The organism is Stenotrophomonas sp. KH_036_B, assembly GCF_057839485.1.
Window position 1 is genome coordinate 3,657,765 of record NZ_CM174491.1, and the last position, 57,671, is coordinate 3,715,435.

A 57,671-nucleotide genomic window follows, 5' to 3' on the forward strand; every position below is an offset into this window, starting at 1 on the left:
CCCCGGCCGAGTTTCTCCCAGAACGCGCGGTACTCCGCGCTCTGGCGATACGCCGGCTCGGCAAACATGCCATGGTGCTGGCCCTGCACCTCTTCCAGCGTATAGCCCACTGCGGCCAGGAAATTCCCGTTGGCGCGCAGGATGCGTCCGTCCAGGCCGAACTCGATCACCGCCTGGGACAGATCGATGGCGGCGAGCTGCCCGGCGAAGTCGGCGGCCTGGCGCTTCTCGGCGGTGATGTCGGTGGCGAACTTCACGACCTTGCAGGGGTGCCCGTTGCTGTCGAACACCGGGTTGTACGAGGCCTGGATCCAGACCTCGCGCCCGCCCTTGCCCACCCGCCGATACTGGCCGGCATCGAACTCGCCGCGCGCCAGCTTCGCCCAGAATGCACGATATTCCGGGCTGCGGACCTGCTCGGGCTCGACGAACATCGAATGGTGGCGGCCGCGGACCTCCTCCAGCGTGTAGCCCACGGTCTGCAGGAAGTTCGGGTTGGCCGCCAGGATGGTGCCGTCCAGGGCGAACTCGATGACCGCCTGCACCCGGTGCAGCGCGGCAACCTGCGCGTCGAGGTCGGTCTGGTGGCGCAACGCGGCCGACCGCGCGGCGAGGCGGGCAGTGCGGAAGGGAAGCAGAACGGCGATGAGGCGATGCAGCGGCGAGCGCGTGACGGCGGCGGTAATGGGCATCATTCGATCCTCGGGTCCGACAAGCTGAAAGGGCTACGCCGGGCTGGAGGCCCGGTGGGAGTGCTCGATTGGCTTGGGGACTCACGAAGGTCGTCAGCGGGGCGACGTCGCTTGCGTGGGGTACAACAGGTACGACTGCGCTCATTGTGGCGGCGTGGACCGCACAAGCTTGAGCATGACTTATGGCTACCTTTTGTGGCCGAGTTTACGTAGCTCCTGTACTACCGGTGTCGCAAGAATGCGCGGTCCCCGTGATGAGGTGCCGGCGCGGTGGGGGCTGCACGGCACCTCATCGCGGCGATATCAGCGGCTGCGCCGAAGCGCGCCACGGCTGCGGCCCGCCTCGAGTGCGGCCGCCAGCTCAACCGAAGGATGGATGCCGAATATCTTTCGATACATGCCGGCAAAACGACCCAGGTCCCACACGCCGAAGCGCGAGCAGATCAGGGTCACGGTGTCGCCGGGCCGTGCCTCGCGCAGCGCGCGCCGGATCACGTGCAGCCGTTCGATCATGTAGTACTGCTGCGGCCCCATGCCGAAGATCTCGTCGAACGCGCGATTCAGGGAACGCTGCGAGGTCCGCGCGCTCAGCGTGAGTTCGCCAATGGTCGCCTCGCCACGAATACTGCGCTGGATATGCTGCACGCTGCGGCTGATGATCTCGTTGCGCGACACGATCGGCCGCCCCCGGGAGCGGCGCGCGGCGTCGGAGGTGCCCAGCGCGATACAGCGCAGCAATGCATGGATGACCTGCGCGCTGAAGGCGCGCCGCACCATCGGCGCCTCGAACAGGTGCGGGCGGCGCCGGTGTATTTTAAGCGCGCGCACCACCAGCGCGATGAGCTGGCTGATTTCTTCGCGGCCCACCAGCACCGCGTGGGTGCGATCCAGGCGCCCATCGACCAGACCGGATACCTCGCTGGCGCGCGCCTGCACGGCACCGGCGGCCAGGTCCAGCACGATGAAGCGCGAAGTGACGCGCGTTACCCCGTGCACCTCGGTGCCGGGCGCAAACCAGATGAACAGCTCGTCGGTCGCATGGTGCCCCTGCATGTAGGCATCGCTGCCAGGCAACGTGATGTATGCGTGGTAGCGGCCTGCATGGCTCAATCCCCGGTACATCATGGGCGCGCCATCCACACCTAGCATGGCGATCACATCCCCTGCGTCGACCACCTCCAGCGTCCAGTCGCCATGCCCGCGTCCGGTGACGCGCATCTGGCCATCCACGCCCGCCACGGAGTCTGCGTACGCTTCAAAATCGTTGAACGTCAGGATCGCCATCTTGGTGGACGTAACCTCGAAGGGGAAGGCGTGCGGGCGGCGAGCATAGCGCCTCCATCACGCCTGCAAGAGGCTTGGGATCAACATTTTTTTTTGGCGGAGTTTACGTAGACGGACCCTTGCAGAGGCCAGAAAATCCGGGACGTTGTACGCGATGCAATCGCGTTGTCGACGTAACTGCCGCGGGCAGTCATTACCATCGCGCGCACCTGACATGGTGGGCGTTCCGCCGTACCCGCGTATCGGTACTTCCACTGTCGCGGCGGCGGTAAATCTACTTGTCGGTACTATCCAAATGTCGCCATCGGCATGCTTTGCGCACGGAGGCGTGTCGCCGGATCAGTCGTCGCCACGCAGGCGACTGGCATCGGTGGTCGGGGGGCCTGGACGAAGCCAGCGCGCCGGCCCCGATCTTCCCTGCCCGCTTCATCGGCCGGCCGATGGCGCAGCAGATGATTTTCGGCACCTCCGCACTGCGTACGCGGCGGTAACCCGCCTAGAAGCGATACACGAAGCCCAATCGCAGGCCGGCGTCGGTGAAGTCCACGTTGCCGCTGAAGCTGTCCTTGACCGCATCGGCCTCGATCCTGGTGAAGGTGTAATCGAGCAGGAAGCCGGCGCGCTCCCACGGGAACCACTCCACGCCCGCGCGACCGAAGTAGACGTCGGCATCGACGTCATCCACGTCCGCCGAGAAGTAGCCGGCGTCGGCGGACACCCGCCACTGCTCGGCGGGCGTCCAGCGCCAGGCACCGCCAATGGTCGGCGCCGGCACATCGGCCGATACCTTGCTGCTGACCGCACCGCCGCCCTGGTTGCCACCCGCATCCACATCCAGTGCGATGCCCAGCTCCATGCGGTACCAGACCAGGCCGACCCGCGGGCCAAGCGCCCAGCGCTCCTGCGATGCCGCCCACCAGGTGTACGAGGCCTCGTAGGCATCGATGTCCACGTCGGTGCGCACGGTGCTTGAGGCCGCGTAGCGCGTTCCATCGAAGTCGATATCGCGGTTGATCACGCGGGTGGCGTCGGCGCTCTGGGTGTAATAGGAGATGGCGAACTCATGGGCGTCCCACGGACGCCAGGTGAGACCGACGTTGGCCACCACGTTGTCGTTGCCCAGGCCCAGATCGCGGTGCAGGTTGATGTCGGTGCCCTGCCTGCCATCGCCATCTGCGCGGAGCTCGGTGTCGAACGAGGTGACGTAGCCGCTGATGCGTGCACTGAAGGTATCCAGCGGCTCCACCGCGCGTGCCTGCGGTGCGATGGCCAGCAGGGCCACGGTGGCGATGCCGAGGGTGAGGACGTTGGTGCGGAACGGCAGGGAGAGCAACATGGCTGGTTCTCCAGGGTGACCGAGCTCGGAGTGAACGTCAGGGTGTCCGCCAACTGGGCTCCATGGTCCCTCCGCGGCAACGCTTTGGAAAGGTGATTCAACGCGCTTTGGGTCAGTAAATGTACTGGCCTGTGCAGCCAGCCATGGGCTGGCTCTACGGGTTGTGCAGCCAGCCAACCGGTTCGCCGCCGTGGCGGGTTGCGGTGGCGCGGTACAGTGGCCGCTCCTTTCGCCCGCTGGCTGTCGCATGGACTTTCTGGTCAACATCGACGTCGACAACCTCGACACCGCGCTGGCGTTCTACACGCGCGCCTTCGGCCTGCGTGCGGGCCGACGCTTCGGTGCCGACGGGGTGGAACTGCTCGGTGGGCCCGCGCCAATCTACCTGCTGGTCAAACCCTCGGGCACGTCGGCCACGCCACAGGTGCGTGACCGGCGCGACTACCGGCGGCATTGGACGCCGCTGCACCTGGACTGGGTGGTGGACGATCTGGATGCGGCACTGGCACGGGCCGTGGCCGCGGGCGCACGCGTGGAGCAGGCACCGGTGACGCACGCCTGGGGACGCATTGCCCTGCTTGCCGATCCGTTCGGCCACGGGTTCTGCCTGCTGCAGTTCCTCGGGCGCGGCTACGACGCCATCAGCGGCGACTGATCAAGGCGAAGGGTCAGCGCGACTTGAAGCGGTAGATCACCGAATCGGATGCGGGCCGCGCCAGCGACTGCCCCGCCACCGCCACCACGGGCAGCTCGTAGGCGCCGTTGCGCAGCAGGCCTTCATGCCTGAAGCGCGCATCGAACTGGGCTTCCACCGCGGGTTGGTCGATGTCGTGGTAACGCACCGGCACGTTGGCGGCCTGCAGGTCTGCCAGCATGCGCCGCGTAAAACCGCAGCCATCGCGGCCGTAGACATCCACTGCCGGGCCGCGCACGGTCTGCGCCGGCGGCACGGAGATCGGCATCGCTGCGGCGTCGCGGGCCAACTGCGCGCGCGACGGAAAGAACGTGCGCTTGGCGTGCAGCAGCCCGCCGGCCAGTCCCAGAATCATCAGCAGTACGATGGTGCGGTTCATCGACAGTCCGTGTCCCCATGCAATGCGGGCGACGCTATCACGCCGCCCGCATCGCCCTCAATCGCTTTCGCGCAGCATGTCCACGAACGCACGCAGGGCCGACGACATCTGCCGCTGCTGCGGGTAGTACAGCACCCAGCCGGCGAACGGCTCGCTCCAGTCCTCCAGCACCGCCACCAGCCGGCCCTCGTCCAGATACGGGCGCGCCGCATCTTCCAGCACGTAGGCCAGGCCGAGGCCGTCGAGCACTGCCTGCAGGATGGTGTGCTGGTCGCCGAGGGTGAGCCGCCCCGGTACGTCGATGTCCAACGCCTGGCCATCGCGCTCGAACTGCCACTTGTACAGATGCCCGCTGGCGAAGCGGAAGCGCACGCACTCGTGCTGCGCCAGCTCGCGCGGATGCTGCGGCACCGCCCGCTCATGCAGATAGGCAGGCGACGCCACGATCAGCCCGCGCAGCGGCGGGCCGAGCGGCACCGCCACCATGTCCTCGGGCACGAACTCATGCAGGCGTACGCCGGCGTCGTAGCCCTTGGCCACGATATCCACCAGGCCATCGTCCTGCGCCACCTCCAGCCGCACGTCCGGGTGGGCGCGCAGGAAACGGGCGAGGCGGGGACCCAGCTGGGTGTGCACCGCCGCGCGGGTGGCGTTGATGCGCAGCAGGCCGGCCGGCGCGGCACGGAAGTGATTCATCTCCTCCAGCGCGTCATGCACCTGGCCCAGCGCCGGCTGCAGGCGCTCGAGCAGACGCTGTCCGGCCTCGGTCAGCGCCACGCTGCGGGTGGTACGGTGGAACAGACCCACGCCCAGCCGTTCCTCCAGCGCGCGGATCGCATAGCTGACCGCCGAGGTGGACAAGGCCAGCTCCGCGCCCGCACGGCGGAAGCTGCGGTGACGGGCCACGGCCGCAAAGGCGGCCAGGTGGGTAAGGTTGTCAGTGGCCATGATTGTGCAGTCTGCCTTGATGAATCATGCCGATATATTGACTGTATACGCGCGGGTAGCGGGCGTATTGTAAAGCGCCTTTCCACAAATCCCAGGATAACCCCATGTCCCTCGCCCATGGCTATGCCGTGCACGACCAGACCGCGCCGCTGGTGCCGTTCTCCTTCGAGCGCCGCGCCGCAGGTCCCGACGACGTCCGCATCCAGATCCTCTACAGCGGCATCTGCCACTCCGACCTGCACCAGGCCCGCGACGACTGGGGCGGCGCGCAGTTCCCGATGGTGCCGGGCCACGAGATCATCGGCCGGGTCACCGAGGTCGGTGCCAACGTCACCCGCTTCAAGGTGGGCGACTTCGCCGGCGTCGGCTGCATGGTCGATTCCTGCCGCCATTGCGATGCCTGCGACCATGACCTCGAGCAGTACTGCGAAAAGGGCCCCACCTACACCTACAACAGCACCGAACGCGGCAGCGACCAGCTGACCTACGGCGGCTATTCGGACCACATCGTGGTCGAGCAGCGCTTCGTGGTGAAGGTGGCCGACACGCTGGACCTGAAGGCCGCCGCGCCGCTGCTGTGCGCCGGCATCACCACCTACTCCCCGCTGCGCCACTGGAAGGTCGGCCCCGGCCAGAAGGTCGGCGTGATCGGCCTGGGCGGGCTGGGCCACATGGGTGTCAAGTTCGCCAAGGCGATGGGCGCCACCGTGGTGATGATCACCACCACCCCGGAAAAGGGTGCCGATGCCAAGCGCCTGGGCGCCGACGAAGTGCTGGTGTCGCGTGATCCGGCGCAGATGAAGGCGCACGCCAACAGCTTCGACTTCCTGCTCAACACCATCCCGGTCAGCCACGACACCAACCCGTACATGTCGCTGCTCAAGCGTGACGCGACCATGTGCCTGGTGGGCGTGATCACCGGCCTGGACCCCGCGTTGATGGGCAGCAGCGTGATCTTCGGCCGCAAGCACGTCACCGGCTCGGCGATCGGCGGCATGGCTGAAACCCAGGAAATGATGGACTTCTGTGCCGAACACAACATCGTCAGCGATGTGGAAGTGATCGACATCAAGACCGTCAACGAAGCCTGGGCCCGCATGGCCAAGAACGACGTGCGCTACCGCTTCGTGATTGACATGGCAACGTTGGCGGCATAACGGCGCCGCTCTACCAGGTGACTTGCGTCACCTGGTAGAGCGACGCCATGCGTCGCTGCCCTTCCCCACCGCCCAACGAGATGCATGGGGGGCGGCCGGCGGGTAGCCCCCGTAGGGACGCTAGAAAACATGGATGTTTTCTAGCAGCCTACATGGGTGAAGGCGCACTGCTTGCGAGGCACTGCCTCGCGTGCGGCTGAACGACCAGCCGCTGGCGGCTGGGCCGGGCCGCGGAGCGGGACTTGCGGCGTGTCCCGTAGGGAGCTGCCCGTCGGCCGTCCCGGCACGTAGCAACTGAGACGCCTGCTTTCCGCCGCAAAGCATCAGTAAGCAAACTGCTTGAACACCGGGTCCACGCTCTGGTTCCACTCACCGTGGTACAGCGCCAGCTTGCGATCGGCCGGGGTCAGACCGGAATCGACGATCTCCTGCAGCACCTCCAGGAACTTGCTTTCATCCTGGCCATCGGCATTGCGTGCCGCACGGCGCTTCAACCCGGCCACCGCGATCTTCAACGCTTCGCGCGACAGGTCCAGCACGGTGCCGTTGCGGAACGGCAGCTTCAAGCCCTGCTTCGGCACGCCATCGCGCAGGACATTGCGCTCCACCAGAGTGAAATCGCGGACCAGGTCCCACGCCGCATCCAGCGCCGCATCGTCATACAACAGCCCCACCCAGAACGCCGGCAGCGCACACAGCCGGCTCCACGGCCCCGCATCGGCACCGCGCATTTCCAGGTACTTCTTCAACCGTACTTCCGGGAACGCCGTGGTCATGTGGTCCGACCAGTCGCGCAGCGTCGGCAACTGGCCCGGCAGCACCGGCAGCTTGCCCACCATGAAATCGCGGAAGCTCTGCCCGCTCGCATCGTGGTACGTGCCGTCGCGGTAGGAGAAGTACATCGGCACATCGAGCAGGTAGTCCACGTAGCGCTCATACCCGAAGCCATCCTCGAACACGAAGTCGAGCATGCCCGTGCGGTCGTTGTCGGTGTCCGTCCAGATGTGCGAACGGTAACTCTGGAAGCCGTTCGGCCTGCCTTCCGTGAACGGCGAATCGGCGAACAGCGCCGTGGCGATCGGCTGCAGCGCCAACGACACACGGAACTTCTTCACCATGTCCGCTTCCGTGGCGTAATCCAGGTTGACCTGCACCGTGCAGGTGCGGGTCATCATGTCCAGGCCCAACGAGCCCACCTTCGGCATGTAGTCGCGCATGATGCGGTAGCGGCCCTTCGGCATCCACGGCATCTCCTCGCGCGTCCACTTGGGCTGGAAGCCCATGCCGAGGAAGCCCAGCTGCAGCTCCGCCGCCACCTGGGCCACTTCATTGAGATGCGTACCCGTCTCCACGCAGGTCTCGTGGATGCTTTCCAGCGCCGCGCCGGACAGCTCCAGCTGCCCCGCCGGTTCCAGCGTGACCGACGCGTTGTCGCGCAGCAGCGCGATCGTGTGCCCGTTCTCCTGCACCGGCGCCCAGCCGAACCGGGTCAACCCGGTGAGCAGCGCTTCAATGCCGCGCTCGCCATCGAACGTGGGCGGACGCAGGTCGTCCAGGCGGAAGCCGAACTTCTCGTGCTCGGTGCCGATGCGCCACTGCGCCTTGGGCTTTTCGCCGGAGGCCAACGTGGCGACCAGTTCGTTTCGGTCGGTGATCGGCGTCTCGGCGACGTGGCTGGGGCTCGACAAGGGAGGGCTCGCAGGGATTCTGGTCTGGACGGGGATGTGGGGCTCAACACCCCGCATCGCAAGGGCGCAGTATAGGGTGGCCGCTCCGGCCGTCATGCCACCGTGACGGTTTTCTGCATCCTACCGGGAACCCCTTGACGCTGCCGATACCCGGCGGCGCGTGCCCGCAGGCACGCCGGCACGGGCCGGCCAGTTGTTCGATACTGCACGGTAATGGACATGCCCCTCTACCCCGATCCCCTGTTGACCGAGATGGCCAGCCTGGCCGACTGCCAGCGCGCCGATGGTTACGCCTGCATCACCGCGCGCCGCGAACACGGCGCGCAGTCCGTGGAGATTCCGCAGCCGCAGTTCGCCATCCTGCTGCAGGGGCGCAAGCAGGTGTCCACCGCGCATCAGTCGTTGCATCTGGTGCCCGGCGACCTGTTCCTCATCACCCGGCGTTGCCGCATCGACGTGGTCAACACGCCCGATCCGCAGACCGGCCTGTACCTCAGCGCGATCGTGCCGTTGTGCGCCGAGGCACTCTCGGCGGCACGCACGCTGTGGAACGAGCCCCTGCCCGACGCCGGCGACGCGCTGGCGAAACTGCCGCTCGGCGACCATGCCGACACGCTGCGCCAGTGGCGGCAGGCACTGGAACACGCGCAGTACAGCGAGGCGCGGCTGGCCTTGGCGGCGCTGGTGCTGGCGTTCTGCCGGCGCGGCCACGGCAGCCTGCTGGTGCCGCCCGAACCCAGCCTGGGCGAGCGCATCCGCGACCTGATCGCCGCGCAGCCGGAGCGCGACTGGCAATCGCGTGATTTCGAAGCGCAGCTCGGCCTGAGCGGCGCAACGCTGCGCCGCCGGCTGGCCAACGAGCAGGCCAGTGTGCGCGAGCTGATCGCCGATGCGCGGCTGGCCCATGCCATGAACCTGCTCTACACCACGCAGCTGCCGCTGAAGACCGTGGCCGCGCGTGTCGGCTACCGCTCGCTGGGCAGCTTCAGCCGCCGCTTCGCGGCGCGCTACGGGCTGGAACCCGCCGCGATCGGCAACAGCTGACACCACGGCGAGCGGATCGCGGCGCATTCTGAGCGGAACGCGGCGCGGCCGGCGCGCAGCATGGGCACACCGCGGCGCTGCCGCCTGTATGGAAACTGCCATGTCCTTCCCCCGTATGCGCCTGCTTGCCGCCGCCCTGCTGCTGGCCGCTGGCCCTGCCCTTGCCACCACCACGCATCACCCGCAGGCGCAGGTCCCCGGCGTCTATCACCAGCAGGTGGGCGAACTGGAGGTCACCGCGCTGTTCGACGGCACCGTGGCACTGGGCCGTACCGAACTGGTCGGTATCGCGCCCGGCGCGGTGACCCGCCTGCTCGACCACCGCTATGTGCCCGAAGACGGCAAGGGCCTGCAGACCGCGGTCAACGCCTACCTGGTCCAGCGCGGCGATCACCTGACCCTGGTCGATACCGGCACCGCCGGCTGCTTCGGCCCCGGCCTGGGCCAGGTGCTGGGCAACCTGCGCAAGGCGGGCTACGACCCGGCCGAGGTGGACGACGTGCTGTTGACCCATGCGCACCCGGACCACCTGTGCGGCCTGCTCGATGCACAGGACCGGATCGCGTACCCCAATGCCACGGTATGGCTGTCCGAGGCCGATGCCGCCTACTGGCTGGACCCGGCCAGCGAGGCCGGCGCGCCACAGGGCGTGCGCTTCGCGTTCGCGCTGGCCCGCAAGGCGGTGGCGCCGTATGCGGCATCGGGTTCGCTGCGCCGCTTCAGCCCCGGCCAAGCGTTGCCGAACGGCGTGACCGCGCTGGACAGCCACGGCCATACCCCGGGCCATGTGTCGTGGAAGCTGGACGGCGGCAACGGGCAGTCACTGCTGGTGTGGGGCGACATCGTGCATTTCCATGCCGTGCAGTTCGCCCAGCCGCAGGCCGCGTTCGACGCCGACAGTGACCGCACGGCCGCCATCGCCAGCCGCCGCACGATGATGGCGCAGGCCGCCGACCAGGACTGGTGGGTGGCCGGCGCACACCTGCCGTTCCCCGGGCTGGGCCATGTGCGCCGCGAAGGCGATGCGTTCGCGTGGGTGCCGGGCGAATACGCGCCGTTGCCGACGCGGTAACACCCGACCGTTGGTCGGGTGGCCGATTCGGTGGCCGGTTACGGCGCCTCGGGCGCCGGCGGGTTCAGTCCCAACCACCCGCCGATGATCCCGCGGGCCTCGTCGACACCCTGGCGGGCGGGGCCGGAGAAGGTCTGCACGCTCACGGTGTCGCCGAAAGAGGACTGCAGCTCCTTGCGCACCTTCTGCAGGGCGATGCCCTGCTGGCCACGGCCGAGCTTGTCGGCCTTGGTCAGCAGCGCGTGCGCGGGAAGCCCGCGCTGCACCGCATAGGCCAGCATCTGCCGGTCGTAATCCTTGAGCGGGTGGCGGATGTCCATCACCACCACCAGCCCACGCAGGGCCTCGCGGGTGCGGAAGTACTGGTCGATGAAGGCCTGCCAGTGCGCCTGCAGGTCCAGCGGCACCTTGGCGTAGCCGTAGCCGGGCAGATCGACCAGCTTGGCGTCCGGGGTGACTTCGAAGAACACCAGCTGCTGGGTGCGGCCGGGGGTCTTGGAGACCCGGGCCAGGCTGTTCTGGCGGGTCAGGGCGTTGAGGGCACTGGATTTGCCGGCGTTGGAGCGGCCGGCAAAGGCCACTTCGGCCCCCATATCGTCCGGCAATTGCCGGGTATTGTGGGCCGAGAGCAGGTAATGGGCACGTTCGAGGAGCAATGACATGGGCATAGGATCGCATGTCCGGGGCGGCCGCGTGCTGTCGGCGGCGGGTTTTGCCGCACTGCCGCGTTGACCCCGGCGTGAAACGGCATGGATAATCGGCCGATCCCCGCGAGTGCAGCCTGCACCCGCCAGGCCGGTCCACACGGAGCTTCCGCATGCGCCATGCTCGCGTTCTTGCCGTTTCCGCTGTTGCTGTCTCGTTGCTGGCTGCCGTTGCGGTCGCCCAGACCTCGATCACCCCGCTGCCGGACAACGGGCCCATAAGGACTGCCTCGCTCGACGTCGATTTCAGCAAGACCACCTGGGGCGATGCCAAGGCCGGCCAGACCAAGGCAGCCGCGTGCGCGGCCTGCCATTCGGCCGACGGCAATGCCACGGTGGAGATGTACCCGAGCATCGCCGGGCAGAGCGAACGCTACGTGGCCCAGCAGATCGCGCTGATCGCCAACGGGCAGCGCACCTCCGGCGCCTCGGCGGCGATGGTGCCGTTCGTGCAGGACCTCACCCCGCAGGACATGCGCGACATCGGGGCGTATTTCGCCACGCAGAAGGCCAGCGCCGGGCTTGCCGACGACAGCGTGGTCAGCGAAGGACCGTACAAGGACAGGAAGTTCTACGAGATCGGCCAGCAGCTCTATCGCGGCGGCGATGCCCAGCGCGGCATTCCGGCGTGCATGGCCTGCCACGGTCCGACCGGCGCGGGCAACCCGGGGCCGGCCTACCCGCACATAGGTGGCCAGCACGCCTCCTATGTGTCGCGCCGGCTGCAGGAGTACCAGGCCGGGGTCACCCAGGAAACCGACAAGGCCCACTTCCAGATCATGGCCAGCATTGCCAAGTCGCTGACCGAGCAGGAGATCCAGGCGCTCGGCAGTTACCTGCAGGGCCTGCACAACCGCGCCGACGACGTCGCGGCGGCGGCGGCAGCAGCGCGGCCGGCGGCGCCCTGAGGGCCACGCGTGCCGATCCGGGACCGATGACAGATGCGCCCCGCCCAGGCGGCGGGTTATGTTCACCGCCACGCCGGCACTGGGCCGGCGTTGTTTTTTCCGATGGAGATGGAAGTAGATGACGTTGATGCCCCGCCTGATGCTGTTGCTGCTGGCCCTGAGCCCCCTGTCCGCGCTGGCCGCGCCCGCCCCCGCCGCACTGGTGGAAGGCGACGATTACGAGGTGATCGCCACACCGGGTCCGTTCGCGCCGCTGGCCGGCAAGATCGAAGTGGTGGAAATGTTCGGCTACACCTGCCCGCACTGCGCCCATTTCGAACCGCAGCTGGAGGCATGGGCGAAGAAGCTGCCCAAGGACGTGCGCTTCACGCCGGTTCCGGCTGCGTTCGGTGGCCCCTGGGATTCCTTCGCACGCGGCTACTACGCGGCCGACCAGCTGGGCGTGGCCAAGCGCAGCCATGCGGCCATGTTCGACGCGCTGCATGAGAAGCGCACGCTGCCGATGCAGAACATCTCCCCCGACGAACTGGCGGGCTTCTACAAGGACTACGGCGTGACCGCCGAGCAGTACACCGCCGCCCTCAAGAGCCCGGCGGTCGAGCAGAAGGTCACCGTGGCGCGGGACTTCGCGCGCCGCACCAAGGTGCCGGGCACCCCGGCGCTGGTGGTCAACGGCAAGTACCTGGTGAAGGGCGACTCGTTCGAGGACATGCTGCGCAACACCGACGCCCTGATCGCCCGCGAGCGCGCCGCGAAGGCTCGCTGAACCATCACGCACCCTGCACGCGGCGCCTCGGTGACCGCGTGTCATCATGCCCCCCTGGCTGGCGCCCGACGCGCCGGCCCCAACATGTCCACCTGCTGGAGACGCTTCGATGAAGACCCGTTTCGCCCTCATTCTGATGGCACTGCTGCCGATCCTGGCCGCGTGCAAGGCCCAGGACGGCACCGCCAACACGGCGGCCCCGACCGAACCGACCACCCCGAGCGCCGCACCGGCTGCCGGCACTGCGCCGACCACGCCTGACGCCGCTCCGGCCGCCAGTGGCGAAACCGCCGCTGCCGAGACCGCCGCTGCCGACGCCACCACCCCGGCACCGGCACCGGCTTCGTCGCAGCCGACCGGTCCGGCCCCGGTGGAAGGCACCGATTACCTGGTGATCGCCGACGGCAAGCCGTTCCAGCCGGCCACCGGCAAGATTGAAGTGGTGGAAGTCTTCGGCTTCGTCTGCCCGGCCTGCGCCGCGTTCCAGCCGCTGATCGGGCCGTGGAAAGCCGGCCTGCCGAGCGACGTGAACTTCGTGTACGTGCCGGCCATGTTCGGCGGCACCTGGGACAACTACGCCAAGGCGTTCTACGCCGCACAGGCGCTGGGCCTGGAAGACAAGACCCATGAAGCGCTGTACACCGCCATCCACGCCGACCAGAGCCTGAAGGGCGAGCGCGGCCGTGACTCGGTCGAAGACATCGCCAACTTCTACGCCAAGCACGGTGCGGATCCGAAGCAGTTCGCCGCCACCATGTCCAGCTTCGCGGTGACCGCCAAGACCAATGCCGCCAAGAAGTTCGCGCTGGCCAGCAAGATCGAAGGCACCCCGTCGGTGATCGTCAACGGCAAGTACCTGGTCAAGGGCAAGAGCTTCCCCGACATGCTGCGCATCGCCGATCACCTGATCGCGCGCGAACGCGCCGCCATGGCGCACTGAGTTCCCAAGAGCCCGCAACCGCCGTGACTTCCCCCAACACGCGGACGCTGCGCCTGCTGACGGCCAACATCCAGGCAGGCTCAAGCACCCGCCGGTACAGCGACTATGTGACCCGCAGCTGGTCGCATGCGCTGCCGGCGGGACGCAAGCGCACCAGCCTGGATGCCATCGCCCAGCTCGCCCGCGGCCATGACATCGTGGGCTTGCAGGAGGCCGACCCTGGCAGCCTGCGCTCGGGCTTCACCAACCAGACCCACTATCTGGCCGAGCGCGCCGGGTTCAATTACTGGAGCCACCAACCCAACCGCCGCATGGGCGGGGTGGCGTCCAGTGCCAATGGCCTGTTGAGCCGGCTGGAGCCGGTGGAAGTCCAGGACCATGCCCTGCCCGGCCGGATCGGCGGGCGCGGCGTGCTGCTGGCCAAGTTCGGCGACGGCACCCGCGGCCTCGCGGTGGCGGTGGCGCACCTGTCGCTGGGCACCAATTCGCGGATGTCGCAATTGGCATTCATCGCCGACCTGCTGTCCGACCATCCCAACGCGGTGCTGATGGGCGACTTCAACTGCCTGGCCGAGCGACCGGAAATGCAGGTGCTGTACCAGAAGACCACCCTGCAGCCGCCCGGCTGCGCGGTGCCCACCTTCCCCAGCTGGCGCCCGGATCGGGCCATCGACCACATCCTGCTCAGCACCGGCCTGCAGCAACGCAGTGCCGAGGCGGTGCCGGCCGCATTCTCCGATCACCTGGCGCTGGCCATGTCGATCGACGTGCCCAGCGAGGCCTTGCGGTAAGGGGTGTAAACAGGGTGTCCACAGTACGTATGCGCTAATGCTCGGCGTCTGCCGGCAACGGCACTGTGAGCCCCTTCATCCATGAGCATCGTGGAGACGCCTCCCAGCGAGGTGCGCACGCTTCGACCCGTCTTCCTGCTTGCCGCCACCGTCGTGGCGGCATTTGCCATTCTGGTCACCGCATTTCCCGTTCCGTCCGGCGTGCTGCTGCTGGAGGCGCAGACGTGGGCGTCGCGCAACGTCGGCTGGTACTACCTGCTGGCCATGACCCTGTACCTGGTGTTCGTGGTGGGCGTGGCGCTGTCCGGCTATGGCCAGGTGAAACTGGGTGCGGACCATGACGAGCCGGAATTCAGCTACCTCTCGTGGGCCGGCATGCTGTTCGCTGCCGGGATCAGCATCACGCTGTTCTTCTTCTGCGTCTCCGAGCCGCTCACCCACTACCTCATGCCGCCACAGGGCGGCGTCGGCAGTGGCGAGGCCAGCGCGCGCCAGGCCATGCAGCTGCTGTTCCTGCACTGGGGCCTGCACGGCTGGGGCGTGTTCGCGCTGGCCGCCATGGCGCTGGCCTACTTCGCCTACCGCCACAACCTGCCGCTGGCATTGCGCTCGGCGCTGTACCCGTTGATCGGCAAGCGCATCAACGGCCCGATCGGCTACACCGTGGACGCGCTGGGCATCGTGGCCACCGTGTTCGGCCTGGGTGCGGACATGGGCTTTGGCGTGCTGCACCTCAACGCCGGCTTGAACACCCTGCTGCCGGTGCCGCACGCGGCGTGGGTGCAGGTGGGGCTGATCGTGCTGATGATGGGCGCGGCGATCACCGTGGCGGTGTCGGGCGTGGAGAAAGGCGTGCGCTGGATGTCGGACATCAACATGCTGCTGGCCATCGCGCTGCTGCTGTTCATGCTGTTCGCCGGGCCGACCCAGTACCTGCTGAGCACCTTCATGCAGAACCTCGGCGACTACCTGGGCAACGTGGTCGGCAAGAGTTTCGACGTGTACGCCTACGGCGGCCGTGCCGACTGGCTGGGCAACTGGACGGTGTTCTACTGGGCCTGGTGGATCGGCTGGGCACCGTTCGTGGGGCTGTTCATCGCGCGCATCTCGCGCGGCCGCACCATTCGCGAGTTCGTGCTCGGCGTGCTGCTGATCCCGCTCGGCTTCACCCTGGCGTGGCTGTCGATCTTCGGCAACAGCGCGCTGGACCAGGTCCTGCACCACGGCCAGGGACACCTGGCGCAGATGGCCGTGGATAACCCGCCCACCGTGCTGTACGCACTGCTGGACGGCTATCCCTGGAGCCGCACGCTGATCACCGTCACCGTGATCGTCAGCTTCATCTTCTTCGTCACCTCCGCCGACTCCGGCACCGTGGTGCTTTCAACGCTGTCCTCGCATGGCGGCGCACCCGAAGACGATGGCCCGCGCTGGCTGCGCGTGTTCTGGGGCGTGATGACCGCGTTGGTTACCGCCGGGCTGCTGCTCGCCGGCAGCATGGACGCGCTGAAGTCCGCCGTGGTGCTGGCCTCCTTGCCGTTCTCGGTGGTGTTGCTGCTGATGATGTGGGGCCTGACCCGAGCGCTGGGCGAGGAGTCGCAACGCAGGAAGGCGTCGCAGTACTCGCCCGTTCCGCTGGCCGGGCAGTCGCGCCACCAGCGTGGCTGGCGCCAGCGCATCACCCAGGCCGTGCACTTCCCGGTCCGCGACGAGGTGTACCGCTTCATGGACACCGACGTGCGCCCGGCGATCGAGGCGGTGGCCACGCAGCTGCGCGAACAGGGCCTGGACGTGCACACCCACTTCGAGCCGGGACAGATGGAGCTGATGGTGGACCACGGCGAACAGCAGGTCTTCCGCTACCAGGTGGTGATGCGCGGCTACCTCACTCCCTCCTTCGCCGCGCAGCGCTTCCGCAACCAGCGCTACTACCGCGCCGAGGTCCACCTCTATGAAGGTGGGCAGGATTACGAGCTGGTCGGCTACAGCCGCCAGCAGATCATCAACGACATCATCGACCAGTACGAGCGCCACCTGCAGTTCCTGCATCTGACCCGTTGAACCCGCTGGTCTCCCGACGCAACAGGAGTCATCGACATGTCCTCCCTTCCCGACCAGCTGCTGTACATCGGCGGCCGCTACGTTCCCTCGCAGGGCAACCGCACCTTCGAGGTGGTCAACCCGGCCACCGGCGAGGTGCTGGCCAAGGTGCACAGCGCCAACAGCGACGATCTCGACGCCGCCGTGGAAGCCGCCCAGGCCGGCCAGAAAGTGTGGGCCGCGCTGACCACGGTGGAGCGCTCGCGCATCCTGCTGCGCGCGGTGGCGCTGCTGCGCGAGCGCAACGATGCGCTGGCCGAACTGGAAACCCTCAACACCGGCAAGCCGCTCAGCGAGACGCGCACGGTGGACATCGTCACCGGCGCCGACGTGCTGGAGTACTACGCCGGGGTGATGCACGGGCTGGAAGGCAGCCAGGTGCCGCTGCGCGAGGGCAGCTTCTTCTACACGCGGCAGGAGCCATTGGGCGTGGTGGGTGCGATCGGTGCGTGGAACTACCCGATCCAGATCGCGCTGTGGAAGGCCGCGCCCGCGTTGGCCGCCGGCAACGCGATGATCTTCAAGCCCAGTGAAGTCACCCCGCTCACGGCGCTGAAGCTGGCCGAGCTCTTCACCGAGGCCGGCCTGCCCGATGGCGTGTTCAACGTGCTGCCCGGCGACGGCGCAGGCGTGGGAACGGCGCTGACCGAGCACCCCGGCATCGAGAAGATCTCGTTCACCGGCGGCACCAGCACCGGCCGCAAGGTGATGGCCAGCGCCTCCAGTTCCACGCTCAAGGAGGTCACCATGGAGCTGGGCGGCAAGTCGCCGCTGATCATCTGTGCCGACGCCGACATCGGGTTGGCCGCCGACGTGGCGATGATGGCCAACTTCTACAGCGCCGGCCAGGTCTGCACCAACGGCACCCGCGTCTTCGTCCCGCACAGGCTGCTCGCGGACGTCGAGAAGGCGCTGAGCGAGCGCGTGGCGCGCATCCGCATCGGCGACCCGCTTGATGAGGACACCAACTTCGGCCCGCTGGTCAGCGCCGCGCACATGCGCCGGGTGCTGGAGCATATCGACAGCGGCAGGACCGAGGGCGCGCGGCTGGTCTGCGGCGGCACGCGCCTGGGCGACGGTGCACTGGGCAAGGGCTGCTACGTGGCGCCGACCATCTTCAGCGACTGCCGCGACGACATGCGCATCGTGCGCGAGGAGATCTTCGGGCCGGTGCTCAGCCTGCTGTCGTATGAAGACGAAGCCGAGGCGGTGCAGCGTGCAAACGCGACCGAGTATGGCCTGGCCGCCGGCGTGGTGACCCGCGACCTCAGCCGTGCGCACCGCCTGATCCACCAGCTGGAGGCCGGCATCTGCTGGGTCAACTGCTGGGGCGAGTCGCCGGCGACGATGCCGGTGGGTGGCTACAAGCAGTCCGGTGTGGGCCGCGAAAACGGACTTGCCACGCTGCGCGCCTACACCCGCACCAAGTCCATCCAGATCGAGCTGGACCGCTACGCGTCGGTGTTCTGAACCGGCCTGACCAGGAGACCCCGCAATGAAGCGCGAGTACGACTACATCATCATCGGCGCCGGCTCGGCCGGCAACACACTGGCCGCGCGCCTGACCGAGGACGCCGGCGTCAGCGTGCTGCTGCTGGAGGCCGGCGGGCCGGACTACCGGCTCGACTTCCGCACCCAGATGCCTGCGGCGCTGGCCTACCCGCTGCAGGGCCGGCGCTACAACTGGGCCTATGAGACCGAGCCGGAGCCGCACATGGACAACCGGCGCATGGAATGTGGGCGCGGCAAGGGCCTGGGCGGCTCCTCGCTGATCAACGGCATGTGCTACATCCGCGGCAACGCGCTGGACTTCGACCAGTGGGCCACGTTCGATGGCCTGGAGGACTGGAGCTACCTCGACGTGCTGCCGTACTTCCGCAAGGCCGAGACGCGCGACATCGGGCCCAACGATTATCACGGCGGCGACGGCCCGGTCAGCGTGGCCACCCCGAAGAATGACAACAACGTGCTGTTCCACGCCATGGTCGAGGCCGGCGTGCAGGCCGGTTACCCGCGCACCGACGACCTCAACGGCTACCAGCAGGAAGGCTTCGGTCCGATGGACCGCACCGTGACCCCGCGCGGCCGCCGCTCCAGCACCGCCCGCGGTTACCTGGACATGGCCAAGGGCCGGCCGGGGCTGGAGATCGTCACCCACGCCACCACCGACCGCATCCTGTTCGCCGGCAAGCGCGCGGTGGGCGTGCGCTACCTGACAGGCAACAGCGCGACGCCCATCGACGCCGAGGCACGCCGTGAGGTGCTGCTGTGCGCCGGCGCCATTGCATCGCCGCAGATCCTGCAGCGCTCCGGCGTGGGCGCTCCGGCGCTGTTGGCCACCCTGGGCGTGCCGCTGGTGCACGACCTGCCCGGCGTGGGCGAGAACCTGCAGGACCACCTGGAGGTGTACATGCAGTACGCCTGCACCAAGCCGGTGTCGCTGTACCCGGCGCTGCAGTGGTGGAACCAGCCCGCGATCGGCGCGGAATGGCTGTTCGCCGGTACCGGCGTCGGTGCCAGCAACCAGTTCGAGGCCGGCGGCTTCATCCGCACCCGCGACGACTTCGCGTGGCCCAACATCCAGTACCACTTCCTGCCGGTGGCGATCAATTACAACGGCACCAACGCGGTGAAGGAACATGGCTTCCAGGCACACGTGGGTTCGATGCGCACGCCCAGCCGCGGCCGGGTGCACGCACGTTCGCTGGACCCGCATGCGCATCCGTCGATCCTGTTCAACTACCAGTCCACCGACCAGGACTGGCAGGAGTTCCGCGATGCCATCCGGATCACGCGGGAGATCATCGCCCAGCCTGCGCTGGACGAATACCGCGGGCGCGAAATCAGCCCGAGCGCCGACTGCCGCACCGACGCGGAACTGGACGCGTTCGTGCGCGCCCGGGCGGAGACGGCTTACCACCCCTCCTGTTCGTGTGCGATGGGGACCGATGCGATGAGCGTGGTGGACGGCCAGGGCCGCGTGCACGGCATGCAGAACCTGCGCGTGGTGGACGCCTCGATCATGCCGCGCATCATCACCGGCAACCTCAACGCCACCACGATCATGATCGCCGAGAAGATCGCCGACCGCATCCGCGGGCGCGCGCCGTTGCCGCGCAGCGAAGCGACGTACTACGTCGCGGGGGATGCGCCGGTGCGGCGCGTGTAGATAAGGCGCAGGGGGATCCGCTGGGTTGAACCGACTGGGTTGAACCGACTGGGTAGAGCCGACTGGGTAGAGCCGACTGTTAGTCGGCTGCTCCAACGGCGGTCACAGCAGATCTTCGCGCTTCGCGCGAACAGCCGACTGGGTAGAGCCGACTGTTAGTCGGCTGCTCTTACGGCGGTGACAGAAGATCTTCGCGCTTTGCGCGAACAGCCGACTAACAGTCGGCTCTACCCAGTCGGTTTCAACCAGTCGGTTTCAACCAGTCGGTTTCAACCAGTCGGTTTCAGCCAGTCGGTTTCAGCCAGTCGGTTTAAGCCCATCGGCCCTACCCCATCGGCTCCGGCACCACCGGCGCACGCCGCTTCGCCGTCACCGTGCTCCCCACCGACGCAATCACCGTGCACCCGATCGCGCCCCACTGCATCGGGGTCAGGTGCTCGGCCAGCAGCCCCATCGCCAGCAGCGCGGCCACCGCCGGTTCCATGCTGATCAGGATCCCGAACGTTTCCTTCGGCAGCCGCTTCAACGCCGCCATCTCCAGCGACATCGGGATCGCGCTGGACACCACCGCCACCCCCAGCCCGAACAACAGGATCGCCGGATCCAGCAGCGCCACCCCCGCATGCGCCACGCCCACCGGCACTACAACAAGTGCCGCCGCGCACATCCCCAGCGATACCGTATGCCCGGCCGGCAGGTGCCCGGCGCGCTTGCCGAAAATGATGTACATCGCCCAGCACACCGCCGCACCCAGCGCGTACAGCACGCCCACCAGATCCAGCGGCTCGCCGTGCCCCAGCGGCAGCAGCAGCAGCAACCCGGCCGCTGCACATCCCACCCAGACAAAGTCGATGGGACGGCGCGATGACCACATCGCCACCGCCAACGGACCGCAGAATTCGATCGCCACCGCAATGCCGAACGGGATCGTGCGCAGCGCCATGTAGAACAGCAGGTTCATCACCCCCAGCGTGATGCCGTAGCGGAAGATCGCACCGGCATCGGCCCGCGTGGTGGTCCAGCGCCACGGCCGGAACACGGCCAGCAGCACCAGCGCCGAAAAGCCCACGCGCAGCGCGCTGGTGCCCTGCGCGCCGATCACCGGAAACAGATCCTTGGCGAACGAGGTACCCACGGCAAGGGAGGTAACCGACCCAAGCACGGCCAGTACGGGGAACAGCGAAGCGAAGCGCGATCTCGACATGGCGGCAGCATACGCCTGCTTGCGCGCCGCCCAGGGCATTGTGCCGAAGGATGACGCGAAAGGCCTCCGCAATCAGCGGCGTGGCGACGTCAGCCGCGCACCGCCGCCTCGATCTTCGCCACGTCGATCCTGCGCATCGTCATCATCGCCTCGAAGGCGCGCTTGGCCACCGCCGGGTCCGAACTGTTGAACGCCTCGGTCAGCACCCGCGGGGTGATCTGCCAGGACAGCCCCCACTTGTCCTTGCACCAGCCACAGTCGCTTTCCTGGCCCCCGTTGCCGACGATGGCGTCCCACAGCCGGTCGGTCTCTTCCTGATCATCCGTGGCGATCTGGAAGGAGAAGGCCTCGCTGTGCTTGAACACCGGCCCGCCATTCAATCCGATGCAGGGAATACCGACCACCGTGAACTCCACGGTCAGCACATCGCCCTTCCTGCCCCCGGGAAAGTCGGAGGGCGCGCGGTGCACGGCCTTTACCGCGCTGTCGGGGAAGGTGGCCGCGTAGAAGGCCGCAGCCTCCTCGGCGGTGCCGTCAAACCAGAGGCAGAGGGTGTTCTTGGCGATCATCGGGGTGTTCCCATGGTGTGGGCCGGGGCCCGGGCAGCCCCACGTTGCGCCCGATGCCGTTAAGCCGCGGTAGGTCACGAGCGTTGGTCGTGACGCATTACCCCGCTTGCGACCGGTAGACATTGCGGATGGGACTGATTCGCATTAACATGGTGTGATTCCGTTCGCGCCAGGGAGGCGCTGCGGCGATCAGTTGCCAACGCCCGTGCCGGTTTCCCTGCACCCGCCAGCCGCCTACTGCCCCCACTTTGTCCGCAGCGCCCGGCATCCGAGGATCGTCGCCTGGTGCGCGCCGCCGCCCAGGAAACGCTGATGACCCGTACCTCCGCTGTGCTGTCCCGCACCTTGCCGCAAGGCCGCCTGCCGCAGGCGCTGCTGATCGCGCTGGCCACCCTCGCCGCCGCCCCCGCCTTCGCGCAGGACAGCACCGCCGACGCCACCACCCTCGACAAGATCGTGGTCAAGGGCGAGCGCGCGGAAGGCTATTCGGTCCGCCGCACCTCGGCCGGCACCCGCTTCGACCTGGCGCCGCGCGAGATTCCGCAGTCCATCAGCATCATCAGCCACCAGCGCATCGAGGACCAGAACCTCGACGACATCATCGACGTGCTGGCCAACACCACCGGCGTGAGCAGCACCCAGTCCGACACCGAGCGCACCGAGTTCTACTCGCGCGGCTTCTATATCGACAGCTACCAGTACGACAACCTGCCCACGCAGATGGTGCAGAACTGGAGCTACGGTGATTCCGGCCTGGACCTGGCCGTGTATGACCGCGTGGAAGTGGTACGCGGCGCCACCGGCCTGCTCACCGGCGCGGGCAACCCGTCGGCCTCGGTCAACCTGATCCGCAAGCATGCCGACAGCGCCGAGCTGACCGGCAGCGTGTCGGTCAACGTGGGCAGCTGGGGCCGCACCCGCTCCACCGTGGACGTGACCACCCCGCTGAATGCCAGCGGCTCGGTGCGCGCACGCGTGATCGGCAGCTACCTGGACACCGAATCGCAGATGGACCGCTACGACCAGCACAAGACGCTGGGCTATGCGGTGATCGACGCCGACCTGACCCCTGACACCCAGCTGAGCGTGGGCTACGACTACCAGCAGAAGCGTGCCAATGGCGCGACCTGGGGTGGCTTCCCGATGCTGTTCTCCGATGGCAGCCCCACCCCGTTCGACGAATCGTTCAGCGCCAACCCGGGCTGGACCTACTGGGACACGACCAGCAAGCGCCTGTTCGCCACGCTGGAGCACGGCTTCGCGAACGAGTGGAAGGTCCGCCTCGGTGCCACGCATGACAAGACCAGCGCCGACGACAAGCTGTTCTACCCGGCCTACAACGACTGGACCTCGGGCGCTTCGCTGCTCGACCCGGTCACGGGCGCGGGCGTCACCCCGTCCGCCGGCCTGTACAACACCGAGCGCAAGGTCGATGCGGTTGACGGCTACGTGGAAGGTCCGTTCCAGCTGTTCGGCCGCGAACACCAGGTCATGGCGGGCGTGAGCTACAACAAGCGCGAATACGCCAATTACGGCGATTACCAGATGGGCTGGGCACCGCTCGACAACTATCTGGCCGGCGTGGCCAACTTCCCGGAACCGAACTGGGTATCCACCCTGCCGCTGCAGAGCGAAGGCACCATCACCCAGAAGGCCGGCTACGCCGCCGCCCGCCTGTCGCTGGCTGACCCGCTCAAGCTGATCCTCGGCGCGCGCTACACCGACTGGAAGAGCGAGGGCGAAGGCGCTGATCGTGCGCACAAGGTCACCACGCCGTACGCCGGCCTGGTCTACGACCTCAACGACACCTGGTCGACGTATGCCGCCTACACCGAGATCTTCCAGCCGCAGACGCTCAAGCAGCAGAACGGCAGCTACCTCGATCCGGTGGACGGCAAGAGCTACGAGGTTGGCGTGAAGGCCGCCTGGTTCGACAACCGCCTCAACGCGTCGGTGGCGGTGTTCCGCATCGAGCAGGACAACGTGGGCCAGGCCACCACCATTCCGGTGGACGGCACCCTCAACGAGTTCGCCTACATCGCCGCACGCGGCACCGTCAGCCGCGGCTTCGAGCTGGAGCTCAACGGTGAGCTGGCCCCGGGCTGGAACGCCACCTTCGGTGCCTCGCGTTACGTGGCCAAGGACATCAACGGCGCGGACATCAACACCAACCTGCCGCAGACCACCATCAAGCTGTTCACCAGCTACACCCCGCAGTCGCTGACCGACCTGACGGTGGGCGGTGGCGTGAACTGGCAGAACGGCATCTACTACCCGGTGCCCGCCTACGGCCGCATCGAGCAGGACAGCTACGCCCTGGTCAGTGCGTTCGTGCGCTACCGCCTGGCCCCGCAGTTCAGCGTGCAGGCCAACCTCAACAACCTGCTGGACAAGAAGTATTTCTCGCAGATCAACGGGTACGGTGCGTATGGCGACGGCCGCAATGGCTCGATCACCTTCAACTGGTCGTTCTGATCGACCGGGCGGCACACTGACGCAACGCCGGGTTCTGCCCGGCACCCCCAGGAAGCCGGGCATTGCCCGGCTTCCTGCGTTTGGCTGCCGGTAATGCATTACCGCAGGCCATCGCCTGGGGCCGGACTGCCTGGATCCGGCCAGCGGCCGGCACTACCATGTAGGACGCCGCCCGGCACCACGACCACGGAAGGACGCCATGCGCACCGGACTTAAACTTGGCCTCTCACTGGCCGCGCTGCTGCTGTCGATGCCGTTGACCGGCATTACCCAGCACGGCGGATTCATGCTGTTGCTCCTCATCGGCCTGCCACTTTCGATCCTGTACTGGTTCGACCTGGGGCGCGAGCTGCGCAGCGATGCGAGCGCCAGCCGCTCGCGACGAGTGTTCGGCCTGCTCATGGGCTTGCCACAGGTGCTGTTCGGCGCGCTCTGCGCCGGCATGGGCCTGGCCATTGTGCTGTGGGTGCTCTACAACCTGCTCATCCAACACCAGCCCGCGTACACCGGCGGCACGCTCGGCGGCTTCGGCATCGGCCCGGCGCTCATCCTGGGCGGCCTGGCGTGGGCGCGGTCCGCCTTCCGTCGCGCATCGCCTGACAGCGATGCGCCCTAGATCCGCTTACACCCGCGCGCGCAGCAACAGCACACCGAACCCGATGAAGATCGTGCCGACCACGCGGTCGAATACCTTGCGCAGGCCCGGGCGCGAGAGGTAGCCGGCCAGGCTGTGGCCGCCGGCGGCGTAGACCGCGTACCAGAACACTTCCATCAGCGCGAACGTGGCCACCAGCACCACGAACTGCGGCAGCTGCGGCTGGGCCAGATCCACGAACTGCGGCAGGAAGGCCGACGCGAACAGCAGCAGTTTCGGGTTGCTGATGCCGATGATGAAGCCATCGCGGAACAGGATGCGCCGCGAGCTGGGCGCTACGACCCCCTCGGGGTTGCCCACGTCCAGCGGCGCATCACCGCCACGCCACGCCTTGATGCCCAGGTAGACCAGATACGCCACACCGGCGTAGCGCAGCACATCGAACACCAGCGGCGACGCCTTCAATACCGCGCCAAGGCCCGCCGCGGAAATCGCAAGCGCCAGCACCAGCGCGGTGAGGCAACCGGCCATCGCCGCCATGCTGCGGCGGAAGCCCACGCGCACGCTGCGGGTCATCACATGCAGCATGTTCGGCCCGGGCGTACCGCACAGGACGAACACGGTGACGGCGAAGATCCACCAGGTATGCAGGTTCATGGCAATGACAACCAGACAGGACGGGCGTAACGGCCATGGGCCGGCTCGCCATGATGCCTGCAAAAACAACCGGGGCGCCATCAAGGCGCCCCGGTCCGTCAACGCTGTGTCAGCTCACCCCGCTCAGAAACGCAGGTCCGCGCGCATGTACCAGTAGCGCCCACGCGGGATGTCGTAGGTGGACGCGTCGTAGCCGTTCAACGAGCACGACAGGCAGATCGGCGGATCCTTGTCGAACGCGTTGTTCAAGCCGGCGCTGAGCTGCAGGCCCTTCATCCAGTCGAATTTATAGCCCACCTGGAAGTCGTGGTAGGTGACGGCAGCGAGCTTGTTGGTGCCGGCCGCCTGGTCACTGCACACCGGGAAGCTGGACGCGTCACCGCACTGCTCGGTCAGCTCGGAGATGTGCCGCACTGTCCACGATGCATTCCAGTTGGCCAGGTTCCAGCCCAGGGTGGCGTTGCTGGTCCACTCGGGAATGGAGCTGTTGACCACTTCCACCCCGGGCTCCTGCGGCTGGCGCTGGCCTGCGGCACCGAGCGCCTCGTAGCGGCCCACGAAGGTGTTCTGCCAACCGAGCTTGAACTGGCCGATGTCACTCTGCGGCAGCGTCCAGAACAGGTCCACGTCCCAGCCATCGGTCTTGATCGAGCCCAGGTTGGTCAGGCGGTTGTTGAAGCCGCTGACCGCACCGGTGGAGGCACGGGTGATGCCGTCGCAGTACAGCGCGTCCAGCGTGTCCACGCACAGGTCGAGCTGGGTCTGGGCGTCGATGGCCTGGATGGCGCCTTCGATGTTGTGGCGGTAGAAGGTCACCTCCACGTCGAAGCGCTCGGACCACGCGGCGTTGTTGCCGAACCACGGGCTCCATACGAAGCCGGCGCTGAAGCTGCGCGAGGTTTCCGGATCCAGCTGGTCGTTGCCGCCGGTGGTCACCGAGATCTGCGAGTTGGCCTGCTGGAAGCCGGTCGGCACGCCCAGCGTGGCGCAGTTGGCCGCATTGCCGCGCGGCGGCGTACCGCCCAGGCCCACCGAGCACGGATCGAACAGCTGCAGGTCGGCGCGCGCCGCCGAGCCGTACAGTTCACCGATGGACGGGGCACGGAAGCCTTCGGCATAGCTGGTGCGCAGCACGAAGTCGTCGGTCACCTGCCAGCGCAGGCCGTACTTGGGCGTGAACTCGCCACCGAAGGTGGAGTAGTCCGAATAGCGTCCCGCCAGGCTCAGGTCCAACCGATCGCCGAGCGCGCTCTTGGCGAAGATCGGAATGGCCAGTTCCAGGTAGGCCTCGTTGACGTCATACGAACCGGAGGTCGGCAGCGACGGTACGCCGTTGTAATGCCCGCGCACCGTGATCGGGTCCGGCTGGTACTCGCCTTCATACTTGCGGTACTCGTAACCGGTGGCGAACGACACCGGGCCGGCCGGCAGCGTGAACAGGTCACTGCTCAGGTTGGCGGTGAACAGGGTCAGTTCGTTCTGGCTGCGGTCGTGCACCACCGGCTGGATCCAGTCCAGCATGGGCCGGGTGATGGTGCCGGGTCCACCGAAGATGTTCAGCGGCACGCAGCCGGGGGTGGCGGCGCAGATCGCCGGATCGCCCAGCGCGATGTTGGCGTTGTAGATGTTGTAGCTGCCGTAGTTGGTCTGCTCGGCCTTGTTCTTGCTGTACATGCCGTTGACGTCCCACGACCAGCTGCGGTCGGCGGCCTGGAACAGGCCGACCAGCCCGGTGGCGAAGTACGTGGTGTTCACTTCCTGCTCGAAGATGCGCGGCCCACCTTCCACCGGACGGCGGCCGATCATGCTCAGGTTGCTCGACGAATCCAGGTCAAAGCCGAACGGGTTGTATGGGTTGAGTGCGGAGATGACGATGTTGTCGGCCAGCGGATTGCCGGTGGCACCATCGGGTCCGAAGAACAGCGGCTCGGGCCCGGCCTGGTTGGTCGACTCGCGACGGTTACCCAGCGCCTTGATGTACCACTGCACGTTGTCGGTGATGTCGAAGCGGAACTGGCCGAAGATGCCCTTGCGCTCGGACGGGGTCAGCAGCAGGTTGTATTCGGCGAAATTGAAGCGGTCCGCCGTGGTGAAGCAGTGGTAGTCGTCCGTACGCGCGCAGCCGCCGACGCCATTGAAGGTGGGATCGGTCGCGCCGTTGTTGGGCGTGATGTTGTAGGCGATGCCGGTATTGGGATCGGTGAACATGAAGCGGCCGGTCGGCGTGGCCGAGCTGCCGAATGACAGCCCGGTTCCCGGCACCGGGTAGCGCGACTGTTCGCGCGTGTTGGCATACACCGGATCCTGCTTGGTCCAGCTCGCACCGAGGAACAGGCTGTAGCGGTCACCGCTGGTGCCCCACGCCAGGTCCACGCTCTTCTGCGTACCGTCGCCCTTGCTGTACTCACCGTAGTTCACGGTGACCTGGCCGCCATCGAATTCGCGGCGGGTGATGATGTTGACCACGCCGGCGATGGCGTCCGAACCGTACAGTGACGACGCGCCGTCTTCGAGCACTTCGATGCGCTCGACGATGGCCAGCGGAATGGTATTGAGGTCGGTGGCCGCGCCCACGCCGGAGGCGGAGGACTCGTTGACCCAACGGATGCCATCGACCAGCACCAGTACGCGCTTGGCGCCGAGGTGGCGCAGGTCGACCTGGGCCGAACCGGCACCCACACCGCTGCCGTCGGGCGGGAAGCCGAAGTTGCCGGAGGAATTGAATTTGGCGTTGAGGGCCGAACCGGAGCCGGTGAGCTGCTGCAGCACCTCGCCGATGGAGTTCAGGCCGGTGCGTTCGATCTCGCTGCGGGTCAGGGTCTGGATCGGCACCTGCCCTTCGACCTCGGCCCGCTTGATGCGGGTGCCGGTCACTTCGACCCGGTCGAGTTCGGTGGTGCCGCGGGGAGTCTCCTGGGCGCTGGCAAGCGCGGGGACAGATAACAGGCACAGCGCTACGGCAGCCGCCAAGGGGCGGTAATGCAGGTTGTTCATTCGCTCTCTCTCCAAAGGAATGCTAGCTGGGACTGCCTTGTCTCCCCCTTGAAACGCGGCAGCGTCTCCTTTGTAAACAACCTGTAAAGATGAAGGCGTGATGAAATCGTCGATTTCACGCGCGCTTAACGGAAACGACATTCGGCGGCGTATTCAGCCGACAAACGGAAGGAACGTCCGTCAGATCTTGCGGTCGCCGCGTAGAGCCACGCCCTGCGTGGCTGGCGAGCTGTCCGGCGAAAAACAGCCACGCAGGGCGTGGCTCTACGGCCGGGGGACTCCCCCGGCCGGGCCGCCGCTCGTTTACGGCTGCACGAACGCGATCTTCTCCAGGTGCGCGTTGTTGGCTGCGGCCAGCACCTTGGCCATGACGTCGTATTCGGCGTTCGGGTCGGTGGCGATGCGCAGCTCCGGCACGTTGCCGGTGTTGGCCTGGGCCGCGTCCTGCATGCGCTGCTGCAGCGACACCACGGAAACTACCTGCCCGTTCCAGCTGACCTGGTTGCTGGCGTCCACGCGCAGCTCGATCGGCGGTGGCGGTTCGTCTGGCGGGACCACGGTGGTTCGTTGCGGAAGATTGACCGGGATGGGCATGGATACCATCGGGGCGGTCACGATGAAGATGATCAACAGCACCAGCATCACATCCACCAACGGGGTCACGTTGATGTCGGCCAGTGGTCCGGAGTTGCCTGCTGCACTGAATGCCATGGTGTGGGTCCTTCTGGATGGAATCCTGAGGAGCCGGCCAGCGGCCGGCACGGCCTGTTGGGCGCCGGCCGCAGGGCCGGCGTCTTCGACATTACGCCGGTGCCGGCACCCTGTTCAGGGGGGCGACGGGATCCGTTCATGATCGAGTCGGCTTGCCCTCACCGGCGTTCACCCGTGCCCGCTATCCTTTCGGCATGAAACGACTTCCCCTGCTCATCCTCAGTTCCGCCACCCTGCTCGCCTGCACCGGCGTGGTGGCCGACACCGGCGCCCAGAGCCTGGACGCACAGCGCGCGCAGTTGAAGGCCGCCATCGAGAACGCCGAGCGCGGCCAGTTCGATCCCGGCCAGGCCGCGGCGCTGGGCAAGCACCCGCTCTACGGCTGGCTGGAGTACGCCAACCTGCGCCGCAACATTGATACGGTCAGCAACGCGCAGGCCCAGGACTTCCTTGCCCGCTACAACGGCCAGGCCGTGGCCAGCAGCTTCCGCAGCGTGTGGCTGCCCGCCGTGGCGCGCCGCCAGGACTGGCCCACCCTGCTGGGCAACTGGGTCCCCACCGACAACGTCGGCCTGCGCTGCGCCCAGCTCAACGCCCGCCAGGCCACCGGCAAGGCCGATGCGCAGTGGGTCAGCGATGCGCAGGCCATCTGGCGCAGCACCGGCAAGTCATTGCCCGATGCCTGCGACCCGGTGTTTGCGGTACTGGACGCCAAGGGCGGGCTGAGCGCGGAACTGCGCTGGGCGCGCATCGACGCCGCCGCCGATGCGCAGCAGCCGGCGGTGATGCGCAGCGCCGCGCGCGGGTTGCCGGCCGCCGACCTTGCCTTGGCCAACACCTATGCGGCGTTCGTCGACACGCCCAATGCCAGCGCCTTGAACTGGCCACGCAACGACCGCAGCCGGCGCATCGCCACCGACGGGTTGGCCAAGCTGGCCAAGGCCGACCCGGGCGCCACCGAGCAGCAGTTGCCGCAGTACGCCGGCGCGCTGCAGCTCACGGCGGCCCAGCAGGCCGACGTGCGCTACCAGATCGCGCTGTGGACCGTGGCCTCGTACGGCCCGGATTCCGCGCGCCGCCTCAATGCGGTGCCCGATTCGGCCTATGACGAACGCCTGCACGAATGGCGCGCGCGCGAGGCGCTGTCACGCGGCGACTGGCCCGCCGCGCTGGCCGCGATCCGCAAGATGGGCCCGACCCAGCGCAGCGACTCGCGCTGGCGCTACTTCGAGGCGCGCATGCTGGAGAAGACCGGCAAGCGCGCCGAGGCGCAGCCGCTGTACCGCGAGGCAGCGCGCGCAGCCACCTTCCATGGCTTCCTGGCGGCCGATCAGCTCGGCCAGAGCACGTACACGCTGTGCCCGTGGGAGCCCAACGACAGCAAGCAGGCGCAGGCCGCCGTTGCGCGTGACCCGGCCATCGTGCGTGCAATGGAACTGTTCAAGATCGAACGCGCCGGTTGGGCAGTGGCGGAATGGAACGACGCACTGAGCCGCTTCGATACCACCCAGCGCCGCATCGCGGTGGAAGTGGCGCGCGACAACGGCTGGTTCGACCGTGCGGTGTTCTCGCTGGGCAAGACCCCGGACGAGCAGCGCCTGTACGGCCTGCGGTTCCCGCTGCACCACGACGACGCGATCCGACGTGAGTCGGCACGCAATGCCATCGACCCGGCCTGGGTGGCGGCGGAGATCCGCGCCGAGAGCATCTTCAACCCGAAGGCGCGTTCGCCCGCCAATGCGATGGGCCTGATGCAGGTGCTGCCGGCCACCGGTGCGAGCGTGGCCAAGTCGGTGGGGCTGAGCAACTATGGCGGTGCGGCCAGCCTGTATGACGCCGACACCAACATCGCCATCGGCACCGCGTACCTGCGCCAGCTGATGAACAAGTACGACGGCCTGCCCTACGTGACCATCGCCGCCTACAACGCCGGCCCGACACCCACCGCGCGCTGGCAGTCGCAGCGGCCGGGCTTCGATCCGGACATCTGGATCGAGACCATCAGCTACAAGGAAACCCGCGAATACGTGGCGCGCGTGCTGGCCTTCAGCGTGATCTACGACTGGCGCTTGAACGGCAACGCGCTGCCGGTGACCGACCGCATGAACGGCCGGCTGCAGGCGAAGCGGAAGTCCTTCACCTGCCCGACGGATGCGGACAAGGGCGGCGATTGACCATCATGAAGACCTATCTCGTTGGCGGCGCCGTACGCGACCGCCTGCTGCAGCGTCCTCCCGGCGACCATGACTGGGTGGTGGTCGGTGCGACCCAGCCGGAAATGGAAGCGCTGGGTTACAAGGCCGTGGGCAAGGACTTTCCGGTGTTCCTGCACCCGGACACGGGTGAGGAATACGCGCTGGCTCGCACCGAACGCAAATCCGGGCGCGGCTACCGCGGCTTCGTGGTGGATGCCGATCCCTCGGTGACGCTGGAAGAAGACCTGCAGCGCCGCGACTTCACCATCAACGCCATCGCCTGCGACGAGGCCACCGGCACGCTGGTGGATCCGTACCACGGCGTGCGCGACATCGAACAGCGCGTGCTGCGCCATGTCGGTCCGGCGTTCGTTGAAGATCCCCTGCGGGTGCTGCGTGCGGCGCGCTTCATGGCCCGCTTCGCACCGCTGGGGTTTACCGTGGCACCGGAGACACTGCAGCTCATGCGGCAGATCGCCGAGAGCGGCGAACTGGATGCGCTGGTGCCCGAACGGGTGTGGCAGGAGCTGCGCCGTGCGTTGGGCTCGGCGCAGCCATCGGCGTTCCTGCGCACGCTGCACGACGCCGGCGCGCTCGGTGCCGTGTTGCCGGAGCTGGAGGCGCTGTACGGCGTGCCGCAACGCGCCGAGTTCCATCCGGAAGTGGACACCGGCGTGCATCAGGAGATGGTCAGCGACATGGCCGCCCGGCTCGCACCGGGCGACGACCTGGTCGGCTTCGCCGCGCTCACCCACGACCTGGGCAAGGGCCTCACCCCGCGCGAGGAGTGGCCGCGCCACCTCATGCACGAACAGCGCGGCATCGAACCGTTGCTGAAGTTGTGCGAGCGCCTGAAGGTGCCGCTGGAACACCGCCAGCTGGCCGAGGCCGTGTGCCGCGATCATCTCAACGTGCACCGCATCGATGAACTGCGCGACGCCACGGTGCTGGAGCTGTTGGGCCGCTTCGATGGATTCAGGCGTCCAGAACGCATCGCCCGTATCGCGCTGTGCTGCGAGGCGGATGCACGCGGCCGCCTCGGTTTCGAGGACCGTCCCTACCCGCAGGGCGAAACGCTCAAGCGCCTGCACCAGGCCGCACTGGCGGTGCAGGCACGCGACCTGGACGTGACCCACCTGAAAGGCCCCGCCATCGGCGATGCGCTGGCCCAGGCCCGCCGCAAGGCAATTACCACAGCCCGCCGGTCGGGCTAGCCGACAGTGGACGTTGTGCAGGGATGCACGACAAACAGGCCGCCTGCTCCGGGTGAGCGGACAAGGTCGGCGTCAGACAGGCGCGCGCGGGCGGTGGTAATGAACAACCGCCCGTCGTCGGCGAATGCCAGGCTGCCTACGTGCGCGGCAGGCACCGGAATCGAACGCAGCACCGCGCCGTTCGGTGCCAGCTCGACCACCGCATGGCCGCCCCACATGGCGACCCATAGGTGGCCATCGGGCGACATCGCCATACCGTCGGGCTTGCCGGGCACGCCAAGGAAATCAGTCACTACGCGCGGTTCGCCCAAGATGCCCGCGTCGATATCTACGGGATAGGCGAGCAGCGTGCGTGCAAGCGTGTCGATGACGAACAGCGTGCGCTCGTCCGCAGAAAACGCCATGCCGTTCGCAACACCCAGCCCCTCGGCCACGCGCCGCGCGGGCGCCTCAACGCCGGTGGCATGGAACAGTGCGCCCCGACCGGACAACAGCCCGCGGTGCATCGAACCGCCCCACAGCCCTCCCCGGCTGTCGACCACCAGATCATTGAGCCGGCAGCCGGCACCGACGTCGATGTCGGGGCCGGCGGCGATGCTTCCATCCGCAGCGAGCCGCAGGAAATGCGTTTCACCGTTGCCCACCAGCGCAGCGCCCACCCGCCCCAACGCCCACACCGGCTCGGGCACTGCCACGCGGGTACACGTCGTGCCGTCCCACCGCAACAGGCACGGCACGGTCGGATCGACCCAGCACACGCTTCCATCCCCATCGCACAGGGGCGACTCGCCCACCAGGGCCTGCGCGGCATACACCAACGTCGCTACCGGCGCGGGGGGCGCTTTCAATGCGTGGATCCACCCCGCAGCGCGCCGGCCAACATCATCGGCCGCACGACCCGGACGGTACAGATCGGTACCGACACCGAACGCCTGCACGCCTGCCTCGCGGTAAGCGCCAATGTCACCCGTGCCCACGCCCCCCACCGCAATCAGGGTCACGCCGGCCGGCAGGACCGCCGACAACGCCGACAACCGCGGTCGCGCACCGTGCGCCGGAAATGCCTTGAGATGGCGTGCACCAGCGGCGATGGCGGCGAATGCCTCGGAGGCGGTGGCGAAGCCGGGCAGCGCGATCATGCCCTTCGCCACTGCTGCGGCGATCACGGCCGGATCGGTGTTGGGCGACACGCAGAACGCGCAGCCGGTGGTGGCGAGCTGTTCGACAGCCTCGATGGTCAGCACCGTGCCGGCGCCGATCAGCATGCGTCCATCAAAATGCGCCGCCAACGCGGCGATCGTGGGGAAGGGGTCCGGTGAGTTGAGCGGCACTTCGGCCAGCCGCACGCCGGCGGCGTACAACGCCTCAACCACGTCAACCGCTTCCGCACCGGTCAAGCCACGCAGGATCGCTATCAGGCCGGTGTCGGCCAGCGCACGGTCGAACACGGCGTCGTGCGCACTCATGCCACCGCTCCCGCTGCCTGGTGCACTGCGAGGAACCCGCGCGTCGAGGCCTGCTGCGACGCAATGACGATGCCGGAGACCCCCAGTTCCTGCAACGCGCGTGCATACAGCGCGCACACCGGCGCGGCACCGATCAGCGGCACCGCATTCAATGCGTCCCAATAGCGGCGCACGTCAGCGAGCTCCGCGCCGATCAGCAACCCACGCAGATAAGAAGCCCCATCGCGCCGGGCCAGGTCGCCCCGGATCACCCGCGCCCGCGCGCCGAACAGCAGGGTGGTCAATCCCGCACCGCCCTGCGCGGCATGCACGCCATCGATGAAGGCCTCGCCGTCTTCGGCCGGACCATCAACGACCGACGCCAGCAAACCCGCTGCGGTGAGCCGGTCGAAGATCTCGCCCGACATCGCGGTCATGAACTCCACCACCACGCCCCGTTCCAGCCGCACCCACTTGCTGTGCGTGCCGGGCAAGGCCACCAGCCCGGTGGCGGGAATCGTACCGAGTGCGACCATCCCCAGCAGCTCGGTTTCCTCCCCGCGCATGATGTCCGGTGCACCATCGCCGCGCCGGCAGGCCAAGCCCGGAACGATCGCCACCGCATGCGCACCGATGTGCACCTCATGCAGCCGCTCGGCGATGGCGTGCGGGGATGCCGGGCACTCCACGTATCCCGCGTCACTCCAGCCGATGTTGGAACCGATCATGCCGCTGGCGTAGATCCGCGAGGCGTGTGGCCACGCCGTTGCCACCTCCTCCAGCAGGGCCTGCATCTGCGACCGCTCCAGCCCGGCAATGCCGCGCGGCTGTTCGATCGTCGCGCTGACGGTTCCGTCGGCGTCGATCCGGTAAGCGCGGAAGTTGGTACTGCCCCAGTTGATGCCGATGATGTAGTTCGCGTCCTGCACACTCATCGCCGGGTCACCCCTGCACCACCGTCCAATGGAAACACCGAACCGGTGATCCAGCCGCTGCGCGTCGAGGCCAGGAACAACGCCAGCTCGGCGGCGTCTCCGGGCGTACCCAAGCGACCCAGCGGATGCCGCTGCTCGTTGCTGCGGCGCGCGGCGGCGGGGTCGGCGGCGCGGGCAAACGAGGCCTGCAGCATCGGCGTGTCCACCGATGCCGGCGCGATGGTGTTGACCCGGATGTTGTCCGGGGCAAACTCCAGCGCGGCGGTGCGCGCCATCTCTTCCAGCGCGGCCTTGGAGGCGGCATACGCCGCCAGCCCCGGGGTGGCGAAACGCGCGTTGATCGACGACACCAGCACGATGCTGCCACCGCGCCCGCGCATGTCCGGCACCACTTCGCGCATCACCCGCAGCGCACCGAGCACGTTGACCGAGTACACGTCCAGCCAAAGCTCGTCGGTGCTGTCGAGCGTACTGCCCGGCGGACAGATGCCGGCGCAATGCACCAGCGCATCAAAGGGCCCCAGCACAGAGCGCAGTTCGGCAATCGCAGCACTCACCGCCTCCGGTGAGCGCAGGTCGGCCACTGTCATGGCGTCCGCCCCGCTCGACACGCCCTTGTCCAGCGCCGCCACCCGGGCGCCATCGGCGCGCAGCCGCATTACCACCGCCGCGCCGATCCCGCTGGCCGCACCGGTCACCAGTACCGTGCGCCCCTGCATTCCCGCCTCGCTCATGCCCTGCCCTTCCTTTCCAGAGGAACCATGCTCAGAACCGGTAGGTCAGGCTGGCCTTGTAGGACCGGCCAAACACCACGTTGGTACGCAGGCCTTCGGCATAACCGTCGAAGGTGCGCTGTTCGCTGTCGAGCAGGTTGTTGCCTTCCAGCTTCAGCGACAGGCGATCGCTGAAATCGTAGCTCATCGATGCCGACAGGTCCTTGTAGGTATCGTTGTAGATGCCCGTGGACGCTGCCGACAGCCCTACCAGGTATTCGTCGCGCCAGTTGTAGGCCAGGCGGATGCCGAACGGGCCGTTCTCGTAGTAGCCGATCAGGTTGGCGTTGTTCTTGGACAGGCCCGGGAAGGTCATGGCATTGCCGTTGATGTCGGTGATCGGGGTTTCCGAGTCGATCCAGGTGTAGGTGGCCACCACGCCGAAGCCGTCGAACATGCCGCTGAAGGGCACCTGCGCCAGCAGCTCGGCGCCCTTCACCTTGGCCTTGTCGCCGTTGATCTTGCGCAGCACCAGGAAGTTGACGTTGCTGTAGGTTTCCGCACTCTGGCGCTGCACGATGAAGGTGGACACGTCCTTGTAGAACAGGCCGGCCGACAGCAGGCCCTGGCCGCCGTAGTACCACTCCAGCGACAGGTCGTACTGGGTGGCCTTGAACGGATCCAGGTCCGGCGCGCCTCCGCTGCCGGTGCCCGGCGAGGTCTGCACGCCATTGGCATCGAACACGGCGTTGTTGTTGAGGGTCACGCCATTGTTGAGGTCTTCGGTGTTGGGGAACGCCACCACCTTGGCCGCGCCGCCGCGCAGCACCAGGCTGTCGCTGATCTGCAGCTTGGCCACGGCCGAAGGCAGTACGTTGCGGTCGTCGCGCTCGAAGTTGGACGGGGTCAGCACGCCGGTGCCGCTGATCAGGTTGCCACGCGAGGTCAGGTCACGGCCCACGAAGCGCAGGCCGACATTGCCACCCAGTGCCATCCCGCCCACCTCGGTGTCCCAGTTGAGCTTGGCGTAGGCCTCGAGGAAGTCCTCGTCGACGCTGAAGGTGGCTGCATAGGCCAGCGCGGTGTTGGCCGGATCCAGGCACTGCGGGTTCTGCGAGATCTGCGGCAGCGTGGTGAAGCTGCCGCAGCCGCCGAAGGTGCCGCGGAACGCCCCCAGGTAGTCGCGCGGCAGGCCGGCGAATTCTCCCGGCAGGAAGTCGTTGTTGCTGTACACGCGGATGTATGGATCCATCTGCGTGACCGGAATGCCGCCGGCCGGGCGGATGTCGGCGCGGCGCGGGTCCTGCAGGCTTTCCAGCCGGCTGAAGCGCGCGCCGACATCCAGCGAGCGCAGCGGGCCGTTGTCGAAGGCCAGGCTCCAGTCGGTGCGCAGCGCGCGCGAATCGGTCTGCGCGCGCCAGTCGTTGTCGAACAGGATGCTCATGCGCCATTGCGCCGGATCGACCACGTTGACGCCACTGACATTGAAGCTGCCGAAGCTGCCGCTGCGCAGATCGAAGTCGGTGACCGAGGTCAGCCCGGCCATCGGCGCCAGCCGCATGTAGCGCTGGTTGTAGCTGGCGGTGGAGCGGCCCCAGTCCAGTTCGGCCGAACCGGTCACGCGTTCGCCGACCTGGAAGCTGGCACGCAGCGCGCTGGACAGGGTGTCCGAATCGATGTCGGCCACTTCGGTGTTGAGCAGCACGGTGCCGGTGGATCGGCCGGCCAGCAGGATGTCGTGGTCGGAGTAGACCGCGTTGCTCAGGCCAGCGGAGGGGTTGAAGGCGATCCAGTAGCGGTCGCGCTCGGCCTTCTGCCGGGAATAGAAGGTATCCCAGGACAGCTCCACGCCATCGGCGGGCCGCCACTGCAGTACCGCGCTGAGGCCAACCTTGGTGCGGTCATCGTCGATGTTCTGCGCGCGCATGTCGGTGCTGCCGAAGCGCGTGCGGGTGGGATCGCTCGGGTCGTTGAAGCGGCCATAGCCGGAGAAGGTATCCAGGCCCTGCTGCACCACGTTGCGGCGGCCGTACGTGGCCGACAGCAACGCGCCGAAGGTGCGGTCCTCGTTGCGCCGCGAGATCAGCCCGAAGGCGTTGTGGCCCCAGGAATCGGCCATGTCGTCGTAGGTGCCGGCCAGGCTGACCACGTTCTGGTCACTATCGCCCGACAGCGGCTGGCGGGTGTGGATGTCGACGATGCCGCCCAGCCCACCGGAGATCTGGTCCGCACCGGCCAGCTTGGTGACTTCCAGCCGCGAAATCAGCTCGGAGGGCACCAGCGAGAGCAGGCCGTAGGTGGAGGTGGCGAGCTGATCCAGGCCGTTGCCGCCGCGCCCGGTGGCGTCGACGATCTGGCGGCCGTTGTACAGCAGCACGTTCTCCTTCAGGCCACGCACCAGGATGTCGCTGCCCTCGCCCATGCCGCGCTCGAGCTGCACGCCGGCGACCCGGCCCAGCGATTCGGCCACGTTGGTATCGGGTAGCTTGCCGATGTCATCGGCCACGATCGCGTCGACGATCTGGAACGAGTCGCGTTTCAGGTCGCGCGAGGCTTCCAGGCTGCCGCGGATGCCAACGACGCTGACCGCGTCCAGCGTCTGCGCCTGCTTTTCCCCGGCGGCGGTGGCGCCGGCGGGCGGCGGTGTGTCCTGGGCGGCGGCCAGCATCGGCGCCAGCAGGCAGGTGCCCAGGGCGGTGAACAAGGTGGAACGTCGAAAACGAAGCATGTATCGGCCCTCTCCCAAGGTAGGGATCCCGCTGCAGGCCCCCGACCTGCCCAGCTGGATCCAGCGCTTTTTCGTCGTTGCTGCTGCGCTGCCGCTTGGCAGCGTGTAGCTAATATAGCAATATGATTTGGCCGCGCACGCTGCAATGCAGCGAAGAATCAATAGCCTCTTGTAGCGTCTGCGGCCACTTCCCTTCCATAGTGTTGCTATCCAAGGCACACGCTTTCCAACAAGGACCCGGCGCAATGGCCGTTCTACAAGGTGTCTTCCCGATCCTGCCCAGCATCTTCGACGCGCACGGCGCCCTCGACGAGGCCGGCACCGAAGCCGTGTTCGAGTACATCCTGGCGGCCGGCGCGGCCGGGGTGGTGTTCCCGGGGCTGGCCAGCGAGTACGACATGCTCACGCTCGATGAGCGGCTGCACCTGACCGCCTGCATTGGCCGCTGGAACCGCGGCCGCGTGCCGTTCATCGTCGGTGCAAGCGCGCGCACGTTGGAAGATGCGGTGCGCCTGGCGCAGGCCGGCGGCCAGGCCGGTGCAAGTGCCGCCATGGTACTCACCCCGCATGCGCTGGCCGGCGACGCCGACGGCATGGCCGCGTTCTTCAGCCGCCTGGCCAGCGAATCCGGCGTCGCCGTGATGCTGCAGAACGCACCGGCGCCAATGGGTGTCGGGCTGGGCGTGGACGAGGTGGTGGCACTGACCGCGCGCGTACCGGCCATTGAATACGTCAAGGAAGAAACCATGCCGTCTGGACATCGCATCACGGCGCTGGCCGAGCGCGCCGGCAGCAGCGTGCGCGCCGTGTTCGGCGGCGCCGGCGCACGCTATGTACTGGATGAACTGGCACGCGGCGCACTCGGCACGATGCCGGCCTGCGAGATCACCGAAGTGCATGTGGCCATGCTCGCGGCGTGGGCGGCGGGCGACCAGGCACGCGCGCGCACGCTGTTCGAACGCACCCTGCCCCTGCTGAGCATGCAGGCGGTGTTCCGCTGGCGCCTGACCAAGGCCATCCTGCTGCGCCGCGGCCTGATCGGCAGCGACCATGTGCGGGCGCCGGGTCCGGCGCTGGACCGCTTCGACATGCGCGAACTCGATATCCTGCTCGATCGCATCAGCGACCTGCTGCCGTTGGACGCCGTCCCGGGACAGGTCCGGAGAACCCACGCGTGAGCCAGGTCAGACAGGTTGAAACCTTCATCCTCACCGTTCCACGCACCACACCCTACCTGGGTCCGCTGGGCCCGGGCGAGCGGGTCAACGCGCGCGGCTACCTGGTGCGGAAGGGCAACGGCACGCTCTACCCGACCGTGGACCGTTCGGTGCTGGTGCGCGTCACCACCGACGATGGCGCGGTCGGTTGGGGCGAAACGTATGGCATCTGCGCGCCGCGCGCGACCTGCGAAATCATCAACGACCTGCTCGCGCCGGAACTGGTCGGGCGCGACCCCGAGGACGTCGAGCAGATCTGGGACGACCTGTACGGGCTGATGCGCGTGCGTGGCTGCGGCAGCGGCTTCCACACCGACGCGCTGGCCGCGCTAGACATCGCGCTGTGGGACCTGCGTGCACGCGCGGCCGGACAACCGCTGTGGGCGCTGCTCGGCGAACGACGGCATGACACGATTCTGGGCTATGTCTCCGGCCTACCGGCGGCAACGGTCGCGGAGAAGGTGGCGATGGCGCGCACGTTTGCCGCACAGGGCCATGATGCGTTCAAAGTCCACGCTGTGGTGAGCCATGACGGCATCGTCGAGGAGATGCAGGCGCTGCGCAACGAACTGGGCGACGCGGTGCACCTGATGGTCGACCTGCACTGGAAGTTCGATCACGCGCAGGCGTTGGCGTTGGCTGCGCAGCTGGTGCCGGCGCAGCTGACCTTCATCGAAGCGCCGCTCAAGCCTGAAGATGTCGCCGGCTTGATTGCATTGGGCGGCAACAGCCCCATTCCGGTTGCAGCGGGTGAAGAGTGGCCGACCGACCATGTCGCGCAGTTGCGGCTGGTGGGTGGCACGCTGGCCTATGTGCAACCGGAGATGGGCCACACCGGCATCACCCAGTTCCTGCGCATTGCACGCTTGGCCGGTGCGCATGGGGTGCAGGTGGCGCCGCACGCCACCATCGGCGGCGGCATTTTCATGGCCGCCAGCCTGCATGCGTCAGCGGTCATCGAGGGCTTGTGGCGCCACGAGTGGCAGCACTCGATCTTCTCGCGGTCGGTGGAGATGCTGGACACCGACATGGCGTATGAGCGCGAAGGTTACCGGCTGCCCTCCGGGCAGGGCCTGGGTGCGCAGCCCAATACGCGTTTCTGGGAACACGCAGAATTCGTGCCTTGAGCGCGGGGCCGGACAATCTCCGGCCCCACGCGTCGCAGGGATGAGCGCGGCAGGGTCGCATCCCAGTCGACCACCGATGGATTCTGCAACGTCCTATGGTGGCATGACCTCCGTCGCAGCCGGCTTCGGCCGGGGTCATGCGTTCGTCGTGCCGATGACCAGTGTCGGCAGGCGTTCGGGAACGGACCCTACCCTCAGGCCGCCGCCACCGCCTCGGCGTCCGGGCCAACCAGCGTCATTCGCGAACGCTTGGCTTTTCTCAATGCGGTCCAGGCAAGCAGTACCGCGATCGGGTGCAGGAATGCCATCAGCACGAACGCGCGGTCGAAGTTGCCGTCGGCGACCAGATGGCCCACCACCTGCGCCGAGACCATGCCACCCAGTGCACTGCCGCAGCCGACCAGGCCCGCTACCGAGGCGATGTAGCGCGAAGGGAACAGGTCGACGGTCATCGCGGTGAGATTGATCTGATAGGTAAGGTGCGCGAAGGTCACCACGCACGCCAGCGCGAGAAGCCACGGGATCGGCGGATGCAGCGCCACCAGCATGCCGATCGGGGCCAGGCACGCCGCACCGATCATGGTGGTCAGTCGCGCCCGCGCCGGGCTCATGCCGCGTTTGACCAGTCGACCTGAAATCAAACCACCACCGACGCTGCCAATGTCCGCAGCGACGTAGACGATCCATGCCAGCGAGGCGATCGCGGCCAGGCTCATGCCGCGTGCGTCGCCCAGGTATTTGGGGAACCAGAACAGGTAGAAATACCAGACCGGGTCGGCGACCGCGCGCGAGGCCACCAGCGCCCACACCGTGCGGTCGCGCGCCAGCCGACCCCAGATGCCTTGCATCGAGGCCGCGGGTGCGGGCACTGCCTGCGTTTCGATCGCGGGCATGGCGACCGCCTCGGCGGCGGTGGCTGCAGCCACCTCGGGGGCCGCCTGCCGCGCCGGGCGCGGGTAGACGAAATACCACGCAATCATCCACAGCAATCCGGCCACGCCGGTGATCCAGAACGCGCTGCGCCAGCCGTAGGTCAATGCAATGCCACCGATCAACGGCGGTGCGAGCGTCGCGCCGATCATCGCGCCAGCGGTGTACAGGCCCAGCGCCAGCCCGCGCTGCGGCGCCGGAAACTGCTCCGACACCACCTTGGTCCCTACCGTGTAGTTGCCCGGCTCACCCAGTCCCAGCGCGAACCGCGCCGCGCCAAGTTCAAACGCGCTGCGCACAAAGCCCGTGGCGATGTTGGCCAACGACCACCACCCGACAAACAGCAGCAGCGCCACCCGTGCGCCCAGCCAATCGGTGACCCGGCCCGCCATCACGTAGGCGGCGGCATAGGCGAACAGGAACACCTGCACCACGCGGGCGTATTCCAAGTCGCTCATGCGCAGGTCGGCCTGGATGGTGGTGGCCAGGATCGACAGCGCCTGCCGGTCCAGGTAGTTGATCACCGTGGAAAAGAACAGCAGCCCCAGCAGCACCCACTTGGTGTTCCTGCCCGCCTTCACGCGCCTGCACGCTTGGACATCGCCGATGCCTCCCCTTCGGAAGGCTGCAACGTATTGCTATTGTAGCAACATGTCAAACCGCACTGCGGCAAAACCTCAGCCGATCTCGGCTGCCGCCGCACGCAGTGCCGCCACCAGTTCGCCGGTCGCCGATTCGGGGATCCAGCCGGACATCGCGATGCCGGCGTGGACCGGATCACCCATCGCGATGGCCACGATGTGGTGGTCGCGTTCGTCGGCCACATGCACGCGTGCATGGCCCTGGCGGCGGGTCTGCTCCAGCGTGGCGAGCAGCTGCTCGATGCCCTCCGGGAACATCGGGATGGGGCGGTCGGCGTACAGCTCGCGCACCTCCTCGTCGGACAGCTGGGCCAACAGCACGATGCCGATGCCGCTGGTGGTCGCCGGCAGCAGGCCGATGCGGCCCAGGCCGCGCGCGGCCTCGATGCCCGGCGGCGCATGGAACAGGTAGCTGACGCTGTCGTTCCACAGCACGCCCAGTGCGACGGTGTGACCGAACCGGCGCAGGTGCTCCAGCACCGGCAGCGCGCGGCGGATCAAGCCCGATGCGAACAGGCTCTGTGCGGCCAGCACGTGCATGCCCGGGCCGGCGGTGTATTTGCGGTCGGCGGTCTGCCGCGCGATGCCCAGGTAAGCCAGGGTCTTGAGCAGCCGGTTGACCCGGGTGGGATTGGCATCCAGCTGCCGGGCCAGTTCGCGGCAGCCCACCGGTTCGGGCGAGGACGCCAGCGCCTGCAGGGTCGCGATACCGTCGATCAGGCTCTGGTTGGGTTGGGCATTGGGCTTGGTTCGCATCCTGAAAGCGTACTTGCCCTCCGGAGGTAATGCCACCAATAGCAACACACTGCCCGGGTTCGACTAGAAGTCGAACCGCATCCCGAGCGTGCCTTCGATCACCTTGCGTTCCTTCTGCTGGCTGCTCTCCAGGTCACGGGTGTAGTCGGCCACCGCGAACGCGCTGACGTTGGCATTGAAGCGCGCCACGACGCCAACGCCGACTTCCAGCGCTCGGTACGCCTGCTGGCTCACCAGCGGGTCACCGCCGATGTCGACGCGGTCTTCGCCGCTGAGCGCCTGCCAGTAATTGAGCTTGAAGTAAGGCTGCCAACCGGTGTCGGCCAGCGCGTAGTCGCCCGCCACGCGCAGTCCCGCGCGCCCTGTCCACGCGTTGTCGCTGTCGATCCGCAGGGTGGCTACCGCATCTGCGCTGTCGTCCATGCGGGCGCGTTGCCAGATGACCTGCAGCTGCGGTTCCAGCCACCAATGTGACTGGCCCAAGCGCAGCAGGGGCCTGCCGATCTCCAGTGACGCCGTGGTTCCAGTGCCCTTCATATCCACGCCAAGCCCCCGGCTGGAGACGCTGTCGCCGTCGTAGCGGCTCTGCATCACCACCGCGTCCAGGTAGCCGTTCGCCGCACCCACGCGCGTCCAGTACAGGCCGGCGTGCTTGTCGTCCAGGCGGGCACGACCCGCTGCGACATTCTCCCAGCCGAGCGCAAAGCCGGTGACGTTGCCGCGTGCGCGGGTACGGCCCACGAACACGCCAACCTGGTCGCGGGTGTCCCCTGCATGGGCATACAGATCGGCGCCGGCCTGCACACCGACGAAATCGCCGTCGAAGCCAGGCTGCGCATCGCCGGCCCACTGCTGCTCGTGGCTCTGGCCGATCATGCGACCCCACGCCGCGCGGAAACCGCCCTCGCCGCGCAGCAGGCGCTGTTCACCCTGCCGCTCGTGGAAGGTCCCCAGGCTGGCCAGGCTGGCTTCGCGCACCAGCGGCGGCACGACCGCATACGGGGGGGTTTCCAGGCGATAGATCGGCACGACCGCCAGCGGCGACGGCCGCGCATTCGGCGTAGGCGGCACCAGCAGCGGGTTGGCCGGTGGTGACGGTTCACCTGGTGACACCACCGCCACCGGGGCCGGCACCGGCCCGGGAACAAGGGTGGAACGCAGGTACCAGCTCTCACCCGTGCCTGCGCTCACCCCCCCCTTGAAGAGGTAGTAGTCGTAGGCGCCGGCCGATACCGAGCCACCGAGCGCGAAGGCGGTGGGGCTGGTCGTGGCCCCGTCCAGCGCCTGCACCAGCAGGATGCCATCGACCACGGTGCTGGCGCCGGTCCCGCCCACGTTGAGGATGTTCATCACCGTGCTCCCGGTGGCACTGCCACCGGCGATCACCAGGCGGTCCGACGCCGACGCATCTGCCCCCAGCACCGTCTGCAGCTGCAGCACTCCACCGTTGCCGACGTAATCGCCAACGATGGTGAAGCTGTCACCTGGCGTGCTCGTACCGCTGCTCAGGTCGATACGCCCGGCGTTGCTGACGGTGACGCGCTGGCCGGCGTTGAACGGCGCCACGCGCCCATTGCCGGCACCGGCCAGCAGCGCGCTGCTGGCATCGATGGACAGGCTGCCGGTGCCGCTCGCCGCGTCACCCAAGGTGAGGGTGCCGTCCATTGTCAGCTCGGTGGCGCCGGTGGCGCTTACCTGCTCCCAGCCGCTGAACCGCCCCACGCCACCGGTTTTTACGTTGCCCAGGTCCAGGCGATCGTTGCCTGCACCGGCATCGAACGACGGCAGCGCCCCCAGCTGGGTCGGGGTCAGGTTGGCCAGGCTGGCCGTGTCGTTGCCTTCCCCGAATTCCACGGGTCCGCGCAGCACGCCGCCGCCACTCCATTCGAGGCGGTCATTGCCGACGCTGAGCAGTACGCTGCCGCCGACCGTGCCACCGCTGATTTTGATGATGTCATCGCCGCCGCTGACGCTGATGTTGCCGCCGATGTCGCCCGCGGCAAGCTCCACGCGGTCCTTGCCCAGGCCGGTAACAAGATTGGCATCGATGCTCCCGCCGGACATCAGGAAGACGTTGTCATCCAGCTTCATGTTGACCCGACCGATGCGGCCGCCGGACATTTCAGCGGAGTCGCCATCGTCGAAGCCAGCGACAATGTGACCGGCGGTCATGCGGAAGCTGTCGTAGCCGTCGCCCTGCACCAGCGAGCCGATCGTGCCGCCGGTCATCACGAACGTGTCGGGATCGCGGCTCTGGTTCACTTCACCGGTCACGGTGCCGCCGCTGATCTCCAGGCTGTCCTGGCCATCGCCCTGGTCGATGCGGTCAATCACCCCGTCGCGGATCACCAGCGTATCGGTGCCTGCGCCCTGCAGCACGCCACCGGTGATCGTACCGCCCAGCATCTCCACGCGGTCGGCACCTGCGCCGAGGAACAACGCGCCACTGCTGCCGGTGATGACGCCGCGGTTGACCACGGTGGTGGCGGTGTTGCTGAGTATCGCGAAGCCGCCCGTGTTGACGATGCTGCCGCTGTTGTTGATCTGGTGCCCGCCGCCGCCATCCAGTGCGACGGCCGCGCCGCTGGCCAGTGCCAGTTGTGCGCCGCTCTGTACGTTGAGGGTGACGTTGGCCGACCCGACCTGGCTGACGACCGGCGTGGTGTCCGGGTTGGGCGCGGCGGTGCTGCAGGTGACGGTCTGTCCGCTGGTGGGCGCAGGGTTGTCGCAGCCCGCCCAGGCAGGGGCCGTGGTGCCCAACAGCAGTGTTCCCAATGCACCGCGCCAGCCGATTCCGAGGCAGCACGCGACAGCAGAAACCAGCCCGTTGCGGGCTGGAACGGAGGCATGGTGTTGCATGACCCTTCCTTTCATCGAGTGAGGTGGGTACTGCAACGGACCTTTGGTTCCCCCCGTAGGGCCGGCGGCGCTACTGTCCGCCGTCCCCCGTGACGGCCAGGTCAAGATCGCGGCGCACGCGTGGGGCTACCAGTCGAAGCGCAACCCGATGTTGCCTTCGATCACCTTGCGTTCCTTCAGCGCGCTGCTTTCCAGATCGCGCGTGTAGTCGGCCACCGCGAAGGCGCTCACGTTGGCATTGAAGCGCGCTACCACGCCCACGCCGACTTCCAGCGCGCGCGATGCCTGCTGGTTGATGATGCGGTTGGTGTCGAAGTCGATGTGGTCTTCGCCCGTCAACGTTTGCCAGTAATTGAGCTTCAGGTAAGGCTGCCAGCCGCTGCCGGCGATGTGGTAGTCGCCCGCCAGGCGCAGCCCGACGCGTCCGGTCCAGGCGTTGTCACCGTCGAAGCGCAGCGACGCGATGCGGTCGGCCGCATCATCGATCGCGGTGCGTTGCCAGATCACCTGCAGCTGCGGTTCCAGCCACCATGCGGACTGCCCGAAGCGCAGCAGCGGCTTTCCGATTTCCATCGAGGCAGTGGTCCCCTCGCCCTTTACATCAATGCCCAGCCCGCGCGACGACGTGGCATCACCGTCGTAGCGGCTCTGCATCAGCACGGCATCCAGGTAGCCCCCCGCACTGCCCACGCGGGTCCAGTACAGGCCCACATGTTTGTCGTCCATGCGGGTGCGCCCCACCGCCACGTTCTCCCAACCGATCGCGAAGCCGCTCACGTTGCCCTGCGCGCGGGTGCGGCCGACGAATACGCCGAACTGGTCGCGGTGGCCATCGTCGGCGTTGGCATACAGGTCCAGGCCGGCCTGGATGCCCTGGATATCACCGTCGAAGCCGGGCTCGGCGTCGCCGTCCCAATGCTGTTCATGGCTCTGCCCGATCATCCGCGCCCAGGCCGCGCGCACCCCCCCCTGCCCGGCCAACACGCGCTGTTCGCCCTGGCGCTCATGGAACGTGCCAAGGCTGGCCAGGCTCGCCTCGCGCAACAAGGGCGGCACCACCGAATACAGGCCGGTCTCGAGGCGATACAGCGGAATGATGTCGCCCTGCGCGGGGGTGGCGTCCGGGGTGGGTGGCACGGCCCGTGGCCCCGGAACGGCCGCTGCCGCCGTGGGCACCGGCGGTGGCACCTCTTCCTCCGCGGCGGCCACCGGCGCCGGTTCCGGCGGCGGCGGTGGCGGCGGCGGCTCGGCAGCTACCGGGTTGGGGTTTTCGGGAACGTCCGGCGACGGCGGCGGTGGCAATGGCGCCGGTGCAACGCCGATGGGATCGGGCGGTGGTGGTTCGGGAGTCACCGTGGCTTCCCCGGTGGGCGGTGCGGCAGCGGCCGCGGTCGTCCCACTCACGAGGGTCGAGCGCAGATACCAGTTCTCGCCGCTGCCGGCGCTGACGCCCCCCTTGAACAGGAAATACTCGAACGCACCCGCAGCCAGCGGGTTGTACAGCGCGAATGCCGTGGGGGTGGTGCTGGCGCCGTTGATGGACTGCACCACCAGGATGCCATCGGCGGCAGTTTCCGCGCCCTGCCCGCCCACGTTGAGAATTCCGATGCCGGTGGTGCCGCTGGCCACGCCGTTGGAGATGACCAGCCGGTCCGAGGGCGAATCGTCCGCGCCCAGCACGCTCTGCAGGTACAGAGCGCCGCCGTTGCCGGTGTAGTTGCCGGCGATGGTGAACACATCACCCGCGCCGTTGCTGCCATTGCTCAGGTCGATGCGACCGGCGTTGCTGACCGTTACCGGAAGCGCGGCGTTGAATGCCGTGATACCGGCATTGACGCCGCCGGCGAACAGCGTGCTGGTGGCATCGACATCGAGGTTGCCGGTGCCACTGCCCGCGTCGCCGAGACGCAGGGTGCCGTCGAACATCATCTGGCTGTCGTTGCGCAGCGCGAACGATTCCCACCCGGTGAAGCGCGCGACGCCATTGGTCTTGACGTTGTCCATCAGCAGGGTGTCGCTGCCCAGGCCGCCATCGAAGCCGGGCAGCGCGCCCAGGTGGGCCGCATTGAGGTTGGCCAGGCCAGTCACATCGTTGCCTTCGCCGAAATCCACCAGCCCGTACACCACCCCACCGCCGTTCCAGTCCACCCGATCGTTGCCCAGGCTGAGGCGGATCTCACCGCGCACGGTGCCACCGGTGATGGTCACGGCATCATCGCCACCGCTGACGCTGATGTTGCCGCCGATGTAGCCATCGGACAGCACGATGGTGTCGCGCCCGAAGCCGGTCACAAGGTTGCCGTCGATGGTGCCGCCGGACATGAGGAAGACGTTGTCATCCAGCTTCATGTTGACCCGGCCGATCTGCCCGCCGGTCATCTCGGCGTAATCGCCGTCGTCGAACGCGCCGATGATGCGCCCACCGGTCATGCGGAAGCGGTCATACGCATCGCCCTGCAGCAGCGCGCCGATGCTGCCTCCGGTCATCAGGAACGTGTCGATGCCGTTGCCCTGCTGGACGGTACCGGTGATGGTGCCGCCGCTGATCTCCAGGCTGTCCTGGCCGTCGCCCTGGTCGACGCCGCTGACGGTGCCGGCGCGCATCACCATCGCGTCGTTGCCTGCGCCCTGCAGCACGCCACCGGAGATGCTGCCGCCGAGCATGTCCAGGCGGTCGTTGCCGGCGCCGAACACGATTCCGCCGGTGCTGCCACTGATCACGCCACGGTTGACGACGGCGGTGGAACCGCTCAAGAACAACCCCGCCCCACCCGTGGCAAGAACGCTGCCGTCGTTGCTGATCCCGTGCCCGGCACCGCCCTGCAGGGTGATGGCATTGCCACTGGCGATGCTGAGCTGCGCGCGCGGCGCGATGTTGACGGTGACGTTGTTCGCGCCGGCCACGCTGGTCACGGCCGTGCCAGCGGGGTTGGGTGCTGCATTGGTGCAGGTGACCGTCTGCCCGGTGTCGGGTGCGGTGTTGTCGCAGCCAGCCCAGGCCGGTGCGCTGGCGGCGATCAGCACGCCGCTGCAGGCCAACCGGATGCCGTGGGAAATACGTTCGCCCAGCAACGAGCGAACCGGTAATCGGTTCACGGAATGCATACAGCGTTTCCTTGCAGAGGAGGAAGTACTGCAGATCGGCCACCGGAATACACAGGCGGTCACACGTACTTTCTCGTCTACAGCGTGACGTTTTGGTCAACGCGCACGCAGCACGCCGCGTCGCAGCGTGCTGAATCAATTCAGATTTTGAAGTACACCCGGCGTCGGTCGAGGATCCACACCACGCCCCACCAGAAGGCGACGAAGCCTGCTGCACACAGCAGCGAGGCGAGCATCGGCGCGGCCGGCAACGCCGACAGCAGCAGCGCGTACCATGCCGCCCACGCGCCGCTGGAGATCAGCACGAGTGCCATCACCGATGAGCCCAGATACGCCGCGATGGCGTTGACACCGAATCGGCGGCCGATGGCAGGCCAGCCATGACGGTCGATGAGCAGGTGCGCCAGCAGCAGTGCGGCGATGGACAACCCGCCGCTCCACAGCACGTAGCTGGGCGTCCACAGGTTCTTGTTGAACGGCAGCACCGGCGCCAGCAGCAGACCACCGCCCAGCAGGACCAGCCCCAGTCCGCCGAGCGCGCCCAGGCGGCCCGCGCGCAGCCAGCGGCCGGCGATCAGCCCCAGCAGCGTGGTGGCGATGGCACCGGCGCTGCTGAGCAGGCCTTCGGGATCATGGCCGAGCCGGGTCACGGCGTCGTACTTGTACAGGAACGGCGCGAACAACGCGGTATCCACCCGGCTCACCGGGTTGTGCCACGGCGCCAGCGTATCGGCCCCGAGCAGCAGCGCCGCATAGCCCAGCAGCAGGCCGCCCAGTACCAGCCACTGCGTACGCGGCCGCGTGTGGATGGCCAGCAGGCCCACCACCGCCACGCACAGCGCGATCCGCTGCAGCACGCCCCACAGCCTGTAGGCCGGCAGCTCGAACAGCCACCAGGCCACTACGTGCAGCAATGCGCCGGCGATGAGGATGCGCAGCGCGCGCTGCAGCAGCGTGCGGCTCAATGCCGGGCGCGCCGTGGAATCGCCGGCGCGCGGTGCCAGGCTGAAGGCCATCGAGACACCCGCAATGAACAGGAACAGCGGGAAGATCAGGTCGGTCGGGGTGAAGCCGTGCCACTCCGCGTGCAGCAGCGGCGCGTAGACATGGCTCCAGTCGCCCGGATTGTTGACCAGCAGCATGGCGGCCACGGTGAGCCCGCGCAGGGCGTCGATGGAGCCCATGCGCGACGACAGGGACGTAGTCATGCGTCCTCGCGCTGTCCGGCAATCCAGGTGCTGCGGACCTGCAGCGCGTCGTCCAGCAGCACCAGGTCGGCCTGGTACCCTTCCGCGATCTCGCCCAGGCGGTCGTCCACGTTGAGGAACTGCGCCGGGTAGCGCGAAGCCATGCGCGCCGCTTCGTCCAGCGGCAGGCCCAGCAGCTGCACCGCATTGCGCACGGCGGTGGCCATGTCCAGCGCGGAGCCGGCCAGCGAACCGGCGGCATTGCGCACCACCCCGTCAACGGCGGTGATCACTTCGCCATACAGTTCGTAGCTGGGGCTGTCCGCGCCCACCGGCGGCATGGCATCGGTCACCAGCATGACCTTGCCGCGCGGCTTGGCGGCCAGCGCCACGCGCAGGCTGGCCGGATGCACGTGCACGCCGTCGGCGATGATGCCGATCCAGCTGTCCCGGTCTTCCAGTGCGGCGCCCACGGCGCCCGGCTCGCGGCCGGTCAGCGGCGACATCGCGTTGTACAGATGGGTGAAGCCACGGATGCCGGCATCCAGCCCGGCGCGTGCTTCTTCATAGGTGGCCGCGGTATGCCCGGCGGCCACGATCACGCCGCGCTCGACCAGCGCGCGGATGCTGTCCAGTGGCACCCGTTCCGGGGCCAGGGTCAGCAGGGTTACGCCGTTGTCGAGCGAAGCCGCCATCGCGATCTCGTCGGCATCGGGCACGCGGAACTTGTTGGCGTCGTGCGTGCCCTTGCGCGCAGGCGCGATGTAGGGCCCTTCCAGGTGGATGCCGATGACGCCCGGCACGCACTGTTCGATCGCCACGCGGGTGGCCTCGATGGCCGTGCGCATCACCTGCACGTCGTCGCTGATCAGGGTGGGCAGCAACGCGGTGGTGCCGAAGCGGCGGTGCGCGGCGGCCAGCGTGCGCAGGCTTTCCACGTCGGGCGTGTTGTTGAACAGCACCCCGCCACCGCCATTGACCTGCGCATCGATGAAACCGGGCAGCAGCCAGCCGCCGCCCAGGTCCACCTGCTCATCGGCACTTCCCAGCTGCGGCGCGGCGTCGGAGACCAGCGCCGTGATGCGCCCGTCTTCGATGACCACCGCCAGGTCGTCGCGGAACCCGTCACCGGTGAGGATGCGTGCGTTGCGCAGGACGGTCTTCATCAGACGGTCTCCGTAACCTTGTTCAGGTGCGGCGGCAGGTCCGGGTTGTGCCCGCGCCGCAGCGCCAGTGCATTGATCGCACGGTAGAAGGCCTGCACGGTCAGCAGTGGCGCGCATGCCGGGTGTGGCGCCGCCGGCAGCGCCAGGTCGCCGTCTTCGGCGGCCAGCCACACCTGGGCATCGCGCGCGGCGAATTCCTGCAGCACCGCGCGGGTACCGGCGCCGGTTTCGTCCGGTTGGGCGAAGGCCAGCACCGGGAAGCCGGGGCCAACCAGCGCCATCGGGCCGTGCTTGACCTCGGCCGAACTGTAGGCCTCGGCATGCAGGCCGCAGGTTTCCTTGAACTTCAGCGCCGCCTCCTGCGCCGCCGCCAGGCCCAGGCCGCGGCCGAGCACGAACAGGTTGTGCGCGGGCACGAGGCCCTCGGTGAGCGCCGACCAGTCGCTGTTCCAGGCGTGCCGCAGTGCGTCGGGCAGCGTGCGCAGCGATGCGATCAGCCCCGCGTCCTGGCTCCAGTACGCCACCAGCTGCAGGATCGCCGAGAGCGAGGCGAGGTAGCTCTTGGTTGCCGCCACGCTGCGTTCGGCACCGGCGCCGAGCGGGATCACCGTTTCGGCCAGCTGCGCCAGTGGTGAATCCTCCACGTTGACCAGCGCCACCACGCGCGCGCCGGCCGCGCGTGCGGCCTCTGCATTGCGCAGCAGGTCCGGGCTCTTGCCCGACTGCGAAATCACGATGTACAGCGCGCCGCGCAGCTGCAGCGGCGATTCGTAGACCGAGCCCACCGACGGCGACGCCGATGCGGTGACCAGCCCCAGCCGGGTTTCCAGCAGGTACTTGGCGTAGGTGGCCGCGTGGTCGGAGCTGCCGCGCGCACAGGTGACCACGAACGGCGGCGGCGCGGCGCGCAACGTTGCGGCCAGCGTTTCCACTGCAGACTGGTTGCGCGCGAACTGCGCAGCGATCACGTCGGCCGCTTCGGCGGCTTCGCGGAACATCAGGGTGTCGTGGGGCGCGGGCAGTGACATGCGGGGCTCAGGTGGTTTCAGGAGTAGGTGGGCGTGTGGCGAGCGGCCGCATCGGCGCGGTGGAGCCGCGCACGACCAGCTGCGGGACGAAGCCCTGGTTCTGCAGCTGCAGCGGCGTATCGTCGTAGGCGTCGCTGCGCAGCTGCGCGATCAACAGCCGCGCCGCGTGGCGCGCGATGTCTTCGGTGGCCTGCTTGGCGGTGGTCAGCGGCGGCCAGGACTGGCGCGAGAACGGGCTGTCCTCGAAGCCGGCAATGGACAGGTCATACGGCACGTTCATGCCGGCCGACTTGGCGGCCGCCAGCACGCCGGCGGCGATCTCGTCGTTGGAACCGAAGATGGCGGTGGGCGGTTCGCGCAGCGCCAGCAGCCGGCGTGCGCCGCGGAAGCCGTCGTCGAAGGTGTAGTCGCCCTGCACCACCAGGTGCTTGTCGATGCTCATGCCGTAGTCGCGCAGCGCCGCCTCGTAGCCGGCATGGCGCTCGCCGCTGGACCGGTGCGACGTGCCACCCCACAGGAAGCCGATGCGCTGGTGACCGAGCTGGATCAGGTGTTCGGTGATCTCGTAGGCGGCCTCGCGGTCGTCCACGAACACGCACGCCCCGTCCTGCGGATCGGCCGTGGCGGCAATGATGCGTACCAGCTTGATGCCGCGTGCGGTCAGGGCCGCCACCAGGTCGCCGCGCTCGGACATCGGCGCGGTCAGCACCAGCCCGGCCAGGCGCGAACGCTGCACCCAGTCGGCCAGTTCCTCGGCCAGCATCGGCGAGCTGGAATCACAGGGATGGATCTGCAGCCCGAAGCCGGTCTCCCGGCAGGCCGCCAGCACGCCGTTCTGCACGCCGATGATGTGGTACGGGTTGGGGTTGTCGTACACCAGCCCGATCACCAGCGTGGTGCCGGTGCGCAGGTTGCGCGCGGCCGGATCCGGTTCGTAATCCAGCTCGGCGATGGCGCGGAGTACCCGTGCACGCGTGGCCTGCATCACCGAGGGTTCGTTGTTGATGACCCGCGACACGGTCTTCAACGACACCTTGGCCCGTTCGGCGACATCCTTGATGGTCGCTCTGCGCATGCTCTTTTCCTGGGTCACCGGTTGAGCGTCCATGATCGCCGATCACTGCCCATCGCGGGGCAGCCCGATCCGATGGCCGCGCAGGGAGTAGAACAGGATGTACAGGTAGCACGGCACCATCAGCGCGGCGAACACCCACTGGAAGTCGAAATGCTGCTTGAGCACCGCGAACGCCTGCGGGATGATCGCGCCGCCGGCAATGGCCATCACCAGCAGGGCCGAACCGGTCTCGGTGAAACGGCCCAGGCCACGGATCGCCAGGGGGAAGATCGCCGGCCACATCATCGCGTTGGCGAAGCCCAGCGCGGCCACGAAGCCCACCGACACGTAGCCGTGGGTGAGCAGTGCGCCGATGCAGAACAGCACGCCCAGGCTGGCGGAAATGCTCAGGTAACGCGATTGCGAGACCAGGTGCGGAATCAGCGCCAGCCCGACCAGGTACCCCAGCAGCATGGCGAACAGCGTGATGGAGGTGAACAGCTTGGTCTGGTCCAACGGCAGGCCGAAACCGTGCCCATACGTCCCGATCGCATCGCCGGCCATCACTTCCACGCCCACGTACACGAACAGGCACAGCACGCCCAGCCACAGGTGCGGGAACTGGAAGATGCTGGTGCGTTCGGCCAGGCCCGGCGCGCGCGCCGGCGTGGCGTTGGCCTCGGCCGTCTTGATCTCCGGCAGCGGCGAGAACAGCACGCCGACCGCCAGCACGACCAGCAGGCCGGCCATGGCCATGTACGGCATCTGGATCTTGGCGGCGAAGGTATCCAGCAGCGCGTTGCGGGTGACCGGATCGGCGGCGGCGACCTTGTCGGACAGGTCACCGATGCCATGCAGCACCAGCGTGCCGATCAGGAACGGCGCGATCATGCCGGCGATCTTGTTGCAGATGCCCATCAGCGCGATGCGCCGCGCGGCCGTCTCGATCGGGCCCAGGATGCTGATGTACGGGTTGACCGCCGTCTGCAGCAGGGCCAGCCCGCTGCCGATGATGAACAGGCCGCTGAGCGCGCCGGGATACCAGCGCTGCTGGGCGAAGTGCGCGAACACCACCGCGCCGGCGGCCATCACCAGCAGGCTCAGGCTCAGGCCCTTCTTCATGCCGGTGCGCTTGAGGATCCACGACGCCGGCAGGGCCAGGAAGAAGTAGGACAGGTAAAAGACCATCAGCACCAGGAAGGCGCCGACCTCGTCCAGCTCGAAGGCCAGTTTGACGAAGGTGATGAGCGGGCCGTTGAGCCAGGTGAAGAAGCCGATCAGGAAGAACAGCACCCCGATGATGAGGATCGAGGTGGCCACGCTCGAACGCGCGGAGGCAGCAGGCACTGCGGACATCTGGAAGGCTCCTGCATCGACGGCGCGCGGGCGGCGTCGGAAGAGTGGCTGGGAACAACGTTGTCACATTTATTCGATGGGCCACCCGGGTTTGTCAACAATTGGTTTGGCCACCGACCCGCTGTCTGCGCATGCTGCACCTGCGCAGATGTCCCGCCACGCCCCGCCCCGCCTTCACAGAGCCACTGATTGCAACGGGTTTGCGAAAACATGACCGCAGTTGACTGAAAACGTTTTCTTGTGACACAGGTCGCTGCGGCGCAGCATCGAAAGTATGAGGTTATCGTTGACATCGTTGTCAGAACGATTACAGACTCCGCTCAATCGCCGGGTCCAGACCTGGCCGTACGTACCCAAGGGAGCCCGTGTGACCGCAGCCGCCCATGCCCTACCGGCCAACGCCACCTCCGCGCCGCCGTCCTTCCTGGCCGCCGATGTGGGGGGCACGCATGTCCGCGTGGCCCGGGTGCAGGCCGGCCCGGACCCGGCCCATCCGGTGCAGCTGCTGGAGTACCGCAAGTTCCGCAATGCCGACTACCCCGGCCTGAGTGCGATCCTGCAGGCGTTCCTGGCCGACGGCGAGCGCCCCGCGCACTGCGTGGTGGCCACCGCCGGCTACGCCCGCGACGACGGCACCGTGATCACCGCGAACGTGCCCTGGCCGCTGTCGGCCCGCCAGATCGAGCGTGACCTCGGGCTGGACGCCGTCTACATCGTCAACGACTTCGAGGCCGTGGCCTACGCCGCTGCACAGGTGGATGCCAGCGGCGTGCTGCAGCTCACCGGCCCGGCCACCGCACCGCGCGGCCCGACCCTGGTGGTCGGCCCGGGCACGGGCCTGGGGGCGGCGGTCTGGATTCCCACCGCGCATGGCGCGGTCGTGCTGGCCACCGAAGCCGGTCAACCGACGCTGGCGGCGAGCACCGAGCTGGAGATGGCGATCGTGCGGCAGATGCAGCGCGAACACGCGCATGTCTCGGTCGAGCACGCGTTGTCCGGCCCCGGCCTGATGAACCTCTACCGCGCGCTGTGCGCGATCGAGGGCCAGCCCGCCGTACTGGGCACGCCCGATGCGATCACCGCGGCCGCCATGAGCAACCAGGACGTGCTGGCGCGCCAGAGCCTGGAGGTGTTCTGCGGCCTGCTCGGCAGCACCATCGGCGACATGGCACTGCAGTACGGCGCGCACGGCGGGGTGTACCTGGCCGGCGGCATCCTGCCGCAGATCCGCGAGTTCCTGGTGAACAGCACCTTCGTGGCGCGGTACCTCAACAAGGGCCCGATGCGCGAGGCGCTGGAACGCATTCCCGTGAAAGTGGTCGAGCACGGGCAGCTGGGCGTCATCGGCGCCGCCAGCTGGTACCTCGGCCGCAACGAATCGTAAGTCACCGCTGCGTCCTCTCCGGACGCACGGGCAACGCAACACGCAGTACGTGGAAGGTAGGTCGCGCACCGGCAACGGTCGCTGGGCAAGGTCGTACGCATCGCAAACCGCACGCCGTCGCTGGCGCACACAGATTGATGAGGAGAGACATCATGAACCACCGCAAGAGCCTGCTTTCGGCAGCCATTTTCAGCTGTCTTGCCTTCGGCGCCCACGCGCAGGACGCACAGCCCACCGCCACCGACCTGGACACCGTCACCGTTACCGGTATCCGCGGTTCGATGGAGAAGTCCCTCGACACCAAGCGTGAAGCCAATGCGCGCCTGGAAGTGGTGACCGCCGAAGACGTCGGCAAGCTGCCGGCGCACAACGTGGCCGACACCCTGCAGCGCCTGCCCGGCGTGAACATCAGCTCGGCCAGCGCCGACGAAGGCGGCTTCGACGAAGCCGACCGCGTCAGCCTGCGCGGCACCAGCCCGAGCCTGACCCAGACCCTGATCGACGGCCACAGCGTCGGCTCCGCCGACTGGTTCGTGCTCAGCCAGGGCAACAACGTGGGCCGCAGCGTCAGCTACTCGCTGCTGCCGTCCGAGCTGGTCAGCTCGGTGGAAGTGAACAAGTCCTCGCAGGCCAAGCTGCAGGACGGCGGCACCACCGGTACCGTCAACATCATCACCCGCAAGCCGCTCCAGTTCGCCAAGCCGTTCAGCGCCGAAGCGTCGCTGGGCGCGGTGCGCTCGGACCAGGCCGATTCAACCGATCCGCAGTTCTCGGGCCTGGTCAACTGGAAGAACGACAGCGACACCTTCGGCGTCATGCTGCAGGCCTTCTACCAGAAGCGTGAGCTGCGCCGCGAGGCGCAGGAAATCCCGGGCGGCTTCTTCAAGATCGCCGCGACCGATCCGGTCGCCGCGACCAACCCGGACCTGATCGGCGTGAACGTGCCGGGCCTGCTGGGCTCGACCCTGTTCGAACAGACCCGTGAGCGCAAGGGCGGGTTGCTGACGTTCCAGTGGAAGCCGATGGACAACCTGACGCTGGGCCTGAGCGGCTTCACCTCGGAACTGGAAGCCAACAACTACAACCGCAATTACATGATGTGGGGCGGCAACTTCGCCAGGACCCAGGCGCCGAACCCGGGCTACACCATCACCGACGGCGTGCTCAGCAACGCCACCTACGCGGGCGTGCCGGGCACCAACTACGCCGTGTACGACATGATCTACCGTGAGGCGACGGCCAAGACCAGCTATGTCACCTTCGACGCCGACTGGCAGATCAACGACAACCTCGGCGCCAAGTTCCAGGCCGGCACCACCAAGGGCACCGGCGAGACGCCGCGCCAGTTCATTGCCGAAGTCACCCTGGGCCAGGGCGGCGGCGCCAGCTGGGCCACCCATGGGGCGGGTTCGCCGGTGGATTGGAACGTGGGCGGCGACACCAGCCCGAGCGGCGTGAGCAGCTTCGGCACCTGGGGCAACCAGCAGGTCAAGGCAGAAGACAAGGAAGACTGGGCATCGCTCGACTTCAACCAGTACTTCAGCGACGGTGGCGCGCTGAGCTCGCTGGACTTCGGCCTGCGCTTCGCCGACCACGAGCGTGAGGCGTTGTCGCCGGAAGGCGCCAGCCCGGGCGACATCTGGTCGGCACTGGAAGGCAGCGCCACGGGCAACTACCCGGGCAACTTCGCCAGCGGCATCGGCGGCACCTTCCCGCGCAACGTCTGGTATTACACCCCGGATGCGCTGCAGACC

The 57,671-nt window shown here is 67.7% G+C and carries 44 protein-coding genes and 1 pseudogene (2 of these 45 cut by a window edge); 20 read left to right on the forward strand and 25 right to left on the reverse strand.

The features are described 5' to 3' along the window. Positions 1 to 692: the beginning of a methyl-accepting chemotaxis protein gene (locus tag AC3ITN_RS16260; protein ID WP_489391176.1), read on the reverse strand. The gene continues 1,147 nt to the left of window position 1, outside the view; only the first 692 of its 1,839 coding nucleotides appear in the window; the start codon lies at positions 690 to 692; its stop codon lies off the left edge, out of view. A 303-nt stretch (positions 693 to 995) separates the two neighbouring features. Beyond that, a complete protein-coding gene (locus AC3ITN_RS16265) occupies positions 996 to 1,976 on the reverse strand; it encodes an AraC family transcriptional regulator (RefSeq protein WP_489391177.1) in 981 nt (326 codons plus the stop codon). A 383-nt stretch (positions 1,977 to 2,359) separates the two neighbouring features. On the opposite strand from AC3ITN_RS16265, the pseudogene AC3ITN_RS16270 reads away from it, so the two are divergent. Further along, a pseudogene (locus AC3ITN_RS16270) lies at positions 2,360 to 2,467 on the forward strand (aldo/keto reductase); the annotation flags it as partial. Positions 2,468 to 2,472: 5 nt separating this feature from the next. On the opposite strand, the gene AC3ITN_RS16275 reads toward AC3ITN_RS16270, so the two are convergent. Beyond that, positions 2,473 to 3,312 carry a hypothetical protein gene (locus AC3ITN_RS16275; RefSeq protein ID WP_489391178.1) on the reverse strand — a complete coding sequence of 280 codons (840 nt, stop codon included), beginning with the start codon at positions 3,310 to 3,312 and terminating at the stop codon, positions 2,473 to 2,475. 247 nt (positions 3,313 to 3,559) lie between these two features. On the opposite strand from AC3ITN_RS16275, the gene AC3ITN_RS16280 reads away from it, so the two are divergent. Next, positions 3,560 to 3,967: a VOC family protein gene (locus tag AC3ITN_RS16280; protein WP_313347606.1), complete on the forward strand. Its 408-nt coding sequence runs from the start codon at positions 3,560 to 3,562 to the stop codon at positions 3,965 to 3,967. A 13-nt stretch (positions 3,968 to 3,980) separates the two neighbouring features. Here AC3ITN_RS16280 and AC3ITN_RS16285 read toward each other — a convergent pair whose 3' ends face one another. Both AC3ITN_RS16285 and AC3ITN_RS16290 read right to left on the reverse strand, forming a co-directional pair. Beyond that, positions 3,981 to 4,385, reverse strand: coding sequence for a glutaredoxin family protein (locus AC3ITN_RS16285; RefSeq protein ID WP_489391179.1), 405 nt, complete (start codon positions 4,383 to 4,385; stop codon positions 3,981 to 3,983). Between the two features lie 57 nt (positions 4,386 to 4,442). Next, positions 4,443 to 5,333 carry a LysR family transcriptional regulator gene (locus tag AC3ITN_RS16290; protein ID WP_489391180.1) on the reverse strand — a complete coding sequence of 297 codons (891 nt, stop codon included), beginning with the start codon at positions 5,331 to 5,333 and terminating at the stop codon, positions 4,443 to 4,445. Between the two features lie 104 nt (positions 5,334 to 5,437). Between AC3ITN_RS16290 and AC3ITN_RS16295 the strand changes: the two genes are divergently transcribed. Then, entirely contained in the window at positions 5,438 to 6,490 is a 1,053-nt protein-coding gene (locus AC3ITN_RS16295) for an NAD(P)-dependent alcohol dehydrogenase (RefSeq protein WP_489391181.1), read from the forward strand. A gap of 323 nt (positions 6,491 to 6,813) precedes the next feature. Here the strand turns inward: AC3ITN_RS16295 and AC3ITN_RS16300 are convergent, their stop codons facing one another. Beyond that, positions 6,814 to 8,178, reverse strand: a complete 1,365-nt coding sequence (locus AC3ITN_RS16300; RefSeq protein WP_489391182.1) for a glutamate--cysteine ligase — start codon at positions 8,176 to 8,178, stop codon at positions 6,814 to 6,816. Positions 8,179 to 8,397: 219 nt separating this feature from the next. Between AC3ITN_RS16300 and AC3ITN_RS16305 the strand changes: the two genes are divergently transcribed. Both AC3ITN_RS16305 and AC3ITN_RS16310 read left to right on the forward strand, forming a co-directional pair. Next, positions 8,398 to 9,222: a helix-turn-helix transcriptional regulator gene (locus AC3ITN_RS16305; RefSeq protein ID WP_489391183.1), complete on the forward strand. Its 825-nt coding sequence runs from the start codon at positions 8,398 to 8,400 to the stop codon at positions 9,220 to 9,222. Positions 9,223 to 9,322: 100 nt separating this feature from the next. After that, positions 9,323 to 10,294 (forward strand): MBL fold metallo-hydrolase, encoded by a 972-nt coding sequence (locus tag AC3ITN_RS16310; RefSeq protein WP_489391184.1) that lies wholly within the window; start codon positions 9,323 to 9,325, stop codon positions 10,292 to 10,294. 38 nt (positions 10,295 to 10,332) lie between these two features. On the opposite strand, the gene yihA is transcribed toward AC3ITN_RS16310, so the two are convergent. After that, a complete protein-coding gene (gene yihA, locus AC3ITN_RS16315; protein ID WP_489391185.1) occupies positions 10,333 to 10,956 on the reverse strand; it encodes a ribosome biogenesis GTP-binding protein YihA/YsxC in 624 nt (207 codons plus the stop codon). Between the two features lie 155 nt (positions 10,957 to 11,111). Here yihA and AC3ITN_RS16320 point away from each other — a divergent pair, with 155 nt between their 5' ends. From AC3ITN_RS16320 to betA, 7 genes are all read left to right on the forward strand, one after another. Then, complete coding sequence (locus AC3ITN_RS16320; protein WP_313347619.1) at positions 11,112 to 11,906, forward strand: c-type cytochrome; 795 nt, start codon at positions 11,112 to 11,114, stop codon at positions 11,904 to 11,906. A gap of 118 nt (positions 11,907 to 12,024) precedes the next feature. Beyond that, positions 12,025 to 12,672 carry a thiol:disulfide interchange protein DsbA/DsbL gene (locus AC3ITN_RS16325; RefSeq protein ID WP_489391186.1) on the forward strand — a complete coding sequence of 216 codons (648 nt, stop codon included), beginning with the start codon at positions 12,025 to 12,027 and terminating at the stop codon, positions 12,670 to 12,672. Between the two features lie 109 nt (positions 12,673 to 12,781). Continuing rightward, positions 12,782 to 13,612: a thiol:disulfide interchange protein DsbA/DsbL gene (locus AC3ITN_RS16330; RefSeq protein WP_313347622.1), complete on the forward strand. Its 831-nt coding sequence runs from the start codon at positions 12,782 to 12,784 to the stop codon at positions 13,610 to 13,612. A 53-nt stretch (positions 13,613 to 13,665) separates the two neighbouring features. Continuing rightward, on the forward strand, positions 13,666 to 14,403 hold the full coding sequence (locus AC3ITN_RS16335) for an endonuclease/exonuclease/phosphatase family protein (protein ID WP_313347667.1): 738 nt from the start codon (positions 13,666 to 13,668) through the stop codon (positions 14,401 to 14,403). Positions 14,404 to 14,493: 90 nt separating this feature from the next. Then, positions 14,494 to 16,464: a choline BCCT transporter BetT gene (gene betT, locus AC3ITN_RS16340; RefSeq protein ID WP_489391187.1), complete on the forward strand. Its 1,971-nt coding sequence runs from the start codon at positions 14,494 to 14,496 to the stop codon at positions 16,462 to 16,464. A 36-nt stretch (positions 16,465 to 16,500) separates the two neighbouring features. Next, complete coding sequence (gene betB, locus AC3ITN_RS16345) at positions 16,501 to 17,973, forward strand: betaine-aldehyde dehydrogenase (protein ID WP_489391188.1); 1,473 nt, start codon at positions 16,501 to 16,503, stop codon at positions 17,971 to 17,973. A 25-nt stretch (positions 17,974 to 17,998) separates the two neighbouring features. After that, complete coding sequence (gene betA / locus AC3ITN_RS16350) at positions 17,999 to 19,672, forward strand: choline dehydrogenase (protein WP_489391189.1); 1,674 nt, start codon at positions 17,999 to 18,001, stop codon at positions 19,670 to 19,672. Between the two features lie 325 nt (positions 19,673 to 19,997). Here the strand turns inward: betA and AC3ITN_RS16355 are convergent, their stop codons facing one another. Both AC3ITN_RS16355 and AC3ITN_RS16360 read right to left on the reverse strand, forming a co-directional pair. Then, on the reverse strand, positions 19,998 to 20,876 hold the full coding sequence (locus AC3ITN_RS16355) for an EamA family transporter (RefSeq protein ID WP_489391190.1): 879 nt from the start codon (positions 20,874 to 20,876) through the stop codon (positions 19,998 to 20,000). An 89-nt stretch (positions 20,877 to 20,965) separates the two neighbouring features. Continuing rightward, the gene (locus AC3ITN_RS16360) at positions 20,966 to 21,445 is read right to left on the reverse strand and encodes a VOC family protein (protein WP_489391191.1); all 480 of its coding nucleotides are present in this window, start codon (positions 21,443 to 21,445) and stop codon (positions 20,966 to 20,968) included. Between the two features lie 312 nt (positions 21,446 to 21,757). On the opposite strand from AC3ITN_RS16360, the gene fhuE reads away from it, so the two are divergent. Continuing rightward, on the forward strand, positions 21,758 to 23,920 hold the full coding sequence (gene fhuE, locus AC3ITN_RS16365) for a ferric-rhodotorulic acid/ferric-coprogen receptor FhuE (protein ID WP_489391192.1): 2,163 nt from the start codon (positions 21,758 to 21,760) through the stop codon (positions 23,918 to 23,920). Positions 23,921 to 24,119: 199 nt separating this feature from the next. Next, a complete protein-coding gene (locus AC3ITN_RS16370) occupies positions 24,120 to 24,536 on the forward strand; it encodes a hypothetical protein (RefSeq protein ID WP_489391193.1) in 417 nt (138 codons plus the stop codon). Positions 24,537 to 24,542: 6 nt separating this feature from the next. On the opposite strand, the gene AC3ITN_RS16375 is transcribed toward AC3ITN_RS16370, so the two are convergent. The 3 genes from AC3ITN_RS16375 to AC3ITN_RS16385 form a co-directional block, all read right to left on the reverse strand. Beyond that, positions 24,543 to 25,172: a LysE family translocator gene (locus AC3ITN_RS16375; RefSeq protein WP_489391194.1), complete on the reverse strand. Its 630-nt coding sequence runs from the start codon at positions 25,170 to 25,172 to the stop codon at positions 24,543 to 24,545. Positions 25,173 to 25,295: 123 nt separating this feature from the next. Continuing rightward, positions 25,296 to 28,166, reverse strand: coding sequence for a TonB-dependent receptor (locus AC3ITN_RS16380; RefSeq protein WP_313347639.1), 2,871 nt, complete (start codon positions 28,164 to 28,166; stop codon positions 25,296 to 25,298). A gap of 303 nt (positions 28,167 to 28,469) precedes the next feature. Further along, entirely contained in the window at positions 28,470 to 28,877 is a 408-nt protein-coding gene (locus tag AC3ITN_RS16385; protein WP_489391195.1) for an ExbD/TolR family protein, read from the reverse strand. A 194-nt stretch (positions 28,878 to 29,071) separates the two neighbouring features. Between AC3ITN_RS16385 and AC3ITN_RS16390 the strand changes: the two genes are divergently transcribed. Further along, positions 29,072 to 31,051, forward strand: coding sequence for a transglycosylase SLT domain-containing protein (locus AC3ITN_RS16390; protein WP_489391196.1), 1,980 nt, complete (start codon positions 29,072 to 29,074; stop codon positions 31,049 to 31,051). Positions 31,052 to 31,056: 5 nt separating this feature from the next. Continuing rightward, positions 31,057 to 32,286, forward strand: a complete 1,230-nt coding sequence (locus AC3ITN_RS16395) for a multifunctional CCA addition/repair protein (protein WP_489391197.1) — start codon at positions 31,057 to 31,059, stop codon at positions 32,284 to 32,286. Here the strand turns inward: AC3ITN_RS16395 and AC3ITN_RS16400 are convergent. From AC3ITN_RS16400 to AC3ITN_RS16415, 4 genes are read right to left on the reverse strand one after another with little or no spacing between them, the layout of a single operon-like run. Further along, positions 32,283 to 33,752 carry a 2-dehydro-3-deoxy-6-phosphogalactonate aldolase gene (locus tag AC3ITN_RS16400; protein WP_489391198.1) on the reverse strand — a complete coding sequence of 490 codons (1,470 nt, stop codon included), beginning with the start codon at positions 33,750 to 33,752 and terminating at the stop codon, positions 32,283 to 32,285. The two genes, AC3ITN_RS16395 and AC3ITN_RS16400, sit on opposite strands and share 4 nt — an antisense overlap. After that, positions 33,749 to 34,666, reverse strand: a complete 918-nt coding sequence (locus AC3ITN_RS16405) for a 2-dehydro-3-deoxygalactonokinase (RefSeq protein ID WP_489391199.1) — start codon at positions 34,664 to 34,666, stop codon at positions 33,749 to 33,751. Before AC3ITN_RS16405 ends, AC3ITN_RS16400 begins: the two co-directional genes overlap by 4 nt. Then, positions 34,663 to 35,400, reverse strand: a complete 738-nt coding sequence (locus tag AC3ITN_RS16410) for an SDR family NAD(P)-dependent oxidoreductase (RefSeq protein WP_489391200.1) — start codon at positions 35,398 to 35,400, stop codon at positions 34,663 to 34,665. The genes AC3ITN_RS16405 and AC3ITN_RS16410 overlap by 4 nt, the downstream gene beginning before the upstream one ends. 31 nt (positions 35,401 to 35,431) lie before the next feature. Further along, positions 35,432 to 38,107, reverse strand: a complete 2,676-nt coding sequence (locus tag AC3ITN_RS16415; RefSeq protein WP_489391201.1) for a TonB-dependent receptor — start codon at positions 38,105 to 38,107, stop codon at positions 35,432 to 35,434. 245 nt (positions 38,108 to 38,352) lie between these two features. On the opposite strand from AC3ITN_RS16415, the gene AC3ITN_RS16420 reads away from it, so the two are divergent. Then, positions 38,353 to 39,285 carry a dihydrodipicolinate synthase family protein gene (locus tag AC3ITN_RS16420; protein WP_489391202.1) on the forward strand — a complete coding sequence of 311 codons (933 nt, stop codon included), beginning with the start codon at positions 38,353 to 38,355 and terminating at the stop codon, positions 39,283 to 39,285. After that, positions 39,282 to 40,451, forward strand: coding sequence for a mandelate racemase/muconate lactonizing enzyme family protein (locus tag AC3ITN_RS16425; protein WP_489391203.1), 1,170 nt, complete (start codon positions 39,282 to 39,284; stop codon positions 40,449 to 40,451). The genes AC3ITN_RS16420 and AC3ITN_RS16425 overlap by 4 nt, the downstream gene beginning before the upstream one ends. Before the next feature lie 194 nt (positions 40,452 to 40,645). Here the strand turns inward: AC3ITN_RS16425 and AC3ITN_RS16430 are convergent, their stop codons facing one another. The 9 genes from AC3ITN_RS16430 to AC3ITN_RS16470 form a co-directional block, all read right to left on the reverse strand. After that, entirely contained in the window at positions 40,646 to 41,962 is a 1,317-nt protein-coding gene (locus tag AC3ITN_RS16430; RefSeq protein ID WP_489391204.1) for an MFS transporter, read from the reverse strand. Between the two features lie 96 nt (positions 41,963 to 42,058). After that, entirely contained in the window at positions 42,059 to 42,778 is a 720-nt protein-coding gene (locus AC3ITN_RS16435) for an IclR family transcriptional regulator (protein WP_489391205.1), read from the reverse strand. A gap of 63 nt (positions 42,779 to 42,841) precedes the next feature. Further along, positions 42,842 to 45,637, reverse strand: coding sequence for an autotransporter family protein (locus AC3ITN_RS16440; RefSeq protein ID WP_489391206.1), 2,796 nt, complete (start codon positions 45,635 to 45,637; stop codon positions 42,842 to 42,844). 126 nt (positions 45,638 to 45,763) lie between these two features. Then, entirely contained in the window at positions 45,764 to 48,733 is a 2,970-nt protein-coding gene (locus AC3ITN_RS16445; RefSeq protein ID WP_489391207.1) for an autotransporter family protein, read from the reverse strand. 149 nt (positions 48,734 to 48,882) lie between these two features. After that, positions 48,883 to 49,950: an acyltransferase family protein gene (locus tag AC3ITN_RS16450; RefSeq protein WP_489391208.1), complete on the reverse strand. Its 1,068-nt coding sequence runs from the start codon at positions 49,948 to 49,950 to the stop codon at positions 48,883 to 48,885. Continuing rightward, positions 49,947 to 51,095 carry an N-acetylglucosamine-6-phosphate deacetylase gene (gene nagA / locus AC3ITN_RS16455; RefSeq protein WP_489391209.1) on the reverse strand — a complete coding sequence of 383 codons (1,149 nt, stop codon included), beginning with the start codon at positions 51,093 to 51,095 and terminating at the stop codon, positions 49,947 to 49,949. The genes AC3ITN_RS16450 and nagA overlap by 4 nt, the downstream gene beginning before the upstream one ends. Then, positions 51,095 to 52,123, reverse strand: a complete 1,029-nt coding sequence (locus AC3ITN_RS16460) for an SIS domain-containing protein (RefSeq protein WP_489391210.1) — start codon at positions 52,121 to 52,123, stop codon at positions 51,095 to 51,097. The genes nagA and AC3ITN_RS16460 overlap by 1 nt, the downstream gene beginning before the upstream one ends. 7 nt (positions 52,124 to 52,130) lie before the next feature. After that, positions 52,131 to 53,198, reverse strand: a complete 1,068-nt coding sequence (locus tag AC3ITN_RS16465) for a LacI family DNA-binding transcriptional regulator (protein WP_313347648.1) — start codon at positions 53,196 to 53,198, stop codon at positions 52,131 to 52,133. Between the two features lie 42 nt (positions 53,199 to 53,240). Beyond that, positions 53,241 to 54,533, reverse strand: coding sequence for a sugar MFS transporter (locus tag AC3ITN_RS16470; protein ID WP_313347649.1), 1,293 nt, complete (start codon positions 54,531 to 54,533; stop codon positions 53,241 to 53,243). A 367-nt stretch (positions 54,534 to 54,900) separates the two neighbouring features. Between AC3ITN_RS16470 and AC3ITN_RS16475 the strand changes: the two genes are divergently transcribed. Both AC3ITN_RS16475 and AC3ITN_RS16480 read left to right on the forward strand, forming a co-directional pair. Beyond that, positions 54,901 to 55,917: a glucokinase family protein gene (locus tag AC3ITN_RS16475; RefSeq protein WP_489391211.1), complete on the forward strand. Its 1,017-nt coding sequence runs from the start codon at positions 54,901 to 54,903 to the stop codon at positions 55,915 to 55,917. A 152-nt stretch (positions 55,918 to 56,069) separates the two neighbouring features. Beyond that, positions 56,070 to 57,671: the 5' portion of a TonB-dependent receptor gene (locus AC3ITN_RS16480; protein ID WP_313347651.1), read on the forward strand. Its footprint extends 1,062 nt past the window's final position; only the first 1,602 of its 2,664 coding nucleotides appear in the window; the start codon lies at positions 56,070 to 56,072; its stop codon lies beyond the right edge, outside the window.

Coding starts and splice junctions, on each gene's coding strand:
- AC3ITN_RS16435 (WP_489391205.1), bottom strand. CDS start 42,778: ATGCGAACCAAGCCCAATGCCCAACCCAACCAGAGCCTGATCGACGGT.
- betB (WP_489391188.1), top strand. CDS start 16,501: ATGTCCTCCCTTCCCGACCAGCTGCTGTACATCGGCGGCCGCTACGTT.
- AC3ITN_RS16290 (WP_489391180.1), bottom strand. CDS start 5,333: ATGGCCACTGACAACCTTACCCACCTGGCCGCCTTTGCGGCCGTGGCC.
- AC3ITN_RS16460 (WP_489391210.1), bottom strand. CDS start 52,123: ATGTCACTGCCCGCGCCCCACGACACCCTGATGTTCCGCGAAGCCGCC.
- AC3ITN_RS16320 (WP_313347619.1), top strand. CDS start 11,112: ATGCGCCATGCTCGCGTTCTTGCCGTTTCCGCTGTTGCTGTCTCGTTG.
- AC3ITN_RS16275 (WP_489391178.1), bottom strand. CDS start 3,312: ATGTTGCTCTCCCTGCCGTTCCGCACCAACGTCCTCACCCTCGGCATC.
- AC3ITN_RS16420 (WP_489391202.1), top strand. CDS start 38,353: ATGGCCGTTCTACAAGGTGTCTTCCCGATCCTGCCCAGCATCTTCGAC.
- AC3ITN_RS16285 (WP_489391179.1), bottom strand. CDS start 4,385: ATGAACCGCACCATCGTACTGCTGATGATTCTGGGACTGGCCGGCGGG.
- AC3ITN_RS16380 (WP_313347639.1), bottom strand. CDS start 28,166: ATGAACAACCTGCATTACCGCCCCTTGGCGGCTGCCGTAGCGCTGTGC.
- betA (WP_489391189.1), top strand. CDS start 17,999: ATGAAGCGCGAGTACGACTACATCATCATCGGCGCCGGCTCGGCCGGC.
- AC3ITN_RS16265 (WP_489391177.1), bottom strand. CDS start 1,976: ATGGCGATCCTGACGTTCAACGATTTTGAAGCGTACGCAGACTCCGTG.
- AC3ITN_RS16405 (WP_489391199.1), bottom strand. CDS start 34,666: ATGAGTGTGCAGGACGCGAACTACATCATCGGCATCAACTGGGGCAGT.
- AC3ITN_RS16450 (WP_489391208.1), bottom strand. CDS start 49,950: ATGACTACGTCCCTGTCGTCGCGCATGGGCTCCATCGACGCCCTGCGC.
- AC3ITN_RS16470 (WP_313347649.1), bottom strand. CDS start 54,533: ATGTCCGCAGTGCCTGCTGCCTCCGCGCGTTCGAGCGTGGCCACCTCG.
- AC3ITN_RS16400 (WP_489391198.1), bottom strand. CDS start 33,752: ATGAGTGCGCACGACGCCGTGTTCGACCGTGCGCTGGCCGACACCGGC.
- AC3ITN_RS16325 (WP_489391186.1), top strand. CDS start 12,025: ATGACGTTGATGCCCCGCCTGATGCTGTTGCTGCTGGCCCTGAGCCCC.
- fhuE (WP_489391192.1), top strand. CDS start 21,758: ATGACCCGTACCTCCGCTGTGCTGTCCCGCACCTTGCCGCAAGGCCGC.
- AC3ITN_RS16280 (WP_313347606.1), top strand. CDS start 3,560: ATGGACTTTCTGGTCAACATCGACGTCGACAACCTCGACACCGCGCTG.
- AC3ITN_RS16355 (WP_489391190.1), bottom strand. CDS start 20,876: ATGTCGAGATCGCGCTTCGCTTCGCTGTTCCCCGTACTGGCCGTGCTT.
- AC3ITN_RS16360 (WP_489391191.1), bottom strand. CDS start 21,445: ATGATCGCCAAGAACACCCTCTGCCTCTGGTTTGACGGCACCGCCGAG.
- AC3ITN_RS16440 (WP_489391206.1), bottom strand. CDS start 45,637: ATGCAACACCATGCCTCCGTTCCAGCCCGCAACGGGCTGGTTTCTGCT.
- AC3ITN_RS16385 (WP_489391195.1), bottom strand. CDS start 28,877: ATGGCATTCAGTGCAGCAGGCAACTCCGGACCACTGGCCGACATCAAC.
- AC3ITN_RS16375 (WP_489391194.1), bottom strand. CDS start 25,172: ATGAACCTGCATACCTGGTGGATCTTCGCCGTCACCGTGTTCGTCCTG.
- AC3ITN_RS16465 (WP_313347648.1), bottom strand. CDS start 53,198: ATGCGCAGAGCGACCATCAAGGATGTCGCCGAACGGGCCAAGGTGTCG.
- AC3ITN_RS16330 (WP_313347622.1), top strand. CDS start 12,782: ATGAAGACCCGTTTCGCCCTCATTCTGATGGCACTGCTGCCGATCCTG.
- nagA (WP_489391209.1), bottom strand. CDS start 51,095: ATGAAGACCGTCCTGCGCAACGCACGCATCCTCACCGGTGACGGGTTC.
- AC3ITN_RS16310 (WP_489391184.1), top strand. CDS start 9,323: ATGTCCTTCCCCCGTATGCGCCTGCTTGCCGCCGCCCTGCTGCTGGCC.
- AC3ITN_RS16370 (WP_489391193.1), top strand. CDS start 24,120: ATGCGCACCGGACTTAAACTTGGCCTCTCACTGGCCGCGCTGCTGCTG.
- AC3ITN_RS16390 (WP_489391196.1), top strand. CDS start 29,072: ATGAAACGACTTCCCCTGCTCATCCTCAGTTCCGCCACCCTGCTCGCC.
- AC3ITN_RS16305 (WP_489391183.1), top strand. CDS start 8,398: ATGCCCCTCTACCCCGATCCCCTGTTGACCGAGATGGCCAGCCTGGCC.
- yihA (WP_489391185.1), bottom strand. CDS start 10,956: ATGTCATTGCTCCTCGAACGTGCCCATTACCTGCTCTCGGCCCACAAT.
- AC3ITN_RS16395 (WP_489391197.1), top strand. CDS start 31,057: ATGAAGACCTATCTCGTTGGCGGCGCCGTACGCGACCGCCTGCTGCAG.
- AC3ITN_RS16410 (WP_489391200.1), bottom strand. CDS start 35,400: ATGAGCGAGGCGGGAATGCAGGGGCGCACGGTACTGGTGACCGGTGCG.
- AC3ITN_RS16295 (WP_489391181.1), top strand. CDS start 5,438: ATGTCCCTCGCCCATGGCTATGCCGTGCACGACCAGACCGCGCCGCTG.
- AC3ITN_RS16415 (WP_489391201.1), bottom strand. CDS start 38,107: ATGCTTCGTTTTCGACGTTCCACCTTGTTCACCGCCCTGGGCACCTGC.